The sequence below is a fragment of the Psychromonas marina genome (assembly GCF_030161115.1).
GTDB classification, from domain to species: Bacteria; Pseudomonadota; Gammaproteobacteria; order Enterobacterales; family Psychromonadaceae; genus Psychromonas; species Psychromonas marina.
Map to the genome: position 1 here is coordinate 57,672 of NZ_BSPQ01000019.1, position 57,671 is coordinate 115,342.

The 57,671-nt window shown below is 39.3% G+C and carries 48 protein-coding genes (2 of these 48 cut by a window edge); 23 read left to right on the top strand and 25 right to left on the bottom strand.

Annotation, left to right across the window (positions count from 1 at the left end):
* A protein-coding gene (gene clcA / locus QQK09_RS16535; RefSeq protein WP_284205270.1) for a H(+)/Cl(-) exchange transporter ClcA crosses the window boundary here: on the bottom strand, nt 1–504 show its start. 915 nt of this gene lie to the left of the window's left edge; the window shows 504 of its 1,419 coding nt (coding positions 1–504); it begins with the start codon at nt 502–504; the stop codon falls past the left edge of the window.
* 304 nt (nt 505–808) lie between these two features.
* Here clcA and hemL point away from each other — a divergent pair, with 304 nt between their 5' ends.
* Complete coding sequence (gene hemL / locus QQK09_RS16540; protein ID WP_284205271.1) at nt 809–2,086, top strand: glutamate-1-semialdehyde 2,1-aminomutase; 1,278 nt, start codon at nt 809–811, stop codon at nt 2,084–2,086.
* A gap of 202 nt (nt 2,087–2,288) precedes the next feature.
* On the top strand, nt 2,289–3,362 hold the full coding sequence (degS, locus tag QQK09_RS16545) for an outer membrane-stress sensor serine endopeptidase DegS (RefSeq protein ID WP_284205272.1): 1,074 nt from the start codon (nt 2,289–2,291) through the stop codon (nt 3,360–3,362).
* 85 nt (nt 3,363–3,447) lie between these two features.
* Here the strand turns inward: degS and murA are convergent, their stop codons facing one another.
* From murA to QQK09_RS16580, 7 genes are read right to left on the bottom strand one after another with little or no spacing between them, the layout of a single operon-like run.
* Nucleotides 3,448–4,707 carry a UDP-N-acetylglucosamine 1-carboxyvinyltransferase gene (gene murA, locus QQK09_RS16550; RefSeq protein ID WP_284205273.1) on the bottom strand — a complete coding sequence of 420 codons (1,260 nt, stop codon included), beginning with the start codon at nt 4,705–4,707 and terminating at the stop codon, nt 3,448–3,450.
* A gap of 19 nt (nt 4,708–4,726) precedes the next feature.
* On the bottom strand, nt 4,727–4,975 hold the full coding sequence (locus QQK09_RS16555; RefSeq protein ID WP_284205274.1) for a BolA family protein: 249 nt from the start codon (nt 4,973–4,975) through the stop codon (nt 4,727–4,729).
* Nucleotides 4,976–4,983: 8 nt separating this feature from the next.
* Nucleotides 4,984–5,250, bottom strand: coding sequence for an STAS domain-containing protein (locus QQK09_RS16560; RefSeq protein ID WP_284205275.1), 267 nt, complete (start codon nt 5,248–5,250; stop codon nt 4,984–4,986).
* Nucleotides 5,250–5,858, bottom strand: coding sequence for an MlaC/ttg2D family ABC transporter substrate-binding protein (locus tag QQK09_RS16565; RefSeq protein WP_284205276.1), 609 nt, complete (start codon nt 5,856–5,858; stop codon nt 5,250–5,252). The genes QQK09_RS16560 and QQK09_RS16565 overlap by 1 nt, the downstream gene beginning before the upstream one ends.
* Complete coding sequence (gene mlaD, locus QQK09_RS16570; protein ID WP_284205277.1) at nt 5,858–6,328, bottom strand: outer membrane lipid asymmetry maintenance protein MlaD; 471 nt, start codon at nt 6,326–6,328, stop codon at nt 5,858–5,860. Before mlaD ends, QQK09_RS16565 begins: the two co-directional genes overlap by 1 nt.
* A gap of 32 nt (nt 6,329–6,360) precedes the next feature.
* Nucleotides 6,361–7,140, bottom strand: a complete 780-nt coding sequence (gene mlaE, locus QQK09_RS16575; protein WP_284205278.1) for a lipid asymmetry maintenance ABC transporter permease subunit MlaE — start codon at nt 7,138–7,140, stop codon at nt 6,361–6,363.
* Entirely contained in the window at nt 7,137–7,946 is an 810-nt protein-coding gene (locus QQK09_RS16580; RefSeq protein ID WP_284205279.1) for an ATP-binding cassette domain-containing protein, read from the bottom strand. The genes mlaE and QQK09_RS16580 overlap by 4 nt, the downstream gene beginning before the upstream one ends.
* A 185-nt stretch (nt 7,947–8,131) precedes the next feature.
* Here QQK09_RS16580 and kdsC point away from each other — a divergent pair, with 185 nt between their 5' ends.
* From kdsC to mgtE, 9 genes are all read left to right on the top strand, one after another.
* Nucleotides 8,132–8,680: a 3-deoxy-manno-octulosonate-8-phosphatase KdsC gene (gene kdsC / locus QQK09_RS16585; protein ID WP_284205280.1), complete on the top strand. Its 549-nt coding sequence runs from the start codon at nt 8,132–8,134 to the stop codon at nt 8,678–8,680.
* Nucleotides 8,681–9,244 (top strand): LPS export ABC transporter periplasmic protein LptC, encoded by a 564-nt coding sequence (lptC, locus tag QQK09_RS16590; RefSeq protein WP_284205281.1) that lies wholly within the window; start codon nt 8,681–8,683, stop codon nt 9,242–9,244.
* The gene (lptA, locus tag QQK09_RS16595) at nt 9,231–9,764 is read left to right on the top strand and encodes a lipopolysaccharide transport periplasmic protein LptA (RefSeq protein ID WP_284205283.1); all 534 of its coding nucleotides are present in this window, start codon (nt 9,231–9,233) and stop codon (nt 9,762–9,764) included. The genes lptC and lptA overlap by 14 nt, the downstream gene beginning before the upstream one ends.
* Nucleotides 9,764–10,489 carry an LPS export ABC transporter ATP-binding protein gene (gene lptB / locus QQK09_RS16600; RefSeq protein ID WP_284205284.1) on the top strand — a complete coding sequence of 242 codons (726 nt, stop codon included), beginning with the start codon at nt 9,764–9,766 and terminating at the stop codon, nt 10,487–10,489. The genes lptA and lptB overlap by 1 nt, the downstream gene beginning before the upstream one ends.
* Before the next feature lie 183 nt (nt 10,490–10,672).
* A complete protein-coding gene (locus tag QQK09_RS16605; RefSeq protein ID WP_284205285.1) occupies nt 10,673–12,118 on the top strand; it encodes an RNA polymerase factor sigma-54 in 1,446 nt (481 codons plus the stop codon).
* Nucleotides 12,119–12,310: 192 nt separating this feature from the next.
* Nucleotides 12,311–12,757 (top strand): PTS sugar transporter subunit IIA, encoded by a 447-nt coding sequence (locus tag QQK09_RS16610; RefSeq protein WP_284205286.1) that lies wholly within the window; start codon nt 12,311–12,313, stop codon nt 12,755–12,757.
* 15 nt (nt 12,758–12,772) lie between these two features.
* Nucleotides 12,773–13,618, top strand: coding sequence for an RNase adapter RapZ (gene rapZ, locus QQK09_RS16615; RefSeq protein ID WP_284205287.1), 846 nt, complete (start codon nt 12,773–12,775; stop codon nt 13,616–13,618).
* Nucleotides 13,619–13,632: 14 nt separating this feature from the next.
* The gene (locus QQK09_RS16620; RefSeq protein ID WP_284205288.1) at nt 13,633–13,908 is read left to right on the top strand and encodes an HPr family phosphocarrier protein; all 276 of its coding nucleotides are present in this window, start codon (nt 13,633–13,635) and stop codon (nt 13,906–13,908) included.
* A gap of 15 nt (nt 13,909–13,923) precedes the next feature.
* Nucleotides 13,924–15,285 carry a magnesium transporter gene (gene mgtE / locus QQK09_RS16625; protein WP_284205289.1) on the top strand — a complete coding sequence of 454 codons (1,362 nt, stop codon included), beginning with the start codon at nt 13,924–13,926 and terminating at the stop codon, nt 15,283–15,285.
* A gap of 123 nt (nt 15,286–15,408) precedes the next feature.
* Here mgtE and QQK09_RS16630 read toward each other — a convergent pair whose 3' ends face one another.
* Nucleotides 15,409–15,774, bottom strand: a complete 366-nt coding sequence (locus QQK09_RS16630) for a YacL family protein (RefSeq protein ID WP_284205290.1) — start codon at nt 15,772–15,774, stop codon at nt 15,409–15,411.
* A 69-nt stretch (nt 15,775–15,843) separates the two neighbouring features.
* Nucleotides 15,844–16,677 carry a winged helix-turn-helix domain-containing protein gene (locus QQK09_RS16635; protein ID WP_284205291.1) on the bottom strand — a complete coding sequence of 278 codons (834 nt, stop codon included), beginning with the start codon at nt 16,675–16,677 and terminating at the stop codon, nt 15,844–15,846.
* A 1,292-nt stretch (nt 16,678–17,969) separates the two neighbouring features.
* On the opposite strand from QQK09_RS16635, the gene QQK09_RS16640 reads away from it, so the two are divergent.
* From QQK09_RS16640 to torD, 5 genes are all read left to right on the top strand, one after another.
* The gene (locus QQK09_RS16640) at nt 17,970–20,777 is read left to right on the top strand and encodes a bifunctional aconitate hydratase 2/2-methylisocitrate dehydratase (RefSeq protein ID WP_284205292.1); all 2,808 of its coding nucleotides are present in this window, start codon (nt 17,970–17,972) and stop codon (nt 20,775–20,777) included.
* A gap of 434 nt (nt 20,778–21,211) precedes the next feature.
* Nucleotides 21,212–21,382 (top strand): trimethylamine N-oxide reductase system protein TorE, encoded by a 171-nt coding sequence (gene torE, locus QQK09_RS16645; RefSeq protein ID WP_284205294.1) that lies wholly within the window; start codon nt 21,212–21,214, stop codon nt 21,380–21,382.
* Between the two features lie 67 nt (nt 21,383–21,449).
* Nucleotides 21,450–22,628 carry a pentaheme c-type cytochrome TorC gene (gene torC / locus QQK09_RS16650; RefSeq protein ID WP_431312607.1) on the top strand — a complete coding sequence of 393 codons (1,179 nt, stop codon included), beginning with the start codon at nt 21,450–21,452 and terminating at the stop codon, nt 22,626–22,628.
* A gap of 13 nt (nt 22,629–22,641) precedes the next feature.
* A complete protein-coding gene (gene torA / locus QQK09_RS16655; protein WP_284205296.1) occupies nt 22,642–25,107 on the top strand; it encodes a trimethylamine-N-oxide reductase TorA in 2,466 nt (821 codons plus the stop codon).
* A gap of 34 nt (nt 25,108–25,141) precedes the next feature.
* On the top strand, nt 25,142–25,768 hold the full coding sequence (gene torD / locus QQK09_RS16660) for a molecular chaperone TorD (protein ID WP_284205297.1): 627 nt from the start codon (nt 25,142–25,144) through the stop codon (nt 25,766–25,768).
* Between the two features lie 72 nt (nt 25,769–25,840).
* Here torD and lpdA read toward each other — a convergent pair whose 3' ends face one another.
* The 5 genes from lpdA to QQK09_RS16685 all read right to left on the bottom strand — a co-directional run bounded on the left by lpdA (nt 25,841) and on the right by QQK09_RS16685 (nt 37,724).
* Nucleotides 25,841–27,274 carry a dihydrolipoyl dehydrogenase gene (gene lpdA, locus QQK09_RS16665; RefSeq protein ID WP_284205298.1) on the bottom strand — a complete coding sequence of 478 codons (1,434 nt, stop codon included), beginning with the start codon at nt 27,272–27,274 and terminating at the stop codon, nt 25,841–25,843.
* A gap of 114 nt (nt 27,275–27,388) precedes the next feature.
* On the bottom strand, nt 27,389–28,960 hold the full coding sequence (gene aceF, locus QQK09_RS16670) for a dihydrolipoyllysine-residue acetyltransferase (RefSeq protein ID WP_284205299.1): 1,572 nt from the start codon (nt 28,958–28,960) through the stop codon (nt 27,389–27,391).
* A gap of 61 nt (nt 28,961–29,021) precedes the next feature.
* Entirely contained in the window at nt 29,022–31,685 is a 2,664-nt protein-coding gene (aceE, locus tag QQK09_RS16675) for a pyruvate dehydrogenase (acetyl-transferring), homodimeric type (protein WP_284205300.1), read from the bottom strand.
* A gap of 151 nt (nt 31,686–31,836) precedes the next feature.
* A complete protein-coding gene (gene pdhR / locus QQK09_RS16680; RefSeq protein ID WP_284205301.1) occupies nt 31,837–32,586 on the bottom strand; it encodes a pyruvate dehydrogenase complex transcriptional repressor PdhR in 750 nt (249 codons plus the stop codon).
* A gap of 350 nt (nt 32,587–32,936) precedes the next feature.
* Nucleotides 32,937–37,724 (bottom strand): NAD-glutamate dehydrogenase, encoded by a 4,788-nt coding sequence (locus tag QQK09_RS16685; protein ID WP_284205302.1) that lies wholly within the window; start codon nt 37,722–37,724, stop codon nt 32,937–32,939.
* 487 nt (nt 37,725–38,211) lie between these two features.
* Here QQK09_RS16685 and cydD point away from each other — a divergent pair, with 487 nt between their 5' ends.
* Nucleotides 38,212–40,032, top strand: coding sequence for a heme ABC transporter permease/ATP-binding protein CydD (gene cydD, locus QQK09_RS16690; RefSeq protein WP_284205303.1), 1,821 nt, complete (start codon nt 38,212–38,214; stop codon nt 40,030–40,032).
* The gene (gene cydC / locus QQK09_RS16695; RefSeq protein ID WP_284205304.1) at nt 40,032–41,810 is read left to right on the top strand and encodes a heme ABC transporter ATP-binding protein/permease CydC; all 1,779 of its coding nucleotides are present in this window, start codon (nt 40,032–40,034) and stop codon (nt 41,808–41,810) included. The genes cydD and cydC overlap by 1 nt, the downstream gene beginning before the upstream one ends.
* Nucleotides 41,811–41,898: 88 nt before the next feature.
* Here the strand turns inward: cydC and QQK09_RS16700 are convergent, their stop codons facing one another.
* The gene (locus QQK09_RS16700) at nt 41,899–42,849 is read right to left on the bottom strand and encodes a LysR family transcriptional regulator (RefSeq protein ID WP_284205305.1); all 951 of its coding nucleotides are present in this window, start codon (nt 42,847–42,849) and stop codon (nt 41,899–41,901) included.
* 145 nt (nt 42,850–42,994) lie between these two features.
* Here QQK09_RS16700 and QQK09_RS16705 point away from each other — a divergent pair, with 145 nt between their 5' ends.
* Nucleotides 42,995–43,807: an enoyl-CoA hydratase/isomerase family protein gene (locus QQK09_RS16705; protein WP_284205306.1), complete on the top strand. Its 813-nt coding sequence runs from the start codon at nt 42,995–42,997 to the stop codon at nt 43,805–43,807.
* A gap of 67 nt (nt 43,808–43,874) precedes the next feature.
* Here QQK09_RS16705 and QQK09_RS16710 read toward each other — a convergent pair whose 3' ends face one another.
* Nucleotides 43,875–44,462, bottom strand: coding sequence for a hypothetical protein (locus QQK09_RS16710; protein WP_284205307.1), 588 nt, complete (start codon nt 44,460–44,462; stop codon nt 43,875–43,877).
* 687 nt (nt 44,463–45,149) lie between these two features.
* On the opposite strand from QQK09_RS16710, the gene QQK09_RS16715 reads away from it, so the two are divergent.
* From QQK09_RS16715 to QQK09_RS16730, 4 genes are all read left to right on the top strand, one after another.
* A complete protein-coding gene (locus QQK09_RS16715) occupies nt 45,150–46,469 on the top strand; it encodes a YjiH family protein (RefSeq protein ID WP_431312606.1) in 1,320 nt (439 codons plus the stop codon).
* A gap of 383 nt (nt 46,470–46,852) precedes the next feature.
* A complete protein-coding gene (locus QQK09_RS16720) occupies nt 46,853–47,392 on the top strand; it encodes a carbohydrate binding domain-containing protein (protein WP_284205309.1) in 540 nt (179 codons plus the stop codon).
* Nucleotides 47,393–47,485: 93 nt separating this feature from the next.
* On the top strand, nt 47,486–49,714 hold the full coding sequence (locus QQK09_RS16725) for an SUMF1/EgtB/PvdO family nonheme iron enzyme (RefSeq protein WP_284205310.1): 2,229 nt from the start codon (nt 47,486–47,488) through the stop codon (nt 49,712–49,714).
* Between the two features lie 195 nt (nt 49,715–49,909).
* A complete protein-coding gene (locus tag QQK09_RS16730) occupies nt 49,910–51,100 on the top strand; it encodes a diguanylate cyclase domain-containing protein (protein ID WP_284205311.1) in 1,191 nt (396 codons plus the stop codon).
* Nucleotides 51,101–51,377: 277 nt separating this feature from the next.
* Here the strand turns inward: QQK09_RS16730 and groL are convergent, their stop codons facing one another.
* The 8 genes from groL to QQK09_RS16770 form a co-directional block, all read right to left on the bottom strand.
* Nucleotides 51,378–53,018 carry a chaperonin GroEL gene (gene groL, locus QQK09_RS16735; protein ID WP_284205312.1) on the bottom strand — a complete coding sequence of 547 codons (1,641 nt, stop codon included), beginning with the start codon at nt 53,016–53,018 and terminating at the stop codon, nt 51,378–51,380.
* Nucleotides 53,019–53,087: 69 nt separating this feature from the next.
* Complete coding sequence (locus tag QQK09_RS16740; RefSeq protein ID WP_284205313.1) at nt 53,088–53,378, bottom strand: co-chaperone GroES; 291 nt, start codon at nt 53,376–53,378, stop codon at nt 53,088–53,090.
* Nucleotides 53,379–53,526: 148 nt separating this feature from the next.
* The gene (locus tag QQK09_RS16745; protein WP_284205314.1) at nt 53,527–53,772 is read right to left on the bottom strand and encodes a DUF1107 family protein; all 246 of its coding nucleotides are present in this window, start codon (nt 53,770–53,772) and stop codon (nt 53,527–53,529) included.
* 168 nt (nt 53,773–53,940) lie between these two features.
* Nucleotides 53,941–54,414, bottom strand: a complete 474-nt coding sequence (locus QQK09_RS16750; protein WP_284205316.1) for an FxsA family protein — start codon at nt 54,412–54,414, stop codon at nt 53,941–53,943.
* Nucleotides 54,415–54,516: 102 nt separating this feature from the next.
* Nucleotides 54,517–55,662 (bottom strand): 3-phenylpropionate MFS transporter, encoded by a 1,146-nt coding sequence (locus tag QQK09_RS16755; protein ID WP_284205317.1) that lies wholly within the window; start codon nt 55,660–55,662, stop codon nt 54,517–54,519.
* A 144-nt stretch (nt 55,663–55,806) separates the two neighbouring features.
* Entirely contained in the window at nt 55,807–56,439 is a 633-nt protein-coding gene (locus QQK09_RS16760) for a prepilin-type N-terminal cleavage/methylation domain-containing protein (RefSeq protein ID WP_284205318.1), read from the bottom strand.
* Nucleotides 56,433–56,957 carry a GspH/FimT family pseudopilin gene (locus QQK09_RS16765; RefSeq protein ID WP_284205319.1) on the bottom strand — a complete coding sequence of 175 codons (525 nt, stop codon included), beginning with the start codon at nt 56,955–56,957 and terminating at the stop codon, nt 56,433–56,435. Before QQK09_RS16765 ends, QQK09_RS16760 begins: the two co-directional genes overlap by 7 nt.
* Nucleotides 56,957–57,671: the final stretch of a tetratricopeptide repeat-containing response regulator gene (locus QQK09_RS16770; RefSeq protein ID WP_284205320.1), read on the bottom strand. 905 nt of this gene lie beyond the right edge of the window; only the last 715 of its 1,620 coding nucleotides appear in the window; the start codon falls outside the window, past its right edge; its stop codon occupies nt 56,957–56,959. The genes QQK09_RS16765 and QQK09_RS16770 overlap by 1 nt, the downstream gene beginning before the upstream one ends.

Sequence of the window (57,671 nt, forward strand, 5' to 3'; positions counted from 1 at the left end):
CTGAGCATCGACCTTATCAACCTTAAAGATATCCGAAATCATTCGTCCGAGGTTTGCACCAAGCTGCACCGACGGACCCTCTCGCCCTAACACCATACCACTGCCTAGTGCCAGTAACCCACCAAAAAACTTAACCGGGATAACACGCTTCCAACGTACTGGGCGCATCCCTTCCATAGCTCCTTCTATTTCAGGAATACCACTACCGCCCGCTTCTGGTGCAAAACGATGAGTAATATAGAAAGCTAATCCAGCCATTAATGAGGAGATAGGGATAGCAACTAACCACATTGGGGTCGTTGAATCGCTATAATACTCAATAAATGACAGACGTAATTCACTAATCCAAATAATGCCATGATCAAACAGCGCTGACATACCACCAGCAAGAATACCAATGAAAACCGATAACCAGATGATCAGCGCGCTACTTTTACGGGTAAAAAAACGCTCAATAAAACGATTTATACTACTGATAAATAAGGATGAAATATTTTTTTGCATAGCGTTGAAAGCAACTTATAGGGATGAAAGACAAAAACAACCATTATATAAAATAAAACCAGACCAGAAACTTGACCTAGTTCATAAAAACATTAAACATAAATATATTCGACGATTTTTATAAAAACTTAATCATAGCCCACTCACTGTTATTATAAGAATATTGAGGTATAAAAAGAAAGTCCCTTCCTTTGTATTTGTAGTACAAATGCAATATTTTTTATAGACTTGCTCTATTACGTATCATGGCAATATTCAATCTGCTATATTGATGATTTTCAACAACAATAATTATAGGCATAGTATGAGCAATTCAGAGACCCTTTTTCAACGTGCGCAAAATATCATTCCTGGTGGAGTAAACTCCCCCGTTCGTGCTTTTAATGGTGTAGGTGGTGGACCACTATTTATTGAACGCGCTCAAGATGCTTATATTTTTGATGCCGATAAAAAACAATATATCGATTACGTGGGTTCATGGGGACCAATGATTCTTGGTCACAACCATCCTGAAATAAAAAAAGCAGTGATTGAAGCTGCAGAAAATGGTCTCAGCTTTGGTGCACCCACTGAAATAGAGATCACCATGGCGGAAAAAGTCAAAAGCTTAGTTCCTTCGATGGAACAATTACGCATGGTAAGCTCTGGTACCGAAGCAACGATGAGCGCAATCCGTTTAGCTCGCGGCTATACCAACCGAGATAAAATCTTAAAATTTGAAGGTTGTTATCATGGCCATGCAGACTCACTACTTGTTAAGGCAGGTTCAGGCGCATTAACTTTAGGACAGCCTAGCTCACCAGGTATTCCAGCCGACTTTGCACAACATACCCTAACTGCTGATTATAATGATTTAGCTTCTGTAGAAGCCCTATTTAAAGCCTACCCAGGACAAATATCTTGCATCATTGTTGAACCAGTTGCGGGCAACATGAACTGTATTCCGCCTGCTCCGGGGTTTTTACAAGGTTTACGTGAGATTTGTGATAAAGAGGAAGCATTACTCATTTTAGATGAAGTGATGACAGGCTTTCGAGTTGCATTAGGTGGTGCACAAGCATATTACGACGTGGTACCTGATTTAACCACATTAGGTAAAGTGATTGGCGGCGGCATGCCAGTAGGTGCTTTTGGCGGTAAAAAAGAGGTGATGCAACATATTGCACCAACAGGTCCTGTTTACCAAGCTGGTACACTGTCAGGTAACCCTATCGCAATGGCAGCGGGTCTTGCTTCACTTAATGCATTAGATACGCCAGAGTATAAATACCTTGCAGAAAAGACAGAAAAACTGGCGCTTGGTTTGCAGCAGGTCGCTAAAGAAGAAGGTGTTGCATTAGCCGTTAATTACGTCGGTGGTATGTTTGGCTTCTTCTTTACCGATGCAGAGAAAGTGACTAATTTTGCTGACGTATGTAAATGTGATATTGATAAATTCAAAAAATTCTTTCACTTGATGTTAGCTGAAGGTGTTTATTTAGCTCCCTCTGCCTTTGAAGCTGGATTTTTATCACTAGCCCATACCGATCAAGATATTGAAGATACTCTTCAGGCAGCAAAGCGTGCTTTTGCACAGCTGTAACAATTAAAAAAATAAGCGCTTATAAATTACGTTATGAGCGCGATTTGTTAACACCACAAATCTTCCTACCAAATAGATAACAACCAAAACGATTATTAATAAGAGTTAGATCATATTCACCCGATCTGCATCTAAAAAACAGAGTTAAAATGGTCTCCTTAATATATACTTACTGCCCACTTTTCTGAATTGGTAATACTTGATGAGCTTCAAATCGCAGTTTTTCTATTTCTTAAAACCAATTTTTTGGGGAATTATTATTGCATTGGTAATAATGTATGGCGCTAAATTTACCGATGTGGTGGGTAATTTATTAGATAACGATGAAGTTTCTAGTTACAGTAGCGCAGTCAAAAAAGCATCTCCAGCGGTAGTAAACATTTACTCGCAGCAATACATTGATTCTAGTATAGATAATAAGCAACATTTACAACCCACAGGGTTAGGCTCAGGTATTATTGTTGACAGTAAAGGCTACATTCTCACTAATTTCCATGTTGTCTCCCAAGCGGATCAGATCCTTATCGCTCTGCAAGATGGGCGCTTATTCAGTGCTAAGGTAGTGGGAAGTGATCTTATAACCGACTTAGCTGTGCTACAAATTGAAGGTAATAATTTACCTGTTATCCCACAAAATTTAGAATATTCACCACGAGTGGGTGATGTAGTGCTCGCGATTGGCAATCCTTACAATCTAGGGCAGACAATTACCCAAGGTATTATAAGCGCAACAGGACGCAGTGGTATGAGTTCATCGGGACGACAAGATTTCCTCCAAACAGACGCTGCGATTAATGAGGGAAATTCAGGTGGCGCACTGATCAATAGCCGTGGAGAATTGGTCGGTATTAACACATCAGAGTTTTATGCTAATACACAATCGATCAGTAATGGCATTAGTTTCGCGATACCTTATCAGTTATCACGTCGTATAATGGAAAGCCTAATTAAAGATGGACGTGTTATTCGAGGCTCTTTAGGGCTTGTTGCTGAGAATTTAGATCCCTTACTCGCGCGCTTATGGGGCTTAAAAGCGCAAAATAGCATCATTATTAAAGCAGTAGGCAAAGATGGTCCCGCCTTTACTGCAGGCGTTCAAGTAAATGACATCTTATTAAAGATTAATAACAAAGCGGTAGAAAATTTAGTAACAGCTCTCGATTACGTTGCAGAGATAAAACCAGGAACGGAGACGACACTAACATTGCTAAGAAAAGGCGAGGAGATAAAACTCCCGGTTATTATTGGCGAGTTAAATAGTCCAACAAACCAGTAAAAACTTAATCGAATCACATTGATGAGCAATAAAAAAGGGAAGCATTAGCTTCCCTTTTTTGATTGTTAACGAAGCTAAAGTTAGCTTAATCTTCAATACGTTTCATTGTTGCGCCAAGCGGAATTAGCTTATCTTCAATGGCTTCATAACCACGATCAATATGATAAATTTCATCTACAATGGTTTCACCTTGAGCAATTAGACCAGCAATGACTAGACTTGCTGAAGCACGTAAATCTGTAGCCATCACTTTAGCACCGCTTAATTGGTCATGATCGCCACAAATAGCAAGGTTACCATCGAGCTCAATGTTTGCGCCCATACGCTGTAGTTCAGGCACATGCATAAAGCGGTTTTCAAAGATATTTTCTTTGATACGCCCAGTACCCGGTGCAACCGTATTAAGCACGGTAAATTGTGCTTGCATATCGGTAGGGAAAGCGGGGAAAGGTGCTGTGGTTATATTCACAGATTTCAACTCTCGACCGTGCATATCAGCTTCAATCCAATCTTTACCTGAAGTGATTAATGCCCCTGCTTCTTCTAGTTTTACTAGCACTGCAGTTAATAAGTTAGGATCCGTTTTAAGACACTTAACTTTACCACCACTCACAACACCAGCGACTAAGAATGTGCCTGTTTCGATGCGGTCTGGTTGTACTTCATATGAACAATCACCTAACGACTCAACACCTTCGATAACAATAGTGTCAGTACCTACACCACTAATTTTACCACCCATCGCATTGATGAAGTTAGCAAGGTCAACAATCTCTGGCTCTTTAGCAGCATTTTCGATAGTGGTTGTGCCTTCTGCAAGTGCAGCAGCCATCATTAAATTACCCGTACCAGTAACACTAACCATATCCATGTATAGATGACAGCCTTTAAGGCGCCCATCTACACGCGCTTTAATGAAGCCATCTTCTACTTTAATTTTTGCACCCATTTGCTCTAAGCCATGGATGTGTAAATTAACGGGGCGAGCACCGATAGCACAGCCGCCTGGTAATGAAATATCTGCTTCACCAAAACGAGCAACTAAAGGACCAAGCGCTAAGATAGATGCGCGCATACTACGAACAAGTTCGTAAGATGCCGTATAATTTTTTACTTGCGAAGCATTAATTTTAACTTTATGACCATCTTGAGAGGCACTTGCGCCTAACTCTTTTAACAGCTCTAAAGTAGTAGAGATATCTTTTAGCAGAGGTACATTAGTTAAATTAACATCCCCTTTTGAAAGTAGCGTGGCAAAAAGAATTGGTAATGCCGCATTTTTGGCACCTGAAATGGTTACTTCACCATTTAATTGGCAACCACCTTGAATTAAAAACTGACCCATCGAACTACCCTTCCACTTACTAAATAAAATGTTTTTGTTTTTGCCACTCATCCGGCGTTAACGCCTTGATGGTTAACGCATGGATCGCATTAGATGCAATCTCTTCTGTTAATGGCGCATAAATTGTTTGTTGTTTTTTTACTCGATTCATTCCGATAAAAAAGTCTGCAACAGCAATTACCTGAAAAGTGCCATTTTCGCCTTTAACGATACACTCTTGTAACGTTAATGCACTTTCCAATTTTTCTTTTATTATTTCAATATTCATTGAAAGCCTTATTCCTTAAAGAGAAAACCAACCCCATATAATGCTGATAATATAGCTATCTTTTGACTGCTGTTGATAAACTGTATCGTTGAATAGGTTGTTTTAATTTGTGCCAAGTAGGCAATACCCGCAGAGTCTATATTTTTTACCCCCTGCAAATCAATTTTTTTTGTAGTGCAGTAACATTTAATCGGCGCAAAAGATTGCTCAGAAAGTTCACTAAGCACTAAATTACCAGAAAGAGATATCTGATCATTTTTTTTAAAGTCAGCCATTAAAACTCACTATTTTTCTTATTCAAGAGTTCGATAACATGATCGATCCCCTGCTTGTAAATAAGATCATTAAACTCAGATTGCTTTGTATTGAGCATGCTTATCCCTTCAGCAATCACATCAAATACCTTCCACTCGCCGTTTTTTTTATTTTTACGCAATTTAAAAGCGATTTGTGTTACCTGATTATTTTTATCGCGAATTCTAACAGGTACGCTGACAATTTTCTTATCCTTAAAATGATTGTTGTCTAATATTTCGATTTCTTGCTGATCATATTCAACTAAAATATGCCCATATGCATTGATCAGGTAACTTTTAAACGCAACCACAAAGGCATCTCGCTGCTCTTTTGTGGTTTTCTTAAGGTGGCTGCCCATCACCTTATAAGACGCATATTTGTAATCAAAATAAGGAATCAACTCCTCTTCGATGATTACTTTTATGTAATTAGGCTGTTCCTCTAATTGCTGTTTATCTGCATCGATACGCGCAAAGGTATTAACAGCAACCGAATGCAGAACCTGATTAGGGTCAGCGATTGTCTCTTGCTCTGCATTAACAAACAGAGTGCATAAGCTTAATAACATACTAAATATAATACGCATTATTCGTCCTTATTCATTGAATAGATAAATTGTCCGATCAAATCTTCCAAGACTAAAGCCGACTTAGTGTCCTCAATGGAATCGCCATCAACTAACATTTCAATATCTTCATCGATAAAGCCGGGGGTAATACCAATATATTGCTCCCCTAATAAACCTGAAGTCAGGATAGAAAGTGATGACGTTTCAGGGTAGATGCCTTTATTTTCAAACATAGCTAAGCGCACAGTAGGCATATAACTATCAACATCAAGGCTTATCTCTTCCACACGCCCAACGACTACACCGCCTAACTTGACCGGCGCCCGCACCTTTAGGCCACCGATGTTTGAGAAACTAGCGGTTAATATATAACTACGCCCTTCTCCTTTTAAGGATAGCCCAGCAACACTAAATGCCAATATAGCTAATGACAACATTGCACCAATAACAAAAATACCGACCCATAATTCAACTTTTTTCTGAGACATAGTTAATTCCAATTTAATCTATTTAATGAATACTAAACGCCAAACATTAATACCGTTAATACAAAATCCATTGCTAATACTAGCAATGACGAGATAACAACTGTTTTGGTTGTCGCATAACTAATCCCCTTAGCAGTTGGTACGACGTAATAACCGTTATACAGTGCCACCCAGGTAATCATTACCGCAAAAATAATACTTTTTAGAACGCCATTCATCACATCAGGCAGAAACTCAACACTGCCCTGCATTACTGACCAATAAGCACCACCATCAACTCCCATCCAATTTACACCAATCAGGTACCCTCCCCAGATTGCAACTACGTTGAACAACAACGTCAGCATCGGTAAGGTAATGATACCTGCTAATAATCGGGGTGCGAGAACTCGCTTATAGGGGGAAACAGCCATCATCTCCATACTCGCTAGCTGTTCTGTACTTTGCATTAACCCTATTTCAGCGGTCAACGCTGAACCGGCACGCCCAGCAAATAACAATGCAGCAACGACAGGACCGAGCTCTCTCAGCAATGAAAGAGAAACTAAACTGCCCAAACTTTGCTCTGCAGCATAGTCTACTAACACATAAAACCCCTGTAGACTTAATACCATGCCAATAAACAGACCAGAGGTTAAAATGATAGGTAACGATAAAATACCTAACTGAAATATTTGCTGAATCAATAAAGAGGGCAATTTTCTATGCGGTTTCCCTACAAACATCAACCATAACATCAGGCAAGCACGCCCGATTGCTTGGGTGAACGCAATACAGCTAGTTCCAATTTGTTGTACAAATGAGGCTATCATCGGTTTGCCTTCTCTAAATCATCACAAAAACGCGGCGCTTTAAAATGAAAAGGGACCGGTCCTTCACTTTTTCCTAATAAAAATTGCTGCAACAACGCATTATCCGTTTGTTTAAAAATCTCATCGACAGAGCCCTTAGCAATAATGCGTTTATCAGCCAATACGTAGACATTATCCGCAATCGACAGCACTTCATTAACATCATGGGAAACAATAATAGAGGTTAACCCTAAGGTTTTATTAAGCTCTTTAACCAATTTCAGTAATACATTCATTGAAATCGGATCTTGTCCCGTAAAAGGTTCGTCATACATAATAAGCTCAGGATCAAGTGCAATTGCACGTGCAAGTGCAACTCTTCGTGCCATACCACCTGAAAGCTCTGAAGGTTTGAGGTCTTTAGCACCACGTAAACCAACAGCTTCTAATTTCATCAACACCAAGGTACTCAATAAAGATTCATCTAGTTTAAAATGCTCACGTAACGGAAACGCCACATTTTCAAAAACTGACAATTCATTAAACAGCGCACCACTTTGAAATAACATGCCCATCTTTTTACGCGCTTGATAACGCACCTTTTCGCTGCAGTTATGAATCGCTTGATCGTTAAACAGTATCTCGCCACTATCAACGGGTAATTGACCACCTATAAGCTTTAGTAAAGTAGTCTTACCAATACCACTGGGTCCTAAAATTGCGGTAATTTTTCCCCGCTCAAAATTAAAATCTAAGTTATCAAATAATAACCTTTCGTTTCGAGAAAAAGAGAGTTGCTTGATCACTAAGTGGTTTAATTGCTTCATAAATTATGAGATTCATTTGATAATTTACATACTAGTTTATGGGATAACGCTTAATATTCAAACCTTAAACGCCGTAATTTAAAGATTTTGTAGTAATATTGAGATAAACAGATAATCATTTCTCGCGTTAAACGGCCCATTTTGCTATTTTATTTAGCATAGAAACTATTAAAATTGAGAAGCTCATGTTCACAACCCCCTATGGCCTAATTAGTAATGAAAATCACCAAAGAGCAACACAGATCAAACTATTAATTTGTGATGTTGATGGTGTGTTTTCTGATGGCAGAATCTACTTGGGTAACGACGGAGAAGAACTAAAAGCATTCCACACCAAAGATGGTTTTGGCATGAAAGCGATTATGCAAATGGGTATAGAAATCGCAATTATTACCGGTCGTCAATCCAATATAGTTGAAAATAGAATGCAAGCATTAGGTGTGACACATATAATGCAAGGTATTGAAGATAAAATGAGTGCTTATCAATCACTACTTAATAAACTCAATTTAACCAGTAATGAGGTTGCTTATATTGGCGATGATGTCGTTGACCTGGCAGTAATGCAGGCTTGTGGGCTAGGTATCGCTGTTTTTGATGCACACCCATTGGTTTTACAAGGTGCGGACTTAATTACAACAACTAAAGGTGGTTTTGGCGCAGTACGAGAAATATGTGATCTATTTTTACAGTGTCACAGCCAATTAAACACAACACAGGGCAAAAGTCAGTAGATGAGTAAACGGCAAGCTATTCCTTACATCCTATTGCTGATTGTTTTCTTAATCTGGCTATATCTAAAACCACAGCAAGAGTTAACGGCTTTATCAGAGCATCATCCAAGTTATATCGCCTATAACATTACCAATGATCATTTTAATGAAATGGGGCAAATCTCGCATCAAGTTTTTGCGACAAAAGCGACAAGTTATAGTGACAAAGAGATCACGGTTTTTGAAAACCCAAAAGTACTGATATACATACAAAATGAGCAAGATAACAGCATAACAACTTGGCAAGTTACCAGTGAAAATGGTGCCCTTTCTGAAGATAACAAACTTGTTTTATCCGATGATGTATGGGTTAAAAACCTGAGTTTAGACCAATTAGTCCAGACAATGAGTACAGAACAACTCACTATATTATTAGCTGAAAAAGAGATCAGCAGTGAGTTATTGGTTCACTGGCAAGGTCCACAAATGGAACAGCAAGGGATTGGCATGTGGGCATCCCTTGTTAGTGAAGAATTAATCGTTAAAAAACAGATAAAAGCGGTATACCTAAATGAAGCTCAATAAAACAAGTTTACTATTTGCTATGATGATCAGCTCTATTTCAGCGCAGGCATTAGAATCAGACTATGATCAACCCATTAATGTTAGCTCTGTCAGTCAGCATGCACAGATGAAAAGTAATACGGTTACTTTCAATGAGGATGTATTGCTAACACAGGGAACAATTAAAATAACCGGTGATAAGCTAACCGTTATTCGCGGCAAAAAAGCGAATCATGAAATCATGATCGCCGAAGGAAAAGTAGCGACTTTTTATCAATTGCAAGATGATGGTAAACCCTTTGATGCCGAAGCGAATACAATCCATTACGACGTTGCTAATGCTAAAATAACATTGACAGGTAATGCACAAGTAAAACAATTAGATAGTCAGATAAATGGCGAGAAAATCATCTACTTATTAGAAACAGAAGAGTTAACCGTTGAAAGTGATAAAGCAGGACAACAGCGTGTTAAAACAGTTTTCTTACCCGCTCAATTTGAAAAAAATGATGAAAGTAAACAACAGGCTGAAGATAAATAATGGCTGAGTTAATCGCAACAGGTTTAGTAAAAAGCTATAAAGGGCGTACCGTAGTAAATGGTGTAGGTTTAACCGTGAAAACAGGCGAAATAGTCGGTTTACTAGGCCCAAACGGAGCAGGTAAAACAACCTCTTTTTATATGGTGGTTGGATTAGTAAAACAGGATGAAGGTACCATTATCGTTGATGGCGAAGATATATCACATCACCCGATGCATATTCGAGCTCAAAAAGGAATCGGATACCTGCCGCAAGAAGCGTCAATATTCAGACGGTTAACCGTCACTGAAAATATTATGGGAATATTAGAAACGCGCAAGGAGTTGAGCAAAGAACAACGCCTAGAAAAATTAAATACGCTTCTTGAAGAATTTCATATAACCCATATTAAAAATAATAAAGGTATGAGTCTTTCTGGTGGTGAACGACGCCGAGTAGAGATTGCGCGCGCTTTAGCGACTGAGCCAAAATTTATCTTGCTTGATGAACCTTTTGCCGGCGTTGACCCTATTTCTGTTATTGATATTAAAAATATTATTGGGCAATTACGCGACAGAGGATTAGGTGTATTAATTACCGACCATAATGTGCGCGAAACGTTAGATGTTTGTCAGCATTCTTATATCGTGAGCCACGGAGAAATTATCGCCATTGGTACACAAGATGAAATATTAGCAAATGATCATGTGAAACAGGTCTACCTTGGTGAAGGCTTTAAATTATAGTCGATGACAACCCAATTTACTCATCAATCGACTAGTTCAAAGCGCTAGAATTGTTTTATTTTCTAAATATAACAATAATTTACAATGAACTTTGCCTTGAAGTAACTGGTTTTACTGGGTAAGCTTTATTATAAAGTCAATGGAATTGCGATAACACTTAATTTATATTAGGAATACGTTTTGATGAAACAAGGGTTACAATTGAAAATGGGTCAGCAACTTGCTATGACCCCACAATTACAGCAAGCAATAAAGCTATTGCAGCTATCGACCCTTGATTTGCAGCAAGAGATACAGAATGCACTTGATGAAAACCCACTGCTCGAGCAAGATGATAATAGCTCCACAGAAGCAGTTACAAAAGAACAAGATAGTAGTCAACTAGATACCAGCGAGGCAATGACTCAGCAAGAGTTTTCGGAAGAGATACCCGATGAAAGTAATTGGGAAGAGGCCTATACCCCACCACCAACAACATCAGTTTCTTCAGGTTCAGCAACTTATGATGGCGAAGATAGTGTTTACCAAGGTGAGTCTTCTACCTCGCTACAAGATCACCTTATCTGGCAAATGCAACTCACTCCCTTTACAGAAACAGATCTACTCGTCGCAACAGCCATTATCGATTCAATTGATGAATCAGGATATTTAACCAGTAGCTGTGAGTCTATTCTAGAAGGATTAAATACTGACGTTGAAGACCTAGAACTCGATGAAGTAGAAGCTGTGTTAAAACGAGTTCAACATTTTGATCCTATTGGTATTGCAGCTAAATCAGCTCAAGACTGTTTACAGATTCAACTGCGTCATCTTAGCAGTGAGACACCTTGGCGCGCCGAAGCGTTAATGATTCTCGAATTACATATGGATCTGTTAGGTAATCGAGATTACCGTACGCTAGCACGAAAAACCAAGTTAAAAGAGCATGAACTCGCTGAGATTATGCGCTTGATACAAACATTAGAGCCGCGACCGGGCAATCAGTTTGAAGATACCCAAGCTCAATATGTTGTGCCTGATGTTTATGTAAAAAAGATTGCTGGCCAGTGGCGTGTCTCGCTAAATCCTGACTGCGATCCTCAACTTACCGTTAATCAAAAATATGCCGACCTTTGTAAAGGTAATATTAGCAAAACAGACTCACAATTTATAAAAGGTAACCTACAAGAAGCAAAGTGGTTTATCAAAAGCCTTGAAAGCCGAAATGAAACACTATTAAAAGTGTCAAACTGTATCGTTCAACAACAGCAGGCTTTTTTTGAGTATGGCGATGAAGCGATGAAGCCAATGGTATTAAATGACGTTGCTTTCGAAGTTGAGATGCATGAGTCCACTATTTCTCGTGTTACAACACAAAAATTTATGCATACACCACGTGGTATCTATGAATTAAAGTTCTTCTTTTCTAGCCATGTAGCAACAGACAGTGGCGGAGAATGCTCCTCTACAGCAATACGAGCATTAATCAAAAAACTGGTTAGTGCAGAGCTAACAACCAAACCTTTGAGCGACAATAAAATAACGCTGCTACTTGAAGAGCAAGGTATTAAAGTAGCACGACGTACTATTGCGAAATATAGAGAATCATTAGGTATTCCACCATCAAACCAGCGTAAACAGTTATTGTAATAGAGTTAATTTAGTGAGCATAGATTGTTATTCCTAGCAAACATGTTCACTTTTATCCTCTATGCTATAAGCAAGCTATTTATCTTCTAAAGGGCTGAATATTGATTAATATTAAGAAAATTAAAATTCTTAATAGCCATTCTTATTGAACCTGATAAAATCGCGCCAATTGTGCCAATAGAAATATAAAATATGAAAATATCTGAACTATTAGATAAAGAGTCGGTTTTTTGCCAGACTAGCTGTAACAGCAAAAAGGGTGTGCTAGAAAAAATTAGCCACATTGCAGCAAAAAAATTAAATATGGATGCTCAAGAACTATTTAACTCGCTTATCGCGCGTGAAAAAATAGGCTCAACTGGCGTCGGACTTGGTATTGCAATACCACATGTGAAAATTGACAAGTCATATCCTGCTACCGCTATCTTTATGCAATGTTGCTCTGGTATTGATTATGATGCCTATGATGGCAACAAAGTAGATATTCTATTTGCTATCTTTGTACCTGAAGATAAATGCCCTGAATACTTAGCTGCACTTTCTGAAATCAGTAAAAAATTATTAGATAAACCTTTTTTACGTCAATTACGTAATGCAGATAGTAACGAGCATTTATACGAATTATTGCAGAGCGAATAAATTTTAGGGGATAAAATGAAATTAATCATCATTAGCGGACGTTCCGGTTCTGGAAAAACAATTGCACTCAATGTACTTGAAGATCTAGGCTACAACTGCATTGATGGTGTTCCCTACCAGCTGCTAGAACAGCTGATCGATACGGTTGATGCGCCCAACAATAAAATTGCAATCACATTAGATATTCGTAATCTCCCTCATGAAGCGTTGGCAATTGAACAGTTATTGTCAGCACTTAGAGATAAAATAGAGATCGAGATCATCTACATTGATGCCATCACTACAGAGCTAATACGCCGTTACAGTGAAACAAGACGCCTGCACCCGTTATCAAAGCAAAAATTATCGTTGTCACAAGCTTTAGAGCGTGAGCGAGAACTCATTGCCCCGCTAAAAAGAGAGGCTGCGCTTGAAATAGATACCACCACACTCTCTATCCATAATCTCAACGAACGCCTTAAAATTTTCCTACAAGGTTCAAGTAAAAGTAAGTTATTAATTATTTTTCAATCTTTTGGCTTTAAATATAGCCATCCTGAAGATGCTGATTATATTTTTGATGTACGCTTTTTACCGAATCCACATTGGGAACCGTCATTACAGAAATATAATGGTACAGAGCAACCTATTATCGATTATCTGGAATCACAGCCGGTGGTCAAACAAACCATTAATCAAATCGATAACCTTTTTCAATCTTGGATGCCGCACCTTGAAGAAAATAATCGCAACTACGTCACTATTGCGATTGGTTGTACTGGAGGAAAACACCGTTCCGTTTTTGTCACGGAAAGAATTGCAGCGCGCTTTAGCAGCAAATACCAAGTGCAGATTGAGCATAAATGCCTACCCTCATCATAAAGAGCTAGAAAACAGTGGATATCATTAAGCAAACTATTACAATACAAAATAAACTTGGCTTGCACACTCGTGCAACCATTAAACTAGTTGAATTAGTTAATGATTTTGACGCAAAAATCACCATTAGCCATCATGAAAAACAAGCCGATGCTGATAGTGTACTAGGGTTAATGGTACTAGAGACCTGTTATGGTCAAGAGATCGAAATTACAGCAACAGGTAACCAAGCCAAACAAGCAATGACAGCGGTTACCCAATTAATTGAAGATAAATTTCTAGAAGAAGAATAGCCTTAGGGAGTGAAAATGCTGGACAAAACAGACCTAAAAGACACCCAGCAATACCTCCAGGAAGTAAACAAAGCACTCGAAAGTGGTATGTTTGTACTTGCTCGTAGTATTATTGAAAAAATGCCAGCTTGTGATGTGGCCCTACTATTAGAATCCTCTCCACCCGCTAACCGTAAAGTCCTTTGGAACCTGACTGACCATGATCAGCAGGGTGAAATCCTTGAAGAATTAAATGAAGATGCCAAAGACGGCATTATCAGTTTAATGGATGCCGCTAATTTAGTTGCAGTAACAGAAGGCATGGATACCGACGATCTTGCTTATGTATTACGTGGTATTCCGGATAGTCTTTACCAGGCAGTACTAGAGCAAATGGATGCACAAGATAGGCATCGTGTTGAAACCGCATTTGCCTACCCTGAAGATACCGCTGGTTCAACCATGAGTACCGATACCATTACCCTTAGGGCAGATGTTTCTATTGATGTGGTGTTACGTTACCTGCGTCTTAAAGGTGAACTTCCTGAAGCGACTGATGCGCTGTATGTTGTTGACTCAACGGATCACCTGATTGGTGAAGTACCACTCTCTACACTGCTTACCGTTGATCCTTCGCTCTCTGTAGCACAGGTCATGAATACCAAGACCGGTAGTATATTTGCAGAGATGCCTGAACTTGAGGTCGCTAAGCTTTTTGAACGCCATGATTGGATATCCGCACCTGTCGTTGATCATGATAATCAGCTGCTAGGACGTATTACCATCGATGATGTGGTCGATATCATTCGTGAAAATGCAGAGCACTCCATGATGGGGATGGCGGGTATGGATGATGATGAGGATACTTTTGCCCCTATCCTGCCAAGTGCCAAGCGTCGTACCGTGTGGCTAGCACTTAACTTAGTGGCTGCCTTTATTGCTGCTTCTGTTTCTAATATGTTTGAAGCGACTCTCGAACAGATGGCTACCTTAGCAGTGCTAATGACCATCGTACCAAGTATGGGGGGTATTGCAGGTAATCAGACCTTAGCACTGGTTATACGAGGCCTAGCAGTTGGCCATATTGGTAACAGCAATACGCGCTGGTTAATTGGTAAAGAAGCAGCTATTGGTTTATTAAATGGTATGGTCTGGGCAATTTTCGTTGCCGTCGCCGTAGTCATCTGGAAAGGTGACATTACTTTAGGCATCATTATTGCTGGTGCAATGTTTATTAACCTCTTAGTGGCTGGTATTGCTGGTGTGACGATACCTTTAATTATGCACAAGTATAAAATTGATCCTGCATTAGCAGGTGGAATGGCATTGATGACTGTGACCGATGTAGTTGGGCTATTTTCATTCTTAGGGATGGCGACATTAGTGCTTAGGTATTAATGTAAAACTATTAGTCGTTAGTGGAAAAAGTTAGTTAACCTAAATAAACTAGCGACTAAAAGTCGTTAGTAGTTAGTTATCACACCAGAAACTAGCTACTAATAACTATCCTATTGCTTGCTCTTAAATAATAAACTCAAGCCATGATTCAAGTAAGTTTTTAAAATCCTCCAACCCACAACATGCTTCTATTTCAGCGTCGTAGAATGACATATCGTCAGTTAGCTCTTCATCGTCCCCTGATTCCATTAAACGATGATTTATGACCTGTGCATCTGCATAGGTTAGTAATAAATTAAATTCACTACCAGGCTGCTTATATTCGGTTAATGAACGGTTTTGTACTGCGTCTATTTTAGCGAGTAACGCTTCAACCCAATCAACAGACTGTCCTTCCATTTCAAGCCACGTCGCAATGGCTTCATGGTCCATCTCTGTTTGCACTGTTGCTTGACCGGTGATGAAGTCTTTTCTAAATTCGTATTCCATCTTTTTTCTTCTTAAAGCAAAAAAGGCCCCCATGTTGCCATGGGGGCCTTTAGAAATAATAAAAGTTGATTAGCTATTTACAGCTTTCGCTTGTGCAGCAACTTCTAAAACATTTGTTGGTACAAGTTCATATGCAGCTTGTGGTTTTAAAACAACATTTGATTTAGTAGCAACCATTAACATCTGTTTTAAACGGCTAGATTCGAAAGGTTTTAATAATAAACCTTGAACGTCTAACAAGCTATTTAGACCAAGAAGTTCGCGCTGAACATCAAAGTGTGAACTTAAAATACAGATATCAGCAGCCGCTGATGTTTGACCTGTACGGATATTCTTGATTAATTCAAGACCTGAATTATCTGCTAGTAACGTATCGATAATTACTAAATCAAAATCTTGTAATGCAACAGAACGTTCTGCTTCGATTGTTGTAGCAACACCTTCAACGTATGCAACATCTAGCTCTTCTAAAAGCTCGATTAACTGGATGCGTTGAGTCGCTTCAGCTTCAACTACTAATACTTTCATACCTGTAATTACGTTAGCTGAACCTTCAGATTGAGCAATAGGCGCTACGTTATTTTCAGAAACACCAACACCTTCCATACGTGCAATGTAGCCACGCTTAGGAATAGTTGAGATGTTTAAGCCGTGTAAGCTTAACGTACCAATGCTTTTACGTAGCTGAGAGATATGTTGGTTGATTGTATGGTCAGTCACTAAGCGACCCCATACATGTTGAGCAAGATCTTCACGTGTTACTACTGTATTTACATTTTTACATAAGAAATGTAGTAATGATGTACGTAAAGGACCTAGGTAAACCTTACGGCTTCCATGAATTAAACTGTTTTGGCTAGTGTCAATGTGGTATTCGCCCACAACTAAGCTTTTTTCTAACATAATAGTACCCACTTTATGATTGTTTATTTAAGATTATTAAAATACAGAAGAAACTTTACCTATACTGGTAAATTTATATCGTTATCAACTATAATTTTGTCACTGATTATGACCGGACTGTTATGACAGTCTCTGCTTTTTATCATATTTTGAGATAATATCAATTTTTGGTGAAAAAACAAGCTTGTTTTACTTGCTTTTATTCATTAATCATACTAATCGCAGATATATCATTATTTATCAGCAGGTTAACATCTGAAATTTTCTATATAAATACTATTAAAAGCATTTTTAAACATAAAAAAAACCATTACAAATAAAGGTAATAGACTTTTATCAATTAATCAATTTTAAAGTCAGAGAAATGTAAAATAATTGTTACATACATTTAACAGTGAATAATGAGTGCTTATTTAAGCCCATACAACCTTTTACAAGGTTACGTAGGCCTCATTGAACGACTATCTTTTCTGTCACCGCTTACAACAGAAATCAACTAGCTCAGCCGAAAAAAAATTACAACACATTGTTTTAAAAAGAACTGGTTTTATATCTCATCCCCTAACATCTCTGAGCAACCATAATCACTGCCTCTTTACTTAGCAGATAATTACTGAACAAGTTAATAACTTTAAGATTCAGAATAATTTAAATTTAATAACAATAATATTACTCACTTCATTCACGTCCCAACAAAAATAGGAAAAATAACACAATCAGTAAAAGATAAAGCAACAGCTTCATATTCTCACAGTCGTCATCATTCGCTCATTTATACCTAAGCATTTTAACGCTGCATATAGAAAGAAGGTGAAACGAGCAATTATCCATACTATTTGTTATTTATTACTATATTCAATTATTCACGTTGAATATTATTGAACGACGACAGGCAGCGATAACAAATCAATAACTCTTACTTTAATTCATAACCTAATTTAACAGCCAATAGCATTACTATCAGAGCAATTATTTCATGCTATATATAGAAAGCTTTAAGACTTTCAAATGACCATAAACCAATAAAGATGAGGCAGTGTGAAGATAAAAATTTAGAAAAAGTAAAATACTCAACAACTAGCCTTAGGCCCGATAAGAACTGCTAATGAGGTAACTTTATCGATATAATTATTTTTTCCTATCCGACATAAATCACATGAATAGTGTTAATTTAATGTTAACTTATGCATTTATTTAGTAGTGGCTAGAAAATAAGGTAAACTGTCGGTAAATTTGTCCTTGTTAATAACTACAATGTTATTAGCATCTTAGAACTAGAGAGAGAGTTTTAAATGAGTCTATATTTAGAGTACATCAAAGAAATTGAAATTCGTAAAAATGAGCTAGGATTGGCTCCACTGCCAATTGATGCTGCCGATTTACTATCGGAAATTATTGCTCAAATTAAAGATTTAGGAAATGAGCACCGTGAAGATTCACTTAATTTCTTCATTTATAACACTCTGCCTGGTACGACAAGCGCAGCCAGTGTAAAATCGGCTTTTTTAAAAGAGATCATTTTAGGTGAATCTGTTGTAGCTGAAATAACACCAACGTTTGCTTTTGAATTGTTGTCTCACATGAAAGGCGGCCCTTCAATTGAGGTGTTACTTGATTTAGCATTATCTGACGACGCACCCGTTGCAGAACTTGCTGCTGACGTATTAAAAACGCAAGTATTTTTATACGATGCAGATACAGCTCGCCTTGAAGCGGCATTTAAAGCTGGCAATGCAATCGCTAAAGATATTTTAGAAAGCTACGCTCAAGCTGAATTCTTCACAAAACTACCAAATATTGCAGAAAAAATTGAAGTAGTTACTTATATCGCTGGTGAAGGAGATATTTCTACCGACTTACTTTCTCCAGGTCATCAAGCACACTCACGTGCAGACCGTGAATTACACGGTAAATGTATGATCACGCCAGAAGCACAGCAAGAGATCCAAGCATTACAAGCTAAGCACCCTGACGCTAAAGTCATGCTTATCGCAGAGAAAGGCACAATGGGTGTTGGTTCATCGCGTATGTCTGGCGTAAACAACGTCGCTTTGTGGGCAGGTGAGCAAGCTAGCCCATACGTACCTTTTATTAACATTGCCCCTGTCGTTGCTGGCACAAATGGTATCTCTCCAATCTTCTTAACAACCGTTGATGTAACTGGTGGTATTGGCTTAGACCTTAAAAACTGGGTTAAGAAAACAGATGCGAGCGGTAAGACTGTTATTGATGAAAATGGTGATGCGGTATTAGAAGAAGCATACTCTGTTGCAACTGGTACTGTATTAACTATCGATACAAAAGCGAAAAAGTTATTCAACGGCGAACAAGAGCTTGCTGATATATCATCCGCGTTCACTCCGCAGAAAGTAGAATTTATGAAAGCAGGTGGCTCTTATGCTCTTGTATTTGGTAAAAAACTACAAACATTAGCGGCTGAAATGTTAGGTGTAAAACCAACACAAGTATTCGCTAGTTCAAAAGAAACGTCTATTGAAGGCCAAGGTTTAACGGCGGTTGAAAAAATATTCAATAACAATGCACTTGGTGTGACTTCTGAATCTGCATTACATGCGGGTTCAGATGTACGCGTTCGAGTAAACATTGTTGGTTCTCAGGACACCACAGGCCCAATGACCTGCCAAGAGCTATCAGCGATGGCTGCTTCTACGATCTCTCCTTTAGTTGATGGTGCTTACCAATCAGGTTGTCACACAGCATCGGTTTGGGATGGTAAAGCAAAAGCAAATACGCCTAAATTAATGAGTTTCATGAATGATTTTGGTCTTATCACTGCACGTGATCCGAAGGGTATTTACCATTCAATGACTGACGTTATTCATAAAGTACTGAATGATATTACAGTTGATGACCGCGCTATTATTATTGGTGGTGACTCGCATACCCGTATGTCTAAAGGTGTCGCATTTGGTGCCGACTCAGGTACCGTAGCAATCGCACTAGCAACAGGTGAAGCTGCAATGCCAATCCCAGACTCAGTCAAAGTTACCTTTAAAGGTAAAATGAAAAGTCATATGGATTTCCGCGACGTTGTTCACTCAACTCAAGCGCAAATGCTTAAGCAATTTGATGGTGAAAATGTATTCCAAGGTCGTGTTATTGAAGTGCATATCGGTACTTTATTAGCTGACCAAGCATTCACATTCACAGATTGGTCTGCAGAGATGAAAGCCAAAGCAGCTATCTGTATTTCTCAAGATGATACGTTAATCCAATCACTTGAACTTGCTAAGAGCCGTATCCAAATCATGATCGACAAAGGCATGGAAAACCCTGCCAAAACACTCCATGGTTTAATCGCATTAGCAGACAAACGTATCGAAGAGATTAAATCGGGCAGCAACCCAGCTTTAGCGCCAGATGACAATGCAAAATACTATGCAGAAGTTGTTATTGACCTAGATGCTCTCAACGAGCCAATGATTGCCGATCCAGACGTAAACAATGAAGATGTCTCTAAGCGTTATACGCATGATGTGATTCGCCCAGTATCATTCTACAACGGTAAAAGTGTTGATTTAGGTTTTGTTGGTTCTTGTATGGTGCACAAAGGTGACATGCAAATCATCGCTCAAATGCTACGTAATATTGAAAAACAAAACGGTAGTGTGTCATTTAAAGCGCCACTAGTGATTGCGCCACCAACATACAACATTGTTGATGAACTTAAGGCTGAAGGTGATTGGGAAATTTTACAAAAATACTCAGGCTTTGAATTTGATGATTCACACCCGAAAGATGCAGCACGTACTAAATACGAAAACATCATGTATCTAGAACGCCCTGGTTGTAACTTATGTATGGGTAACCAAGAGAAAGCTGAACCAGGTGATACTGTTATTGCAACATCAACACGCCTATTCCAAGGTCGTGTCGTAGCCGATACAGCAGAGAAGAAAGGAGAATCACTACTCGGTTCTACACCTTTAGTTGTTCTTTCGACGGTATTGGGTCGCTTCCCTACTATCGAAGAATACAAGAGTGCAGTAGAAGGGATTAACCTGACTGACTTCGTGCCGCCAACACAAGAGATGAGCACTAAGTTCGAAGGTAAACCAGTACCAGTTAAAATGGTATAGCTGCCGATAAGGCGTTTCATTGAAACGCCAAATTAGTATGAAATATGAGGGTTATTAATTTAGGTGAGTGGAAAAATTCCTCTCAATTAAATTAATAACCCTTTTTATCTCCCCCTCTCCTCTATCTCCCTTACTCACCTATCAAAACCACGATTAGATAGCATCATTAACCATAAAGTTTTCTCCAATGTGTATGATTTTCGCCTATTAACTCAGATGGATAGAATTAAAATGTTTGATAAATGGTACAAAATTTAAAAGAACACAAATGTTCAATCTACCCATTCGCCTATTACTAATATAAGCATTTAGAGGTTCATATTAGCGACTAAAATTCTCTCAAAATCTTGAGTTCCTGACATTTCAAACCTACGCTAGTTATAAAAAGTAAAGCAATAGAATGGCTGTTAATATTCATAATATTTGGAATGCTTATGTCAAATCATAAAGATGAAATTGAAGAGAATAATAAATCTTCAGAATGGAAAACATTTTTCCTTCTCACCGTCTGCCTTTTTCCTGTTTTAAGCGTTGCCGTCATTGGCGCTTATGGCTTCAGCATTTGGTTCCTACAGATGTTCATAATGGGCCCTCCCGGGCACTAGTTATCATATTCGACAAACTTAAACGGCTCAGTAGAGCACCGTAGGTCATCAATAAGGTCTCATTATGATGCAAACAATTAAGCGTTTTTGGAAAATCATTAGCAAGCCAAGCAATCATTTAAGCTTTGGGTTTCTTACCATTGGTGGGTTCATTGCCGGTATTATCTTCTGGGGTGGTTTTAATACGGCACTTGAAGTGACCAATACCGAAGAGTTTTGCATTAGCTGTCATGAGATGAGTGACAATGTTTATGTGGAACTACAAGATACGGTGCATTGGCAAAACCGTTCAGGTGTGCGGGCAACCTGCCCTGATTGTCATGTACCACACAAGTGGACTGATAAAATAGCACGTAAAATGCAAGCCTCTAAAGAGGTATGGGGCACTATCTTTGGCACCATCAATACACGTGAAAAATTCCTCGAAAAACGGGGTGAACTTGCCCAACATGAATGGGATCGATTCACTGCTAATAACTCTCTTGAATGTAAGAACTGTCATAACTATAACAGCATGGATTTTGACATCATGTCTGAACGTGCCCAAGTGCAGATGAAAATGGCGGCAGAACGCGATCAAAGCTGTATCGATTGTCATAAAGGCATTGCACATCACCTGCCTGAACATATGAACTCAGGTGACGGTACCCTTGCTAAACTTGAAGAGATGGCAACATCGGGTTACAAGACTGGCAATAGTTATTACAGCGTGCGCCAATTACCACTGTTTACCGATAAAACGTTAGGCACAGAGGCAGGTCAACTTAACGCTGCGACTAAAGTGACGATATTAGCAGTTGAAGGCGATGCTATTCAGGTTGAGATTGATGCGTGGCGTAAAACCAAAGGCTTTGGACGGGTGATGTTTGAAGATTTTGCAATGAACATCAACGACGGATTCTTAACTAAAGAGGTAGCACAAAGCGATCAATATATGCAAAAAGGCGAATCGAAAGTTGATGATTTAACCGGTTTGCCATGGCAAAAAGTCGAAGTGAAATTATGGATGCGTAATAGCTCATTAACCGAATCTCGTGACACCTTATGGACATTCGCAAAATCAACCTACGATGTTAGCTGTAGTGTTTGTCATACCCAACCAGCAGAGAACCACTTTGATACTAATACTTGGCCAGGCATGTTTAACGGTATGTTGTCATTCGTAAACTTAGACGGTGATACACAAGCATTAGTGCTCAAGTATTTACAAAAACACTCCTCTGATTTTTCAGAAGAAAGCCATTAATTAGGAGCTTATAATGTCAATTTCAAGACGTAGTTTTTTAAAAGGATTATTAGCTTCAAGTGGCGCAGCATTAGTGGGCCCCGGGTTATTACAAGTCGCGCATGCAGCAACGGCAGAGGAAGCGGGTAAATGGAAAGTCAGTGGTTCGCATTGGGGGGCATTCAGAGCACGTGTTTACGCGGGAAAAGTACAGGAGATTAAACCCTTTAATGTCGATAAATACCCAACGGATATGCTCAATGGTATTAAAGGAATTATTTATAGCCCATCACGTATTCGCTATCCAATGGTACGCTATGAGTGGTATTTGAATCGTGACAAAAGTGATACGACTAAGCGCGGAGACAATCGTTTTATCCGTGTCACCTGGGATGAGGCGATCACCCTATTCCATGACGAGCTCGAACGTATGCAAACTCAATATGGTCCATGGGCACTTCATGCTGGCAGCACGGGCTGGCGTCAAACGGGGCAATTTCATGCCTGTGGTAATCACATGGCACGCGCTATTGCTATGCACGGTTATAGTGTTAATAAAGTCGGTGATTACTCAACCGGTGCAGGGCAAACGATTATGCCTTACGTATTAGGTACAACAGAGGTCTACGCACAGGGCAGTTCATGGCCGGTTATCTTAAAAGAGAGTAAAACGATTATCCTTTGGGCTGATGATTTAGTGAAAAACTTACAGGTAGGTTGGAACTGTGAAACCCATGAGTCATTTGAATACCTTGAGCAGTTAAAAGATAAAATAGCTAAAAAAGAGATACGTGTGATCAGCATTGATCCGGTGGTCACTAAAACGCAGGATTATTTAGACTGCGAGCATCAATATATCAACCCACAAACCGATGTACCGTTTATGTTAGCGATGGCACATACTCTCTATAAAGAGGAGCTATACGACAAAAAATTCATCGATACCTATGCATTAGGCTTTGAAGAGTTTGTGCCTTATTTGTTAGGTGAAACAAAAGATAAAGTCGAGAAAACACCAGAGTGGGCATCAGCTATCTGTGGCATTAAAGCCGATGACATTCGTGAATTCGCACGGTTGTTAGTTAAACAACGTACGCAAATTATGGTGGGTTGGAGTATCCAGCGTCAACAACATGGTGAGCAGCCTTACTGGATGGCAGCGGTGCTTGCAACCATGATGGGGCAAATAGGTTTACCCGGTGGTGGTATCAGCTACTCTCATCACTATAGCTCTGTGGGAGTTTCTTCGACAGGCGCGGCGGGTCCAGGTGGATTTCCGCGTAATCCTGATAAACCAGATAATCGCATCCATAAGAACCAAGACTTTAACGGTTACAGCAGTACTATTCCCGTTGCACGTTGGGTTGATTGTATTTTAGAGCCAGGTAAAAAAATCCAAGCGAATGGTGCAACAATTACCCTGCCCGATGTCAAAATGATGGTCTTTTCTGGGTGTAATCCGTGGCACCACCATCAAGATCGTAACAATATGAAAAAAGCATTCCATAAACTAGAAACCGTAGTGTCTATCGATTTCACATGGACTGCAACCTGCCGCTTCTCAGATATTGTTCTACCTGCCTGTACACAGTGGGAACGTAATGATTTAGACCTTTATGGTTCATATAGCGCACGTGGTGTAATTGCAATGCACAAATTAGTGGATCCACTATTTCAATCTAAAACAGACTTTGAAATATTTGCATTGCTCGCGGGGAAATTTGGCCAGCAACAGGACTACACCCGTGGAAAAACTGAGATGCAGTGGGTAGAGGAACTTTATAACGACTGTGCAACTGCCAATAAAGCGGGCTTTGAAATGCCTGATTTTAATACTTTCTGGAAAGAGGGCTTTGTTGATTTTGGTAAAGGCGAAGATTGGGTTCGTCAGGCGGACTTCAGAGAAGATCCTGAAATTAATGCACTCGGAACACCTTCTGGTTTCATTGAGATCTTCAGCCGCAAAATAGACCGCTACGGCTATAAAGAGTGCCAAGGACACCCAATGTGGTTTGAGAAGTCCGAACGTTCTCATGGTGGCCCAGGCTCCGATAAACACCCTATTTGGTTACAATCTTGCCATCCTAATAAGCGCCTGCACTCACAAATGTGTGATTCACAACAGTTCCGTGAAACCTATACCGTTAAAGGCAGGGAACCTATCTACCTAAATGCACAAGATGCACAGCATCGTGGTATTAAATCGGGTGATTTAGTACGAGTATTTAATCTGCGCGGGCAACTTTTAGCAGGGGCAGTGATCTCTAAAAATTACCCAACCGGTGTTGCACGAATCGAAGAGGGAGCGTGGTACGCTCCGATAGATGAATCTATTGGTTCACTTGATACTTATGGTGATCCGAATACCTTAACCCAAGATATACCAACCTCTGAACTTGCTCAGGCAACCAGTGCCAATACCTGTCAGGTAGAATACGAAAAATTTACAGGTAAAGTACCCGCAGTCACCGCCTTTAATGGACCGAATGAAGTCGCTTAGCGAAATAACTAAACTGAATAGGTTAATATATATAATGGATAAAAATGCAGTGAATGAACTCAATGAGCAACGCGCAAGCATCTATTGGTGGTTTGCAACACTACTCACTAAAGAGCTAGATCAGCAACAGCTAAGTTATTACTTTTCAGGTGAAGGGCTTGCTCTGCTTACTCAACTTGAACAAGAGGTGTTATTCAAAGAACCTGTACTGCAAATAAAATCCGCATTAGTACAGATGATGGCCATCAAGCAGCCAAATTTAGAGCTCGCTGCTGATTTTAGTGAACTGTTTTTAACCGATGCTAAAAAAGGCGCACCTCCCTATGCTTCTGTTTATCTTTCAGAATCAGGTCAACTATTTGAAAAACCACATTTACAGATGCTTGAGCTATTTAAAAGTGAAGGTTTAATGATTGATCCAAACTTCAAAGAACCTGCCGATCATATTGCTATTCAGTTAGATTATCTCGGTAACTTAATCATTAAAGAGGCGCAGCAAAGTAGCACAGCGCAAACTGAATTTATTCAACAACAGCTTTTGTCGTGGTTACCTCCCTTTGTTAATGCGACTAAAAAGGTAAACAATAGCGGCTTTTATCAAGGTGTCTGTCAGCTTTTATTACAGTTTGTTGAGCAAGATTTTAATGAACTAAGTGCATAAAAAAAGGCTTGTTACCTTAACGGTAACAAGCCTTTTTATTGTTATATCGCTATTTTATAAATAGCGACATAATTATTTTTTACGCTTAACTGCTTTAGCGTTTGGAAGGTCAGTAATTGAACCTTCATAGATTTCTGCAGCAAGACCAACAGATTCATGTAGTGTTGGATGTGCGTGGATAGTAAGTGCGATATCTTCTGCATCACAACCCATTTCGATTGCAAGACCGATTTCACCAAGTAATTCACCAGCGTTTGTACCAACCACTGAACCACCAATAATACGATGCGTATCTTTATCAAAGATAAGCTTAGTCATACCATCAGAACAATCAGATGCGATTGCACGACCAGAAGCCGCCCAAGGGAATACTGATTTTTCAAAGTTAATACCCTGCTCTTTCGCTTCGCGTTCAGTTAAACCAACCCATGCCATCTCAGGTTCAGTGTAAGCAATTGAAGGAATTGTTTTTGGATCGAAGTAATGTTTCTTACCAGAGATAACCTCTGCAGCAACATGACCTTCATGCACACCTTTATGTGCAAGCATAGGTTGACCAACGATATCGCCAATAGCGTGGATATGCGGTACGTTAGTATGCATCTGCTTATCAACTTCAATGAAACCACGTTCAGTAACTTCAATACCTGCTTTTTCAGCATCTACTGAGAAACCGTTTGGAACACGACCAACTGCAACTAATACAGCGTCGTATGCTTTAGCTTCTTCTGGTGCATTTTTACCTTCAAAAGAAACGTATAGTGCGTCTTCTCTTGCATCAACAGCAGTTACTTTAGTTGATAACATGATATTGAATTTGTCTTTCACTTTCTTCGTGTAAACTTGCACGATATCTTTATCGGCAGCTGGTACAAGTTGGTCTGCAAACTCAACAACATCAACTGTAGAACCTAATGATTTGTATACAGTACCCATCTCAAGACCAATAATACCACCGCCTAAAATAAGCAGACGTTTTGGTACAGATTTAAGCTCAAGTGCATCTGTAGAATCCCAAACACGTGGATCATCATGTGGGATGAAAGGTAGTTTAACAGGACGAGAACCGGCAGCAATAATCGCGTTATCAAAGGTAATTTTAGTTACTTCACCATCACGAGCTGTTGCTTCGATAGTATTAGCGTCAGTGAAACGACCCCAACCAGTTACTGTTGTAACTTTACGCATCTTAGCCATGCCTTGTAAGCCGCCAGTCAGTTGCGATACTACTTTTTCTTTCCAGATGCGAATTTTATCTACATCTGTTGTTGGTTCACCAAAAAGAACGCCATGTTCAGAAAGTGCTTTCGCTTCTTCAATTACTTTAGATACATGTAAAAGCGCTTTAGAAGGGATACAACCAACGTTAAGACAAACACCACCTAGTGTTTCATATTTTTCAACGATTACTGTTTCTAAACCTAAATCTGCTGCGCGGAATGCTGCTGAATAACCAGCAGGACCTGAGCCTAATACCACAACTTGTGCTTTAATCTCTTTACTCATTTCGACCTCTGTATTTGATATCAATGATGCCAACATTTAAATGTGAATTTATTCTATTTAAATGTTAAATAAATGCAAAATAAAAGGTCAGCAAATGCCGACCCGTTAACAATTTTATAGGATCAACGTACGTAGATCAGATAAGTAGTTATTAATTGCAGTGATAAAGCGTGCGCCATCTGCACCATCGATAACACGATGATCATATGAAAGTGCTAGTGGCACCATCATGCGAGGTGCGAATTCAGCGCCATTCCAAACTGGTTTAATTGCTGATTTTGATACGCCTAAGATAGCTACTTCTGGTGCATTTACGATAGGTGTAAATTGTGTACCACCGATGCCACCAAGACTAGAAATACTCATGCTGCCGCCCTGCATATCTTTTGCAGTTAGTTTACCAGCACGTGCTTTCTTAGAAATTTCGCCTAGCTCACGAGAGATATCGTAAATACCTTTGTTAATTACATCTTTCACAACAGGAACAACCAAACCGTTTGGCGTGTCTACTGCGATACCGATATTGATGTATTTCTTCAGAATAACGCTTTCGCCATCTGTAGATAGTGATGCGTTGAAGTTAGGGTATTTGTGTAGTGCTTTAGCAACAGCTTTCATCATAAATACAAGCGGGCTAATTTTAAGACCTAGATCTTGTTTTGCTGCGATTGCATTTTGTTCTTTACGGAACGTTTCTAAATCAGTGATATCCGCTTCGTCAAACTGTGTCACGTGTGGGATAGTTACCCAGTTACGATGCAGAGTAGGACCTGATATTTTCTGAATACGTGAAAGTGGTTTAATTTCAATTTCACCGAATTTAGAGTAATCGATATTTGCGTAAGGAAGTACTTGTAAGCCACCTTCACCACCGCCACTTTTAGCAAGTGCTAACTGTGCTTTAACGTATGCTTGAACGTCTTCTTTCGTTGTACGACCTTTACGACCCGTTGCAGGAACGCGTGCTAAGTCTAAATCGAACTCACGTGCAACACGACGTACAGAAGGCGATGCTTTAATTGAACCAGAGGTTACTACTTCAGCAGCTTTTGCTGGAGCAGGCGTTGGTGCAGCTTTAGCTACAGGTGCCGGAGCTGCTGCAACGGGTGCTGCAGTGGCAACAGGTGCGCTACCTTGTACTTCAAGTACTAAGATTAATGAACCTTCAGATACTTTATCGCCAGATGCGATTTTGATCTCTTTAACAATACCCGCAAATGGTGCTGGTACGTCCATTGACGCTTTATCGCCTTCAACAGATAGAATATCTTGGTCTTCAACAATCGCGTCACCAACAGAAACTAATACTTCTGTTACTTCAACTTCGTCACCACCGATGTCAGGAACACAAACTTCTTTAAGTTCACTTGTCGCTGCAGGTGCAGGCGCTGCAACTGGTGCAGCTACTTCTTCAACTGCCGCAACAGGCGCTTCTGCAGTCGCTTCACCAGCAACTTCAATAATCAGTACAACTTGACCTTCAGAAACGCTGTCTCCAACATTCATTTTGATCTCTTTAACCGTGCCACCAAATGCGGCAGGTACGTCCATTGAAGCTTTATCACCTTCAATTGAGATAACATCTTGGTCTTCAACAATAACGTCGCCAACAGAAACTAGAACTTCAGTAACATCAGCCGCATCAGCACCAATATCAGGCAGTAAAAACTCTTTTAATTCAGACATAATAATTTTCCTAATTAATCAAATGAGCACAGTATTAGCCGTGCTCACCTTAAAATATGGTTTATGCAAACAGAGGATTAACTTTGTTTGTATTAATATCAAACTTAGCAATCGCTTCTGTTACAACAGATGCTTCAATATCACCACGTTTAGCAAGTTCACTTAGTGCAGCAACAACAACGTAGCCAGCATTAACTTCGAAATGACGACGAAGGTTTGCACGGCTATCACTGCGACCGAAACCATCAGTACCTAATACTTTATATGTATCAGATGGAATGAATGCACGTACTTGTTCAGCGTAGTTTTTCATGTAATCCGTTGCAGCAATTGTTGGCTCATCACCTAATACTTGAGTGATGTATGCTTGTTTTGCTGGCGCTTCAGGATTAAGCATGTTTTGACGCTCAACATCTTGACCTTCACGTGTCAGTTCATTGAATGACGTTACTGAGAAGATATCAGATGCAACGTTGTACTCATCACTTAAGATTTGAGCCGCTTTAGTCACTTCATTCATGATAGTACCAGAGCTCAATAACTGAACTTTGTTGCTACCTGGATGTGATTTAAGTTTGTAGATACCTTTACGAATACCCTCTTCAGCGCCTTCTGGCATTGCTGGCATTGCGTAGTTTTCATTCATTACTGTTAAGTAGTAGTAAATGTTTTCAGGGTTATCGCCGTACATACGCTCGATACCGTCTTGTACGATAACAGCAAGCTCGTAAGCAAATGTTGGGTCGTAAGAGATACAGTTAGGGATTGTATTTGCTTGAATGTGGCTGTGGCCATCTTCATGCTGTAGACCTTCACCATTTAGCGTTGTACGACCAGCAGTAGCACCTAATAGGAAACCACGTGCTTGTTGATCACCCGCTAACCATGCCATATCACCAATACGTTGGAAACCAAACATAGAGTAGTAGATGTAGAATGGAATCATTGGTAAGTCATTAGTACTGTATGACGTTGCAGCAGCTACCCAAGAAGACATTGAACCAAGTTCATTGATACCTTCTTGTAATACTTGACCAGATGTTGCTTCTTTGTAGTAAGAAACGACACCGCGATCTTCTGGCGTGTATTCTTGACCAGTAGGGTTATAAATACCTACTTGGCGGAATAGACCTTCCATACCAAAGGTACGTGCTTCATCACAGATAATTGGTACGATATTTTTACCAATGCCTTTGTCTTTTAACAATACGTTTAAGATACGTACATAAGCCATTGTTGTTGAAATTTCACGTTTCTGCTCTTGTAAAAGCGGCGCAAATTTATCCAACGATGGTATCGCTAATTTCTCAGTAAACTGAGGCAGACGTTGCGGCGTGTAACCATGTAATTCTTTACGACGGTCATGCAGGTATGCGTGCTCAGGTGTACCTTCTTCTAATGTCAGATAAGGTAGTTCAGCGGCTTGCTCATCGCTAACAACATCTTGTAGGTTTAAACGATCACGTAGGCTTTGAATGTGAGATTCATTCATTTTCTTCACGCCGTGAGCAATGTTTTTACCTTCAGCGGCTGCGCCCATGCCGTAACCTTTAACAGTTTTAGCAAGGATAACCGTTGGTTTACCCATTGTATCTTCTGCATTTTTAAACGCAGCAAACAGTTTAGATGAATCATGGCCACCACGTTTCAGGGCAAAGATCTCTTCATCTGTCATATCAGCAACTAGCGCTGCTGTTTCAGGGTATTTACCAAAGAAGTGTTCACGAACAAAAGCACCGTCTTTAGATTTAAAGTTTTGGTAATCACCATCAACGGTTTCATCCATCAATTGTAATAATTTACCCGTTGTATCTTTAGCAAGTAGTGCATCCCAGTTACTGCCCCAGATAACTTTAACAACATTCCAACCAGCACCTGTAAATAGGCCTTCTAGCTCTTGAATGATGCTACCGTTACCCATTACAGGACCGTCTAGACGCTGTAGGTTACAGTTAACTAAGAAACATAAGTTATCTAATTTTTCACGAGAAGCGAATGATAAAGAACCACGAGATTCCGGCTCATCCATTTCGCCATCACCTAGGAAAGCGTATACGCGCTGTGCAGTAGTGTCTTTTAGACCACGACCGTTAAGGTATTTTAGGAAACGAGCTTGGTAAATAGCAGTAATTGGACCAAGACCCATAGAAACTGTTGGGAACTGCCAGAATTCTGGTAATAGTTTCGGATGTGGGTATGAAGGTAGACCTTCACCATCAACTTCTTGACGGAAGTTATCAAGTTGAGCAGCACTTAAACGGCCTTCAACGAATGCACGAGAGTATATCCCTGGAGAGATATGACCTTGGTAATAAACTAAATCACCGCCGTCTGTTGCATTCGGAGCACGGAAAAAGTGGTTGAAACAAACTTCGTAGAATGCAGCAGCAGATTGGTAAGAAGCCATGTGACCGCCTAAATCCAAATCTTTCTTAGATGCACGCATGACGATCATGATTGCGTTCCAACGGATAATAGAGCGAATACGTTGCTCTAATTTCACATCACCAGGGTAAGCTGGTTGCTGGCTTGCAGGGATAGTATTTACATAACGGCTATTAATGCCGTGAGGAAGGTTAACGCCTTCTGCACGAGCCTGTTCCATTACTTTTTCAAGGATAAATTGTGCGCGTTCAGAGCCTTCATCTTCAAGAATATCGCTTAGTGCTGCAAGCCATTCTGAAGTTTCTTGTGCATCAATATCACTGTTTAGGATGTCAGTCATGACACTTTCCTTCTCTATACTTAAGTATCTCAGCCATAAGGCTAAGTGTGTAGTTATGTAATTATTTAGATTCACCCACTACCAATGGTTAATGGTGAATGCCAATCGGCAATAAGTAATCTAAATAATTACCCATGTGATTTTTAAAAAGTTAAAAACGCCCTAACTCGCGTTTAAAAGAACTTTCTTCACGTAATATCACAGAACGTGTTTGTTCAATGTACGTTAAATGTTGAGCAGATGCTTGCTGAGCAACGGCAGGTTGCTTAGAAAGAATGGCTTCAAGTAACTGAAAACGATGTTCATGGATTTTTTTAGCAACTTCAGGATATGCGTAAAGCTGCTGAACATTGTCGGAAATGTTTTTTTCTAATAAGGGTTGAATACCACGTGCTAAATGCATAAAAACAACATTATGCGAAGCATCGATAACCGCAAGATAAAAAAGAGCAACATTTTGAATTTCACAGTTTAAATCTTGTTTTTTTTGCGCTCGTTCAATCGCCGCATAACAAGACTTTATCTTATCAAAATCTTCAGCGGTACCGCGTAAAGCAGCATAATAAGCAGAGAAACCTTCTAAGGCATGACGAAATTCAATCAGATCATACTGTGACTCAGGATGCGTATTCAATAACTCAAATAGCGGATCAGCTAATTTTTCACGTAATGCCTGTTGCACGTATGTGCCGCCACCTTGACGTCGAGTTAGTAACCCCTTCGATTCTAAGCGCTGAATTGCTTCACGCAGCGAAGGACGAGAAACATCAAATTGTCTAGCAAGCTCTCGCTCAGCCGGTAATTTTTCACCCAACTCTAATGAGCCATCTAAAATCATACTTTCAATACGACTTTCTATGACATCAGCTAATTTAGGTTGTTTGATTTTTACGTAAGACATAGTGCTCTTTATAGCAAGGTTGTAAAATGGTAATACCAATTTATTTTGTAAAAGGAAATTAACAATTTTTTTAACACCTGTCTAGTAAAGTTTGATCTAACTCAATTGATAAAGTGTGATTTGGTAATGATTTTAGCAATCTGTGAGGGAAAGTTACAAACATTAGAAAATGAAAAGACATTTTGTTAAAAAATTGTTGAACTTGATACAGGAGGAAAACAGATAGTTTCCATGCTTGGTTCAATAGTCACACAAATACACCGTCTCTTTATTTTCCGTAAAAAAGAAAGAGACGGATTAAACTCAACTGACCATAAACGTAATTTTACACGCTTATTCGTGGCTAGTTATCAACTCTGAGAAAGGTCTAATAACTCACGCAGCGCAACTTGGCACATACTAAACTCAGGTTTAGTGACCGCTAACATCGCTTCTGCCATACGTTGCCAACGCTCAGAAAGAATATGATGAGAAGTATGCCACTCAACAAAGGCATCACTAATATCAACATCCTGCTTAACTTTTTCTAATATGCTCTTACTGATACGCAATTGCTGCCACTCTAAATCATCACGCATCGCTTCTCTTGCTAACGATTGCCAATGGCTTTCACCCGGAAGAAGATTAAGTTGTTTACTAATATCAAATAGTTTCAAGGACTCGCCACTGTGAAAATATACCTGCAATGCTTGTTCGGGTTTTACCGCCACTTTTTTAGCAATAGAGATAATCCCCAACATCGCGTAGATTTGATCACTGCTAGCGAGTGAAGCCGCAAGTGCTTTGGGTACATTACCAGCAACAAGAGAGTCAATCACCGCTTGGCGGTGCACGATGGAACTGCCAATTAGCAAGGTATCAAACTGTGACACTAAATTTTTCAGAGGCGCTTGATAGTTTTTTACCAGCGTCCCCGTATCCAAATCAGTACGATGATTGCGGACAAGCCAACGCGTTGCATGGCGGATCATTCTTTCCAATCTTTCTACTAATAAGCTTTGCACTTCTGTGGTCACAATATTATCTAATGCTTCAATCTGTTGTAATGTCGCATCCATCGAAAAAATATCACGCGCAGCGACCCAGGCTTTGCTCACATCTAAAAATGAACAGCCCGCACTGGCCATAATACGGTGTGCAAAAGTAGGACCCATGCAATTAAATAGATCATTACTTACCTGTGTTGCAACAATTTCACTTACTAGCGGATGTTGATGAATCTCCTGTTTATACTGTTTGACCAGTGAGACAGGAAATATTTTCTGCGCTTCCTGTAATAGGTAAGGATCATCTGCGACATTTTCATTAGCAAGCGCTTCTTTTAATTCGTTTTTCGCGTAGGAGAGCATCACTGAAATACCTGAACGTGTTAACCCTCGCTGCATACTTTTATATTCATTTAACACATCATCTGTTGGAATGAATTCCAACGCACGATTCAACTTGCCTTTATCTTCTAAATCGACAATTAAACGGCGAAATCCTTCAATGCGCTTATAGCCATCTCTATAAGAGAGACTAATAGATTGAGCCTGACGATAGTTATTACTAAGCACGATTTGCGCAACCTCATCGGTCATTTTAACCAACCAAGCATTACGCTGCTTGACCGTTAAATCTCCCTTCGAAACGAGCTTATCTAATAATATTTTAATATTAACTTCTAAATCGGAACAGTTAACCCCCGCGGCATTATCAATGGCATCGGTAAAACATCGTCCGCCATTTAACCCATATTCAATGCGTGCAAGTTGTGTAAAACCTAGGTTTCCGCCTTCACCAACCACTGAGCAGCGTAGCTCCCCACCATCAATTCGTAACATATCATTGGCTTTGTCTCCCACATCTGCATGGCTTTCGGCTTTACCTTTAACATAAGTGCCAATACCACCATTCCATAACAGATCGACCTCAGCCTTTAATAAAATCGTGATCAGTTCAGTCGGCGTTACCTGTTTTTGGAGTATATCAAATCGTTTTGCCATCTCAGGACTCACTGCGATCGATTTAGCAGAACGCTCAAAAATACCACCACCCGCTGAGATAAGCTTTTGATCGTAATCACTCCAGCCGGTTCTTGGCGTTTCAAACAGGCGTAAACGCTCATTAAAACTAGCCTCAAGATCACGCGGAGAAGGATCGATAAAGATGTGTAGATGGTTAAACGCTGCTAATAATGAGATGCACTTTGAGCTCAACATACCATTACCAAATACATCTCCTGCCATGTCACCAATACCAATGACACTGATCGGTTTATTTTGTACATCAACATTTAACTCTCGAAAATGACGCTGCACACTTATCCATGCGCCACGCGCTGTAATGCCCATTTTTTTATGGTCATAACCATTACTGCCACCCGACGCAAAAGCATCGTTCAGCCAAAAATTTCTATCTGTTGCTAACTCATTCGCAATATCGGAGAAGGTGGCCGTGCCTTTATCCGCCGCAACCACCAAGTAGGGGTCATCATTGTCATAACGCACTACATCAAGTGGAGGAATCAGTTTATCGTTCTCTAGATTATCGGTAATGCTTAATAAAGCACTAATAAATATTTTATAGCAGCTAATTCCCTCTGCCATAAATGCTTCTCTATCCATTTTAGGATTAAGTTTTTTGGCTACAAACCCACCCTTCGCACCGACGGGTACAATAACCGCATTTTTGACCTGTTGTGCTTTTACCAAGCCGAGTACTTCAGTACGAAAATCTTCACTACGATCAGACCAACGCAATCCTCCGCGCGCCACTTTACCGCCACGTAGATGCACCCCTTCAATACGTGGAGAGTAAACAAATATCTCATAGTTCAAACGCGGTAAGGGAATCTCTGTGATCAGATTATGATCAAATTTGAAGCTGATATAATCATGCGCTTCCCCTGCTATAGTTTGAAAATAGTTACAACGCACGGTCGCCATAATCAACTCGACATATTTGCGCAGCACTCGATCTTCATTGAGGTTAGTGACGTCATTCAACGCAGTTAAAATTTTTGTTTGTAATTTTTCCTGCAAACTTAAATCTGAGACCTTTTTAGGGTCGAAACGCACATTAAATAGGGTGACAATGTCGGTCACTAATTGACTATGTGCTAATAATGTTTTGGCAATAGAAAAATGGCTGTAACCAAAACGCAGCTGTTTTAAGTATTTTGCATAAGCGCGCAACATACCGATATCCCGACAGGTAAGCCCCGCCCCTAATATCAATTTATTGAAGGGATCATTATCGGTTTTACCGTACCACACCGATAAAAACCCATCAGCAAAACGTTCTTTATGTGCATCAGGGTCAAAGTTTTTAACTTGCGAATAGAGCAGCGTAAAGTCATACAACCAGAAAGACTTCTCACCTAAGGGCATCACCTTATAGGGATACTCTTCTGCTACTTTCAGCCCCATATTCTCTAAGATCGGAATCAGGTCAGAAAGCAGCAATGCACCATCTTGATGGAATAACTTTAGCTTCAACTCGCTACTATTAGGATCAACAGAACGATAAAAACGTAACGTCATAGAGCGCTTAGTCGAACGGTATAATGACTCAATGCGTTCGATATCTGCGACAGCGACACGTGAACTAAAGTTATCCTGATAACTGCCAGAAAAAGCCTCGCCATATTTTTTGGTGAGCTTAACCCCCCTCTCTTCACCAAACTGATCAATCAACGCAGTATGCAACTCATCATCCCAGCGTCTGGTTAACTGCTTCATCCTCTCTTGAATAGCTTGCTCTTCTAATACCTGATTTAAAGGAGACTTGAGGCGTAATACAACACGCAAACGTGCAAGGTTGGATTCGCTAAGGTAAGTTTGAAAGTCGATATCTTCTACGTCTAGAGTTCGGCAAATCAGCTCATCAAAAGTAAGCCTGACTTTGGTATTATAGATATCACGCGGCACATATAACGTAGCAATCACAAACTGCCTGTTTCCCGCGCAACGCATGAATAATTTTAGATCTTTACGCTCTTGCGCGTGTAACACTTCGACAATATTATTTAACAGTGTCGCTTCATTACATAACAACAAATCTTCAACCGGAAAAGTATAAAGTATTTGCGATAACTCTTTATAATAGTGGCTACCTTCGTTATAGCTTGATTGCGCTAATACATTGGTTATTTTGTGGCGAACAATAGGAATATGCTTAGGGCTGCCGCTGTAAACCGATGAAGTGTACAAACCAACAAAGCGATAACCTGAAATAAGATCGCCAGCTGCATTAAAACGTTTAACATAAACAACGTCTGGATAAGCAGGCCGATGCACCATCGCACGCTGCGACGCTTTACTAAAATGGATCACGGATTTCTTTTTAAGGGTATCAAAAAGCTCAAAGGGGAGTGGCTCTTGTAAAAAGTCATCGCGCTTCAGCAAGCCTAATTGACTACCATCAACACTATGTACTATTTCATCTTTAACTTTAAACTGATCACAACCTATGAAGGTAAAATGATCATTTAACAACCAAGATAAAAAAGTTTCCTGTTCTTCTCTGTCGGCAATGTGAGTACTAAATTTATCACTTTGAATATGTTTTAATTCAGTTTTAACTTTTTGGGTTAACACAGAAAAATCATCCACGACTAAAGCAACATCTAATAATGCGCTCTCAATGCGGCGTTGAATTTGTAATCGTTCTGAGGCCGCACTGGTTTGATCAATTTCGAAATAGAGTAATAACTCATCGGCGGAAGCCGCTGTGAGTGATGTTAGTTTCCCTGACTTACTGCGTTGACTACTAATTTCGCTATAAAAAACACGATGTAACTTAATGTTTAATTCATTCACAACCAGTTTTAAGGTGTCTATAACAAAAGGAATATTACGGCACAATACACTAATAACAGTATGCGGAGACTGCCACTCATCCTGTTCAACATCGGGGTTAAAGACCTTCACCTTGGCAATGTCTCTTTTACAGACGAGCACTTCTCGCCATAGGGAAACGGTTAATCCATTAAGGTCTTCTTGAGAAATTTGGGTTAAATCAGCAATTGAGACATCACGATAAAGACTATTGATAAAAATTTGTAAGGTCTTTTGCTCTTTTTCGGAAAAGTGTTTTTTTAACTGGGAAAATATTTGCTCTAAAATGTCATTTTTTTGGTTAAGAGTAGAAGTCATCTGCATCACCTATTTTATGAGTAACCGATCCCCGCTAGACATTCAAATTATGTCAGCTAATTTCTCCCTCCACTTATATTATTTTTTACAGCAAAGGAGATATCGGGTACCTATAACACTAGGGGAAACAGGCGACTTTACAAATTATTAACATCAAAAAAGAGACTGCAATTTTGACTCGCTTTGCAGTTTTAAAAAAATATAGTTTTATTGTTTGTTTTTCATTCTATTTTATTGAATTAACTGCAAAATTTTGGAACTCAAAATGACTGGTTAACAATATGCTGATAGAGCCGTAATGTCAGTTCTACTATAAAAACATTGCCGTTCGTTTAAATGCTCTGAGTAGTTTTCGTCGCTAAAGGTTAAAATAGAAGTTATTTTATCCATTTTAACGCTTGTTAGTTTCATTCATCAACAAGGACTGAGATACTGCGCCAAGTCACATTTATAATTTTAATCATGAAATACTAACGACAGGTACACCATGGACAAACCCTTAGAAAAGCAACTCACCTCTTGGTTAAAAATGCAGAAAAAAAACTGTGGTTTTTATCTTAATTTAACAGTGATTTTTGGTCTATTAACTGGCTTTTCTCTTATTGCACAAGCCTATCTAGTCTCAACTATTCTGCATGGCATTATTATCCTTGAATTGCCAAAATCTGAATTCTCTGCTCAGTTTTTATGGTTGATAGCTTTAATTCCAGTACGCGCATTTTTTGCTTTTGCGCGTGAACGAAGTGGCTTTGAGGCGGGCAAAAGACTACGCCTACAAATACGCAGTGCAGTTCTCGATAAACTCAATGAACTAGGTCCTGCTTTTATTAAAGGAAAACCGGCGGGCAGCTGGGCAAGCATTGTGCTCGAGCAGGTTGAAGATCTTCAAGATTTTTATGCACGCTACCTACCACAGATGTTATTGGCTGTATTTATTCCTATCTCAATTTTAATCGTAGTCTTCCCACTAAACTGGGCAGCAGGGCTTATTTTATTCGGTACTGCACCACTGATTCCACTGTTTATGATTCTGGTTGGCATGGGCGCCGCTGATGCGAACCGTAAGAACTTCACAGCATTATCAAAACTAAGCGGTCACTTTATGGATCGTTTAAAGGGCTTAAGTACACTAAAACAATTTAACCGTGGAGAAGCTGAGGGTAAAGAGATTGAAAATGCCTCTGAATCATTTCGAGTACGAACCATGTCAGTACTACGAATCGCCTTTTTAAGCTCAGCAGTATTAGAATTTTTTGGCGCGATCTCTATTGCACTACTTGCTATCTATTTTGGTTTCAGTTTCTTGGGTCACCTTAATTTTGGTGATTATAATGCAGGGTTTAGCCTGTTTGTAGGGATGTTTGTATTGATGCTTGCGCCTGAATTTTACCAACCCTTACGTGATATGGGTACCCACTATCATGCGAAAGCACAAGCGATTGGCGCGGCTGAAGCATTGATGGATTTATTAGAATATGAGGTTGAAGAAAATAGTCAACCCCCATCACAAACAGCCCCAGATACCCCTCGAAAAATTGTAAATTGGCAGGATCGGTTAAACATCGTTGCGAATGACTTTACCGTAAAAAGTCATTCAGGTAACACGCTAGTAGGGCCATTGTCATTCCAACTTAATGATGGGCAACATATGGCAGTTGTCGGCCCCAGTGGCGCAGGGAAAACGAGCCTATTAAATGGGTTATTAGGTTTTTTACCCTATCAAGGTTCATTGACAATCAACGGTGTTGAGTTAAACCAGTTAACTATATCAGAGTGGCGTGCACATCTTGCATGGCTAGGGCAAGACCCACAACTTTTCCATGGCACAGTGCGTGATAATGTCGCAATGGCAGATCCAACAATGCTTGATGAAACGGTAAAATCTCTATTAGAAAAAGCCAAAGTACTCGATTTTATAGAGCAGCAACCACTCGGATTAGCACACCCTATTGGTGAGCAGATGGCAGGTATCTCTGTAGGACAGGCACAACGTATCGCATTAGCCCGTGCACTCGGTCAACAAGCACCACTGTTTTTATTAGATGAACCAACAGCAAGTTTAGACAGACATAGTGAACAAGCTGTACTGACTGCATTGCGTGATGCGATGCTAAATTCATCCTGCTTAATGGTGACCCATCGATTAGATCAGTTACAACAAATGGATACTATTTTAGTGTTAGATAAAGGAAGCATTGCTCAACAGGGTAATTTTGAACAGTTAAGTAATACAGCGGGACTATTTAAACAGATGCAAAGCGATGAAACTGAGCAATCACCTCAAGCTAACAATGAGGAACTTAAATAATGAGAGCCCTACTGCCTTTTATTAAATTGTTTAAACACCAATGGTTAATGATGTCGATTGGTTTGCTATTAAGCATTATCGCTTTGATGGCTGCGATCGGTTTATTATCACTTTCAGGGTGGTTTTTATCTGCCTCAGCAGTTGCTGGTTTAACCCTCATCACCGCACAAGCATTTAACTACTTTACACCCGGCGGTGGCGTACGCTTCCTGTCGATTATTCGCACCGCCAGTCGCTACGGTGAACGCTTAGCAACACACGAAGCCACCTTTAAGTTACTGACTCGGCTTCGAGTTTGGGCTTGGCGTAAAGTATTGCCACTAAGTGCACGTAATATGCAAGGGTTGCGACAAGGTGAACTGCTCAACCGCCTCGTCTCTGATATTGATACCTTAGATCATCTCTACCTCAGATTAATCACCCCCATGTTAGCGGCGTTATTCATGTTGGCTGGCTTATACCTATTTGTTGCTTGGATCGATGCGGAGATCGCGCTGCTTCTGTGTGCCAGTATCTTATTAATTTGGCTTATTTTACCGTGGATTTTTTATTTTCTAGGGCAGAAACCGGGTATTAAACAACTCGAAAGCAAACGACTACTGCGCGTACAAATATTGGAATATGTACAGGGTTTAGCTGAAATATCACTGTTTGCTGCCGATAAACGTTTTCGTGAAAAATTAAGCCAATCCGAAGCGGACCTGTTAAGCAGCCAAACAGCAATGGCTAATATCGTCGCATTTAGTCAAGCAGCGTTAATTCTCTGTCACGGTGCAATCGTAGTCGCAGTGCTTTATGTGGCCGCGTCTGGTATTGGTGATCACCAACCACCGGGTCCTATGTTAGCGATGATCACTTTTATGGCACTAGCTTGCATTGAGATGTTAATGCCCATTGCCGGTGCATTCCAACACCTCTCCTCTTGTGTCAACGCAGCAAATCGCGTTAATGAGTTAGTCGACCAAACACCAGACATTATATTCGATAAGGCCAATCAAGAAATTATCACACAAGGTGAGTTACAGCTTAAGGATGTTATTTTCTCATATCAAAAAGACGGTGAAGTGATACTGAAAGGCATTAACCTATCTATTAAACATGGTGAAAAAGTAGCGCTATTAGGACAAACAGGATGTGGTAAATCAAGTCTACTGTCATTAATTACACGCGACTGGGAGCCAAACTCAGGTAGCCTTTGCGTAGATGGAAGAGAGATAAAGCAATACAGCCAACAAGCTTTAACACGTGGAATCTCATTGGTTAGCCAACGTATTTACCTATTTGCAGGATCATTAAGAGATAACTTGACCTTAGCACAAGCAGATCTGCCACAATTTTCAACCTATGCAGAGCAAAAAGCTGCGCAGGATGATAACGATAAATACCTCATCGAGATACTACAAAAGGTTGGACTCGCAGCGTTAACCGAGGGAGAAAATTCACTTGATACATGGATAGGTGAAGGTGGTAGACAGCTATCAGGTGGTGAGCAACGCCGTATTGGTGTAGCAAGGGCATTATTACGTGATGCGCCACTGTTATTACTCGATGAGCCGACGGAAGGGTTAGATAAACGCACAGAAAGAGAGATTCTTGCGCTGTTATTTGAATTTGCTCAGGATAAAACCGTGTTAATGATAAGTCATCGTCTGACTGCCATGACACAAATGAATGAAATTCATTTGATGGAAGAGGGAGTATTACGTATTTCAGGTACTCACGATGAACTGTTAGCAAGCGATGATTATTATGCGAGCTTGCATCAGCAGTTACATTAAACCTGTAGGCTAATTTATAAAGCAGTTCTATTGAGAGCAAAAAGCCCGTAAATCGCATTTACGGGCTTAACAAAACAGTTTACTCGCACTAAGACCTGCCGTTATACATTTTATCAAATCCAGGGATTCTAGTTTCCCAAACAGGCGTGTTAACACCAACCACTTGTTGGAGAGTTTCGATAAATAGTCGCGTTTTCAAAGGAGCTTCCCGATGTGGATAGACCGCATAAAACGTCCCATAATCAAATAAGTTAATATGCGTCATGATCGGTATCAGTTTCCCTTCTAACACTTCATTTTCAATCATCTGCGCAGTTGTTACGGTGAACATTTCACCAGCGATAGCAGTATTGATTAACATTTCAACTTCATTCACTTTATAAGCTGCATTTAATTGGATAACTGCTTCGTCTCCACTGTTATCACGGTATTTAACTTTATCAATCAGTAGCCCCTGAGCTGAATACACAACAGCAGGTAAGCGTTCTAGTTTTGGTACTGTATTAGGCGAACCATATTTTTCAATAAAGGCAGGAGCGGCAACGATTAAAAGTCTATTTTTGGCTATTTGCTTGAAAATTAGGTTGGACTCTTTCGGCTCACCAATACGAAAGCCAATATCAAAGCCTTCTCCCACTAAATCTACTAATCTATCTTCTAGCATTAACTCTATAAAGATATCGGGATATTGCTTCTGAAATTTCAAAACAGCTTGCTGTACATATTGCCGACCAAAGAGTGTAGAGCTGGATATTTTAAGCATCCCTCTAGGCTCACTATGATAGTTTTCAGCTAAACGCTTTGAATTATTTAATAGATCCCTCAATTGCGTCGCTTGGTTCACCATTTCAGCTCCTGCCGCTGTTAATGATAATGAACGCGTTGTGCGATTTAGCAGGTGTACCCCCAGCTCTTTTTCAAGATTCACTATTTGCTTAGAAATAGCCGAACGATTGACATTCCTATGCTCAGCAACTTTTGCAAAGCTACCTAGCTCTGATACTTCAAGCAAAAGTAATAACCGACTAGCAATATCCATAGCTACCTCATTGGTTCCAATTTAGAACCAGTATAGTTCTTTTTACCTTGTTTTTAGCACCTAATTTTGGCTTTAGAATAGCTACATCAATACGAAGTGGCACAATTTCAGCCATTAAGCAGACTAAATAAAGAGGTACATTAAAATGAATAAATTAATCATAAGCCAAGCAGCAGGCGTAACTAGCGTTATCATTAAAAACCCTCCTGTAAATATTTTAACCATCGATTTAATTAATGAGTTAAATACTTTTATTCTGTCATTAAAGGATGATCGTGAAACTAAAGCGGTTATTTTTAAATCATTTCATGAGTCATTTTTTATTGCTCACTTAGATCTTAATGTAATTAACGGTACTGTCGGTGGACAAGCAGCATCCATTGAGTTCAATCATCTGATTGCTAATATCAAAGCAATGAAACAACTTTCTATTGCATTAGTTGATGGCGTAGCTCGAGGTGGCGGTAATGAATTTGTGATGGCTTGCGACTTAGCCTATGCGACTGAAAATTCAGCTTTCGCTCAACCAGAATTGTATATTAACATCCCAACCGGTGGACAAGGTGCAGTGCAGTTTGCACGCCGCTTAGGGAAAGGTAAAGCACTTCAAGCATTACTAACAGGTGCCGATTTTACCCCACAACAAGCTGAAACATTAAACATCATTACACAGTTTGTTCCTAAAGTAGATCTGGATGCTTTTTTAACACCGTTATTATCAATCATTGTCGGATGGGAGATCAGAGACATTGTGATGTATAAAGAAATTATCGCAGCTTCTATAAAAGATGAAGCGGTGGGCACTGAGCTTGAACTACGATACTTTTTAGAGCGCGCAAAGGAAGAGAAAACACAGGCTATTATTGCTGCATTTCTTAAGCACGGCGGACAAACTGAGCGCGAAGCGAAAGATATGCAAGGTATTTTTATGGATACCGCAACAGAACTTTCACAATAACATAGGCAGTATTATTTAAATAAAGGGTGCACCAAAGAAGGTGCATCTCTTATCTATCAATAATTCGCTAGTTCTGCGATTTACCAAACAACTTTTTAACCACGTTATTTATAAAACTACCGATATCAGCTGTTGGTGCAGTATGGTCAATATTTTCAGCTTTAAGTGTCTCTTTATCGTCAGGAATGGAGCGCCCTAGTGTATGTACTTTTGTTTGATCAAAAACAAAACCATCACTTTCTATCTCTTGTGCTTCGTAACGTACAATCAATAGATCAAGAATATTAATGATAAAACTGCTTTTATTTAGCGAGCCTTTGTTATCAAATACAGCACCGTCACCTAAACTGACAGATCTCGGGTGAGAACGAAATTTACTCTTACGGTCACTCAATTCACGCCAACTTAAATGATTCACATTGGTTTCAACCAACGGGCTATTTAGCCAATAGATGCCATCACGACTAATAACTAAACCACGATGGAACTTTCCAAATGAAGTACGCATCGTTGCCATGATGTAATCATCATCAGAAATTCCTAAAGAGGCACGTGCATAATGTTCAATTTTACTCGGTATATATGGGTTAACATCAAAGTCATTTTCACCATGGTAAAGAGTTAATACCCCAAGCATCTCATCCTGCATATCCATTTTTGATTCCTTGATTAATTTTGTATTGTATTATTGTCTTACTATAACAAGAATAAAGACGCTTAGCGTTAAAACCTATATTTTATAGGTTAATGGCGAGGCACAAGTCTTGTTTTACACTTAAAAAGTGTCAATAACGTTTAAAAAAAGTCCCTGAAAAACACAATATCTAAAGATTTAAAATACAGCGTTACTATTGATATTCGAAGATTGATAGCATCATAGCCTACCTAAAAGAGTTAATTTAAAAAATTAACCAATACACTTACAAAGCTCCCGCTTCACTGCCATGGAATTAAATAATTGCTCAGATATTGTCCGAGTAAAATTAACATTCACAAGGCGTCAGTTGCAGGACAAGGGCATGCTGTGATTTTAACGAATCAGGATCAGCACCTTTTAAACTCTTTTGCTATCACACGACGCATGCATATAAATACCCGATTATTTAAAAACGCCCTCTTTTTACCACTCTGTTTTTTTATCGACCAAAAGCTGGATAAAAAACCAACCAAAATGAATTATTATTCACTAAAAGTGACTTTTAATTCAATATACATTGCATCTTAAAATTTCCTATATACACTAACTCGCATTGGGACATTGTCCACTTTTTATAGACTTAAAATCATTTCAGGAGCGAAAAGATGAATGATACCGTGTTAAAGCAGCCAAAAGAATATGCTAATGTTTGTTATCCCCTCTTTATTGGGATTAATTTTTTTCTTAGCGCCGTTAAATATTGATGGCAACTTCACTTTTCCATTAGCCTTACTTGCTAAATCTCTACAGTCATTTTTAGGCGCATCAATTTTACCTATCGTATCAATGGTTATTGGCTTAGCTGCTATTGGTTCAATGATAGCGAGTATTGCAAAGCCAACATTTATCACTAACTCCGCTATTTTGACTCGCCTTTTTTGCTTAACGCCTATTTGGTTAGTTATCCGGACGTTGGGTGCGATCTTTACTCTACTTGCACTTTATAAAGTTGGACCTGAAGCCATTTGGGGAGGGGATACTGGTGGTTTGGTATTACATGATCTACTGCCTTCGCTTTTTGTTACCTTTATTTTTGCGGGCCTGTTATTACCATTGTTGCTTAACTTTGGTTTATTAGAGCTACTCGGCACATTACTGAGCAAGTTAATGCGCCCAATATTCAGACTACCAGGTAGAGCCGCTATCGATTGCATATCATCTTGGTTAGGTGATGGTACGGTGGGTGTTATTTTAACCAGCAAACAGTATGAAGATAAAAAATACACCGCAAGAGAAGCGTCGGTGGTAGCGACCATGTTCTCACCGGTTGGTATCTCATTCTCACTGGTTATCTTAACGCAGGTTGGTTTACAGAATTACTTCGTTCCCTTTTATGGCACCATCTGTCTTTCTGGCGTTGTTGCAGCGATGCTAATTCAGTTTTTACCCCCACTGTCATACAAAAAAGATTGTTACATTGATGGTACATTACCAGATAAAAACGATGAGCTTGTACCTGAAGGTCACTCGGCAATGAGCTTTGGGCTAGAACTTGCCCTTGAAAGAGCAAGTAAAGTAAAAAGCCTACGCTCTGTTGCTAAAGAAGGCGTACACAACGCATTAGATATGGTTATTGGCGTGCTTCCAGTGGTAATGGCGATTGGTACTTTAGGTCTTATTGTTGCTGAAAGCACACCATTATTTTCAATACTTGGTGCGCCTTTTGTTCCTTTACTAGAACTACTACATGTTGCTGAAGCACAAGCAGCGGCTGAAACCGTACTGGTTGGTTTTACAGATATGTATGTTCCTTCAATTATTGCAGCTTCAACAATTGATTCAGATATGACCAAATTTGTTATTGCAGCACTATCGGTTACTCAACTTATCTTTATGTCAGAAACAGGCTCAGTCATTTTAAGCAGTAAAATTCCAGTGAACTTCTTAGAACTGATGGCTATCTTCCTATTACGTACGCTCATTACCTTGCCAATCATTGCCCTAGTCGCTCATATGATTTTTTAATTTATCGCTTTTTATACCCGGTCCAAAACAACCCCACAATATAAGGTTATATCGTGGGGTTGTTTTGTTTGAGCACTTAAAATAACGAGGGAGATATTGTTTTATCCGACATGAAATAACTAGCAAATAAATAACCGAGAAAGTTGCCCCCCAAAAAAATGCAGAATGCCCCTTACCTGGAAAAAAATAACAACCAGAAAACGAGCAGCGCCTCACGTAAACAAAATATCGTAACAACATTGTTAAATTCCGAAATGAAATGCGTGATAACAAAATAAAAAATTCGCAATCAATTGATTAGAATGAACTTTTATATTGATATTTGATCAATTCAGGGGGGCGCCCCACTTACTTTCAACTTCTCATTACAGAGGTAATTTATAATGTTTTTAAATAAAAAACGCCCAATTTTACTTATATGCTCAACTCTCATAGGTAGTTTATTAGTAGGCTGTAGCACAACCAATGAGTCGACCTCAAACAATGTAGCGATTCCAATAAACAGTGAATTGCTACGCAATGGTCAATTTACTCATGGTTACAATGATTGGTGGATTACAGGTGCAGAATTAACCGTAAAAGATGCTGAAGCCTGTATAGACATTAGCACTCCTGGCGATACTCCCTGGGATGTAATTTTAGGACAAGGCGGCTCAGGGCTAATAGAAGGGGCGAGTTACACATTAGAATTTACCGCTCGCGCTAATATAGCAACTCAGTTCAAGGCAGTCATTCAGCATGAGGGCAAACCTTATACCAAATATTTTAGCAAAGATATCTATGTAACTAATAAGTCAGCACCATTTACCTTAACCTTCACTCATCAGGAAAAAAGCGATCCTAAAACAGATTTCCAATTACAATTCGGAGCTCAAAAAGCAGCGACGGTCTGTGTTAGAAACCTATCTCTAAAAAACAATTAACAGGATAAACCTCATTAACCTACTTTACTCCTATGCCACCCTTGCCGGTGGCTTTTTGGTAAGTTGTCACACAACAAAGGATGATAAGACAAAATGGAATTACAAAAAGCGGTTATTTTATTGCAATTGGAAGGTCAAACATTAACTAAAGAAGTCATCAAACAAGCATACAATGCGATAGCTGAACCTGTTCACATTGAAGCTATTGATGCACCAACGGGTGAATTAGTTAAAAAGCATATGGCCACACTTGATAGCCTTAGCCAAGCGCAAACAACTTTATTAGAGAGCATTGATGAGCCTAATACGTTAGATAGTGTTGTTGAACCTTCTCCCACTCCGAGTATTGATATTGATAGCATCAAGGAAGCGATTGTTTCTAGGCAGAGTAATGCTCAAACGCCGATTATCGATATCGCAAAGAAGGACCTTCAAGACCTCACTATTCATTCGGATCCAGATGCAGGGCAAGAATCGCAAGCAAATAAACCAACAGAAATAAATAACGTTAACAATCGCAAAAATAAATTAATACCTATTTTCCTCACTACTGCATTACTGGGTGGTGGAACTGTCGCTTACCAACAGGGCTGGCTGACTAATTTTGTAGGAGACCTTAACCCGGTCGATAAAGAGTTAATTGCAGAACAGCAAATGACGGGCACACAATTATTGGAAGAGATCAAAGTACTGGTTCAGCGTTTAGATAAAGGGCAACGAGATTTATCCGCAGAGCTAGAAATTGCTGAGAGTGCTATTAATCCAGATAATATGAATGATCTTGAAGCGTTACGCTTTACAGTACGACTGACCCAAGCGTACCTAATTGAAAGTAACCTCCTATCAGAGTTAGCAGGTAAAACGGGTCAAGCACAAAATATTTTGAGTAATCAACAATCTAAACCAGAAGAAAATTTACAAGCATTACAATTACTTCATGATGCCAATCAGGCGTATCAAAATATCTGGTTGCAGTTTAATGCTAGCAAGCAATTATACAGCGTTCAACAAGACGCACTACAGGCACAAGAAAAACTAATGCAAACCTTGGAAACCTATCAGCTAACGGCTCCGAGTGAAATAGCAGAAGCTATCCAGTTGATGGAGACGGCAAATGCAACAAAACAGGCTTGGCAATTTAGCCACGCGATAAATTATTATCAGGAAGCAACACCAGCATTTGTTGCATTACTTGCACGGATAAAAAACTTACAAGAAGCAAAATCTAAGGCATTTACTGCTAAAACGCAGGTTCATAAAACGGTTAAAGCATACGATTTAACCTTACCAGAAACACAACAAGCCAATGATTTAATGGAAAAAGCAAGCAGTAGCAGTCATGACGGTGATACCGAGAGTGCAATCTCGACGTACCTACAAGCGGAACAACATTGGAAAAAAATATCAGATGAGCTAACAAAGCAAGTTAACGCGACAAAAGAAGCTAACATTGCATTAGAAGCTAAACGCACATTAGAGGCTAAAAATGCATTAGAAGCCAAACTTGCATTAGAGGCTAAAAAGGCATTAGAAGCTAAACGCGCATTAGAAACTAAAAAAGCATTAGAAGCCAAACTTGCATTAGAAAAAGCAGAAATTGAGAAACAAGCACAGCAAGCAAAAGAGTTAAAACAATACGTTGGCACTTTAGTTTCGATTAAAGGAGGTGATTTTAAAATGGGCTCATACGATGGCGAAAAGAACGAAAGGCCCGTTCATAATGTGAGAGTTAAGTCATTTAAAATGATGGCACATGAGGTAACCTTCCAACAATGGCAGACATGTGTGAACCAAGGCGCCTGCACTTATTTACCTTCTGATAAAGGCTGGGGGAAAGGTACACGTCCAGTTATATCAGTCAGTTTCAATGACATTATTGATCAATATATTCCTTGGTTGAATAAGACAACAGGGGTGGAATTTAGCCTGCCAAGTGAATCACAATGGGAATACGCCGCACGTGCGGGTAGTACAACCCGATACAGTTGGGGAACTGAGGTTGGTGACAACATTGCCAACTGTGACTCTTGTAGTCGCTTAGGGCATCAACGTACTGTGCATGTAAAGAGTTTTGATGCTAACCCATGGGGATTATATGATATGCATGGTAACGTGGCAGAATGGGTACAAGATTGTTGGAGTGAAAACTACAATGGTGCTTGGGGTAACGATGCAGCTCGCTTGGATGGAAATTGTGATCAGGCGGTGTTACGTGGTGGTTCTTGGAATTCTAAAGCAACTAAGTTGCGCTCAGCTTCTCGTGAGCATAGACCAATGAATAATCGAGATACTGGTAATGGCTTCCGTTTAGTTCTAAAGTGAGCTCCTAGTATGCGCTTCCCCCTTTGAGTGGAAGCGCGTTAATTTATTCTATTTTTTATTATTCAATTCTCATTGAACTGAACATTTTAATGTGGGGTAATACCAATCAGGGTAAGTAGCTGCCTATAAAATTGCGCAGGGAAATTCGTTTTTTAAAATGAATTAATCAAAGAAACTAAGGTAAAGGAATAGCTGATGGCAGAATCTAATCAAACAGGTAATACGAGTGGTAAATATGAGCCCGCCAATAACAAAGCCGTTGTTGACATCGCTAATTATCAGAATCCAGAAAATAAAGTAAGTTCCGAAATTTCTGCCTTTGAACAAGTAATGACACAGATGAATATTGCCGATCGGCATGCTTTTGAGATGCAATATGAAAAATATTGGCAACAAGCAGGTGATGATGGAGCACTACTTTCAGTACTAATTTGTGAAATAGACTTTTTCAAAGCTTACAATGACCATTATGGCTATCAAGGTTCAGCTTTTATGCTACTGGTTATTAGCCTTGCACTAAAAAATACTTGTGAGAAATTTGGTTGTTACTTAGCACACTATTACGGAGGTGAGTTTGCCGTCTTAATTAAAGGTGGTGATGTAAACGCAGCCGAGGAAATTGCAGAGTCCCTAAGACTTGCAGTCCTAGAATCTCGAACAGAAAATAATTTTTCGAAAGTCAGTAATGTTGTGACACTTAGTATTGGTACCTCTAGTATTTACCCGACATCAATGAAGGCATTGATCAAGCAGTCAACGAATGCATTGAACCGTGCTAAAAAAACAGGGCATAATCAGGTTTGTAGTAGTGTTGAATTAAAGAATGAAAAAAGTGGCTCTGCAACTACGCCTCTAGCGATTAATGAGCCTGAACAAAGTGACTTTCAGCGTTTAATATCAGAAGTACAAATATGTGATCATCGTGATTTTAATCGTTACTTTGTTAATGTTTGGCAAGAAAGCACACGCGAGAAAGAGTTGTTATCGATGATAATTTGCGAGCTTGATTTCTTTAAAGAATATTCACAACACTACAGTCAGAAAAACAGCGAAGAGATTCTTTTACTCGTTGCTTGTACATTAAAAAGTAAATGCGAAGAGTTTGGCTGCTTTATTGCGCGCCTTGAAGGGCAAAAATTTGTTGCCTTAGTTAAAGGTGGTAATGCGACAAAAGGGTTAAAAATTGCCAAAGCATTACATGATTCTATTCAAGCGCTTACCATAGAGCATGCACACTCTCCTGTTAATGACCGCTTAACCATGAGTTTAGGTTTATCAAGTATATTTCCAAGTGATGACAACACAATGAAATCTTTGATGTCAAAAGTTGATACCGCCTTAAGGGATGCTAAATCTTCAGGGTATGATCAAATCAAAGTAAATTAAGGCTTATTTATAATCCTATTCTTTAGAAAAGGATTAACAATGGTAAGCAGTTACTTGAGGAACAATGAGGTCGTATAAAGTGAGATTGAGAATACGATCTTAAAACTTTCCTAATCGAATGACTATATAGTCTCTTTATGCCATTTTTCTACATTTCTATTGACCATAAAAAAACCTCTAGACACATAAAAATTCATTCTATGATCTAAAGGTTTTTTCGGTCAGGCTAACAGCACATTAAAATAATGTGTGAGTCTTTTTTGCGATAATTAAATTATCACATCATACCGCCCATACCACCCATTCCGCCCATATCTTGCATTGGCGCTGCAGGTGCATCTATTTTAGCATCTGTGATCATACATTCTGTAGTGATCATCAGACCCGCAACAGAAGCTGCGAATTGTAATGCACTACGTGTTACTTTAGTTGGGTCTAAAATACCCATCTCTAACATATCATCGTAAACACCAGTTGCAGCGTTGTAACCGAAGTTACCTTCACCTTGTTGTACAGTATTTGCAACAACAGATGGTTCTTCACCACAGTTAGCCACGATTTGACGTAATGGTGCTTCCATTGCGCGAAGTGCAACACGGATACCTACATTTTGCTCATCGTTGTCGCCTTTAAGATCTTTAAGTAGACCAGCAACACGAACTAATGCAACACCACCACCAGCAACAACACCTTCTTCAACAGCAGCACGTGTTGCATGAAGTGCATCATCAACACGGTCTTTTTTCTCTTTCATCTCAACTTCAGTCGTTGCGCCAACTTTAATGACCGCAACACCACCTGCTAATTTAGCAGAACGTTCCTGTAGCTTCTCTTTATCGTAATCAGAGCTTGAAGCTTCGATTTGTTGTTTGATCTGACCTACACGTGCAGAGATAGTTGCTTCATCACCGATACCGTCAATAATGATTGTTTCATCTTTATTGATAACAACACGTTTAGCTTGACCTAGATCTTCAAGTTGTACTTTTTCAAGGTCTAGACCAATCTCTTCTGAGATAACCGTACCCGCAGTTAAGATAGCAATATCTTGTAACATCGCTTTACGACGGTCACCAAAACCTGGTGCTTTAACAGCAGCAACTTTAACGATACCACGCATGTTATTTACCACTAATGTTGCTAGCGCTTCGCCTTCAACATCTTCAGCAATAATAAGCAGTGGTTTAGACGCTTTAGCAACCGCTTCTAATGTTGGTAATAATTCACGGATGTTACCAATTTTCTTATCTACTAATAAGATAAACGGTGTTTCTAATTCAACAGTACCCGCTTCTTGATTCGTCATGAAGTAAGGAGACAAGTAACCACGGTCAAACTGCATACCTTCAACAACGTCTAATTCGTTCTCAAGACCTTGACCCTCTTCAACAGTGATAACGCCTTCGTTACCTACTTTTTGCATTGCAGAAGCGATGATTTCACCGATTTCTGTGTCAGAGTTTGCAGAGATAGTACCTACTTGTGTGATTGCTTTTGAGTCTGAACACGGTGTAGATAGTTTCTTTAGCTCAGCAACAGCCGCTTTAACTGTTTTATCGATACCACGCTTAAGATCCATTGGGTTCATGCCCGCAGCGACCGCTTTAAGACCTTCAGCAATGATTGCTTGTGCAAGTACTGTTGCTGTTGTTGTTCCGTCACCCGCTGCATCATTGGTTTGCGAAGCAACTTCTTTTACCATTTGTGCGCCCATGTTCTCAAACTTATCTTCAAGTTCGATCTCTTTAGCAACAGTTACACCATCTTTAGTGATGTGCGGCGCACCAAAACTTTTATCGATAACGACGTTACGACCTTTAGGGCCTAATGTTACTTTCACTGCGTCAGCTAATACATTTACGCCAGCTAACATTTTTAGGCGCGAGTCATTTCCAAATTTCACTTCTTTTGCAGACATTTTAATTTCCTTTATTTTTAAACACCACTAAGTGGTTAACGCATATTTAATTGCGAGATTAAAGAGTATTTATTCAACAATCGCTAGGATGTCATTTTCACTTAAAATCAATACTTCTTGGCCATCGATTTTTTCAGTTTTTAGGCCGTAACCTTCACTAAATATAACCGTATCACCGACTTTAACGTCTAATGGACGTACTTCTCCATTATCTAAAATGCGCCCATTACCCACGGCGATAACTTCACCACGTGTTGATTTTGCAGCTGCGCTACCTGTTAATACAATACCACCAGCAGATTTAGTTTCTTGCTCAGTGCGTTTTAAAATAATACGATCGTGTAATGGACGAATAGTCATTGTGATTCCTTAAAAATAATATTCGGGATTTAATTTCTAACTAGATGCTATTTAGATGGGGATTAACAATTGAGAATCAAGAGTAAAAGTTTATTTTAGGCAAAAAAAATCCGCATTTAATAATGCGGATTAGCTATTTCCGAACTCGTTACAGAGCGGATAGTCTTTTTTGTGACATATCAGTAATTATCTTATTAATTTCACTCACAACAATAAGGATACTCTTTTCTGTCTTTTGATGCTGATAAGCAACAACGCGCCCTTCAATAACTCTTAGGCGACCTAAGCCAACAATAAAAATACGGCCATTAAAAAAACCTTTTACAAATTTAGCAATTTGTCTAGGTTGATATTTTTTAAAGCTTCTTAATGTAATTGAACTTTTAATATTCACAGACAATTCCTTTTCTTTCCAATTAAAAATTTTTGAAGCGCCAATATAATGTTACTTTATGACAAAACAGTGAATTCGAAGTGAATTTAAAGTAAATTATCAATGTTGTCTTGAGAATTTACACTTAACGTCGAAATACCCCTTCATTATGTGATGTTAATCAAACAACTATTTTTTATCGTCATCCTTACGTTCAAACTCTCCCTCAATAACATCGCTATCATCAATACTATTTTTGGAAAATCCAGAGTGGTTCTGTGCAAAGCCAGCGCCCATTGTCGCACTTGAAAACTTCACATTTGCTAATATTGTCTTGGCAATCACACCACGAATAGTGGGTTGCAATAATAATAAACCACACAAGTCGGTTACAAACCCAGGAGTAACTAATAACATGCCTGTTAGTATCAGCATGATGCCTTCAACAAGTTGCTGTCCAGGCATTTCACCTTTCGCCATGCGTTTCTGTAATTCAGCAACTAGCTGCAATCCCTGGCTTCTCACTAAAGCAGAACCAATTAAAGCGGTCACAATGACCAATCCAACTGTAGGCAAAGCGCCCAAAACACCACCAACTTTAACGAGAACAAATATCTCGAGTAGTGAAACAGCGGTAAATAGAATAAACAATCGTGCAAACATAGTTGCCCCTAAAATTAAGTACGTTATATCTTATATATGGACAGTTTATGCCATTTCAAGGTGTACGAATAAATAAATTAGTCATTAAAAAAGCTAAAAAGTTCAATTATTTACTTTCCATAATTTTAGAAACAGAAAAACGGGCGTTAATAAAAGTGCAGATAAAAGAAAAAGATCTCCTTGTAATACCTCATAACTAACGCCTGCAATATAGGTAAATACAGCCATTAATAAACCAAGTGCAACACCTGAATAGAGGCTTTGGTAAGCCACCAATTGTGATGACTGTTGCTGGCTGATATAACGAATTGCGGCTAAATGTGTCAGTGCAAAAGTAAGGGCATGCAGTGTTTGTGCTGCGGCTAACAAGTAAATATTATCTGTCATTGCCACGACACACCAACGCACAATTCCACCTAACAGCGATAACAATAGCATCTGTTTTATTGACCATCGCGAAAATAAGCGTTGGTTAAAACGTAACAGTAATACCTCCGCAAAGACAGCAATCGCCCATAACCAAGCAATCACATTGCCAGAAAGACCGATACTATCCCAGTAGATAGTACTAAATGCATAATAAGCGCCATGACTACCCTGTATAGAACCAACGATTAAGAGGAATAAGATAACTTCAGGCTTTTTTAATAACAGTAATAGGGATTGTTTTTTTAGGTTATTTTTTTCGCGGTGATCAACCAAGTGGGGATTAAGATTCGCCAATGACAATAGCCACATGATGAATGCTGCGATGACGATTAAGAAGAGAATGGCCTGTAACCCAAAATCGACGATTAGCCAGCCAACCGTCGTTGAGCCAACGATAAAACTAACCGAACCCCATAAGCGAACACGACCATAATCAAGTGATATTTGCTGTACTAAGCGGCTACCAACAATATCTCCTAAAGGTATCAACGGCCCCATCAAAAAATTAAGCAGCAGTGTTAATGCAGCTAACCAAACATAACCTTTTAAGTAAAGAAGAGAGGCAAAACAAAGTAATGCAATAAATGCCAGGCTTCGTATCAGTTTAAGCGTGCTACTTCCTGTAGAGACTTGTGGTAATAGCGTCAAACTGCTGATAAAACGAAGCACTAAACCAATAGAGAACAGTATGCCCACTTGCTCTGTTGTCACCCCTTTTCCAGTCAGCCAAATGCCCCAGAATGGTAGAAAAATTCCCCAGATAAAATAAAAGTTAATGAAGTAAGTGGTTAACCATGCTTTGGCAGAGACAGTAAACAAGTGAAATCCTTAAAAAAGAGATGTATGAGTTATGACGCTAACTCACTTTGAAAGTAATAACATGATATTTAATAATTATATTAATATATTTAGCCGACACACTTTGCCCCTAATTTTTATAAAAAATTAGATTCCCCCCTCCCGTTAATAGGGAAATTCTATATTACGTATTTGAACACGGGTAGTGATAACGTGATTATAATGACTATTGGAAACAAGCTCACCTGCTAATTTAATTTTTACACTACGCACTGTCGCAGTCGCACTAGAAATGACTGTTTCACTAAAGGTGAGATCACTAATTGTCACGAAGCTAACGTCGGAAATATCTGTCCACCCATTCACTTGAGAACAAACATTATTCGCAACCGATTCAACCCCACTTTTAAACTTAATGACACCTTTATTTAAACTAAAGGCCATTTTATTACTACTCTCAACGGTTTCAGAATGATTATGATTATAGTAATAAACAATACAATTCTTATTATCATTAATATCGATGGTTTTATTATTATTCGCACCAACAAGATAACTCTCCGCTCCCCCACTATAACCAGCACGTCGAATATCAGTTTCCAACATTGCCATTATTGATTGTAAATCCGTACGTAAGCGGGAGTATTGCAAACTAGTAGCGCCCGTTGAAACACCGGTGACATATAAGCCAATCACCATTACCAATAACAAAGCACCAAGCAACAGTGCGATCAGCAGTTCAATTAATGAAAAACCGCCACTGTTTCCAAGATTACGACACGGTTTTCTTGTTAACATTTTTTATAGCCAAGTTGCGCCGAATCTGGTGCACAAAGTCTTAAGCGCATTGCTGATTGAATCACTTTTAACTTATGCCCGTTATTATCTTTTAATGTAACGCTACCCGCATTGACGCTAAAACGCATCGGATTATAAGAAGCTTGTAGCCCCGTAAAAGTGATATCACTTTCTGAAGTGAACACTCGCTGTCCATCACTTAATATTTGATTATACGAAATACCATTCACTGTGCAGCTATTGGCGTTAAAACAATCACAACTGCCATTTTCACTTTGTGCCATCCGCCATTCATTCGATGCCCCAAGTTGACAAAAATGCACATAGACTTTTTTGTTGTATTTTATCGACTGTGATTTTGCTAATACGAGAAAGTGATAAAGCTTATCAGCGCTAGCAACCAACGCTTGTTGTGAAAAGAGGTTATTATAATTGAGGCTTGCTACTGAGATTAAAATCATCAATACCGCTAAACATATGAGTAGCTCTATCAAAGTAAATGCCTTTTGAGTTTGCATTAAATAGCTTTTAACTCCCGCTCGATAGAACCGTACCTTTTTGTGGCATACTCATCTAATAGGGTTGCTTCAATGACATCAATACAGGTTTTAGCGGTTCGTTTTTTACGTGCAAAAGACTCCGTATTAGGCCAACCTTTGGTTAATGATTGCCCCAGATTAAGTGCCAACGCCATATTGTTAGGCATTATTTCATGTGCCTCTAAAAATAGGCTGCTCGAGGCGGGGTATAAACCACTTTGAAACAACTTAATACCCTGTTCGTTAAGTGATAACAGTTTTGAAATTTTATTTTTATTGTCTTGCTGCTGCCTAGAAATGAGTAACAATTCACTCATTACTTCAATACTATTATCATTATCAGGCAGTTTAATAAGCGCTATTATTTGATCGTGTTTTTCGTAGTTCCCAAGTTCAAACCAGGCTTTAGATAAAGATAAAGTAGACTCTTTTCCACAGCTCGTGATGATCGCTACATCACAATCAGTTAAAGACGCTAAAGCACTTTTAAGTCGTTTTTTCATCACCATAATACGGGCGAAAACAATTTTCTCCAGCTCATTAAAATATGCCTTATCGAATCGTTGAGCAGCATTTTTTAAGATCGCTTGAATTTGTGAAAACGTTTTTGCTTGTTGTAACTCACTGCCTATTTGGGCTTTATCTAAAAGACAATGAATATAATTAAAATGATGATTAATATGCTCATGTACA

Excerpts from the sequence above, each read along its gene's own strand:
- QQK09_RS16685 (WP_284205302.1), bottom strand. The coding sequence starts at position 37,724 with ATGACTTCTACTCTTAACCAAAAAAATGACATTTTAGAGCAAATATTT.
- lptB (WP_284205284.1), top strand. The coding sequence starts at position 9,764 with ATGGCTGAGTTAATCGCAACAGGTTTAGTAAAAAGCTATAAAGGGCGT.
- QQK09_RS16605 (WP_284205285.1), top strand. The coding sequence starts at position 10,673 with ATGAAACAAGGGTTACAATTGAAAATGGGTCAGCAACTTGCTATGACC.
- mlaE (WP_284205278.1), bottom strand. The coding sequence starts at position 7,140 with ATGATAGCCTCATTTGTACAACAAATTGGAACTAGCTGTATTGCGTTC.
- QQK09_RS16725 (WP_284205310.1), top strand. The coding sequence starts at position 47,486 with ATGGAATTACAAAAAGCGGTTATTTTATTGCAATTGGAAGGTCAAACA.
- QQK09_RS16560 (WP_284205275.1), bottom strand. The coding sequence starts at position 5,250 with ATGGCTGACTTTAAAAAAAATGATCAGATATCTCTTTCTGGTAATTTA.
- torD (WP_284205297.1), top strand. The coding sequence starts at position 25,142 with ATGGATAAAAATGCAGTGAATGAACTCAATGAGCAACGCGCAAGCATC.
- murA (WP_284205273.1), bottom strand. The coding sequence starts at position 4,707 with ATGGGTCAGTTTTTAATTCAAGGTGGTTGCCAATTAAATGGTGAAGTA.
- QQK09_RS16555 (WP_284205274.1), bottom strand. The coding sequence starts at position 4,975 with ATGAATATTGAAATAATAAAAGAAAAATTGGAAAGTGCATTAACGTTA.
- cydC (WP_284205304.1), top strand. The coding sequence starts at position 40,032 with ATGAGAGCCCTACTGCCTTTTATTAAATTGTTTAAACACCAATGGTTA.
- QQK09_RS16565 (WP_284205276.1), bottom strand. The coding sequence starts at position 5,858 with ATGCGTATTATATTTAGTATGTTATTAAGCTTATGCACTCTGTTTGTT.
- aceF (WP_284205299.1), bottom strand. The coding sequence starts at position 28,960 with ATGTCTGAATTAAAAGAGTTTTTACTGCCTGATATTGGTGCTGATGCG.
- mgtE (WP_284205289.1), top strand. The coding sequence starts at position 13,924 with ATGCTGGACAAAACAGACCTAAAAGACACCCAGCAATACCTCCAGGAA.
- pdhR (WP_284205301.1), bottom strand. The coding sequence starts at position 32,586 with ATGTCTTACGTAAAAATCAAACAACCTAAATTAGCTGATGTCATAGAA.
- QQK09_RS16700 (WP_284205305.1), bottom strand. The coding sequence starts at position 42,849 with ATGGATATTGCTAGTCGGTTATTACTTTTGCTTGAAGTATCAGAGCTA.
- lptA (WP_284205283.1), top strand. The coding sequence starts at position 9,231 with ATGAAGCTCAATAAAACAAGTTTACTATTTGCTATGATGATCAGCTCT.
- degS (WP_284205272.1), top strand. The coding sequence starts at position 2,289 with ATGAGCTTCAAATCGCAGTTTTTCTATTTCTTAAAACCAATTTTTTGG.
- QQK09_RS16740 (WP_284205313.1), bottom strand. The coding sequence starts at position 53,378 with ATGACTATTCGTCCATTACACGATCGTATTATTTTAAAACGCACTGAG.
- kdsC (WP_284205280.1), top strand. The coding sequence starts at position 8,132 with ATGTTCACAACCCCCTATGGCCTAATTAGTAATGAAAATCACCAAAGA.
- QQK09_RS16750 (WP_284205316.1), bottom strand. The coding sequence starts at position 54,414 with ATGTTTGCACGATTGTTTATTCTATTTACCGCTGTTTCACTACTCGAG.
- torA (WP_284205296.1), top strand. The coding sequence starts at position 22,642 with ATGTCAATTTCAAGACGTAGTTTTTTAAAAGGATTATTAGCTTCAAGT.
- QQK09_RS16580 (WP_284205279.1), bottom strand. The coding sequence starts at position 7,946 with ATGAAGCAATTAAACCACTTAGTGATCAAGCAACTCTCTTTTTCTCGA.
- QQK09_RS16760 (WP_284205318.1), bottom strand. The coding sequence starts at position 56,439 with ATGTTAACAAGAAAACCGTGTCGTAATCTTGGAAACAGTGGCGGTTTT.
- aceE (WP_284205300.1), bottom strand. The coding sequence starts at position 31,685 with ATGACTGACATCCTAAACAGTGATATTGATGCACAAGAAACTTCAGAA.
- QQK09_RS16720 (WP_284205309.1), top strand. The coding sequence starts at position 46,853 with ATGTTTTTAAATAAAAAACGCCCAATTTTACTTATATGCTCAACTCTC.
- groL (WP_284205312.1), bottom strand. The coding sequence starts at position 53,018 with ATGTCTGCAAAAGAAGTGAAATTTGGAAATGACTCGCGCCTAAAAATG.
- lptC (WP_284205281.1), top strand. The coding sequence starts at position 8,681 with ATGAGTAAACGGCAAGCTATTCCTTACATCCTATTGCTGATTGTTTTC.
- torC (WP_431312607.1), top strand. The coding sequence starts at position 21,450 with ATGCAAACAATTAAGCGTTTTTGGAAAATCATTAGCAAGCCAAGCAAT.
- QQK09_RS16610 (WP_284205286.1), top strand. The coding sequence starts at position 12,311 with ATGAAAATATCTGAACTATTAGATAAAGAGTCGGTTTTTTGCCAGACT.
- torE (WP_284205294.1), top strand. The coding sequence starts at position 21,212 with ATGTCAAATCATAAAGATGAAATTGAAGAGAATAATAAATCTTCAGAA.
- QQK09_RS16710 (WP_284205307.1), bottom strand. The coding sequence starts at position 44,462 with ATGGATATGCAGGATGAGATGCTTGGGGTATTAACTCTTTACCATGGT.
- QQK09_RS16715 (WP_431312606.1), top strand. The coding sequence starts at position 45,150 with ATGTTTGTTATCCCCTCTTTATTGGGATTAATTTTTTTCTTAGCGCCG.
- rapZ (WP_284205287.1), top strand. The coding sequence starts at position 12,773 with ATGAAATTAATCATCATTAGCGGACGTTCCGGTTCTGGAAAAACAATT.
- hemL (WP_284205271.1), top strand. The coding sequence starts at position 809 with ATGAGCAATTCAGAGACCCTTTTTCAACGTGCGCAAAATATCATTCCT.
- QQK09_RS16765 (WP_284205319.1), bottom strand. The coding sequence starts at position 56,957 with ATGCAAACTCAAAAGGCATTTACTTTGATAGAGCTACTCATATGTTTA.
- QQK09_RS16640 (WP_284205292.1), top strand. The coding sequence starts at position 17,970 with ATGAGTCTATATTTAGAGTACATCAAAGAAATTGAAATTCGTAAAAAT.
- lpdA (WP_284205298.1), bottom strand. The coding sequence starts at position 27,274 with ATGAGTAAAGAGATTAAAGCACAAGTTGTGGTATTAGGCTCAGGTCCT.
- cydD (WP_284205303.1), top strand. The coding sequence starts at position 38,212 with ATGGACAAACCCTTAGAAAAGCAACTCACCTCTTGGTTAAAAATGCAG.
- mlaD (WP_284205277.1), bottom strand. The coding sequence starts at position 6,328 with ATGTCTCAGAAAAAAGTTGAATTATGGGTCGGTATTTTTGTTATTGGT.
- QQK09_RS16730 (WP_284205311.1), top strand. The coding sequence starts at position 49,910 with ATGGCAGAATCTAATCAAACAGGTAATACGAGTGGTAAATATGAGCCC.
- QQK09_RS16635 (WP_284205291.1), bottom strand. The coding sequence starts at position 16,677 with ATGTTAGAAAAAAGCTTAGTTGTGGGCGAATACCACATTGACACTAGC.
- QQK09_RS16705 (WP_284205306.1), top strand. The coding sequence starts at position 42,995 with ATGAATAAATTAATCATAAGCCAAGCAGCAGGCGTAACTAGCGTTATC.
- QQK09_RS16630 (WP_284205290.1), bottom strand. The coding sequence starts at position 15,774 with ATGGAATACGAATTTAGAAAAGACTTCATCACCGGTCAAGCAACAGTG.